Source organism: Candidatus Thermoplasmatota archaeon (assembly GCA_035540375.1).
In the GTDB taxonomy this organism is placed as follows: domain Archaea; phylum Thermoplasmatota; class SW-10-69-26; order JACQPN01; family JAJPHT01; genus DATLGO01.
In genome coordinates this window covers 56,428-98,575 of sequence record DATLGO010000102.1, presented here as the reverse complement: position 1 = coordinate 98,575, position 42,148 = coordinate 56,428, and the positions used below count along the sequence as shown (strand labels likewise).

52 protein-coding genes, 2 tRNA genes and 2 pseudogenes (1 of these 56 cut by a window edge) are annotated in these 42,148 nt (G+C 70.1%); 38 read left to right on the top strand and 18 right to left on the bottom strand.

Translation table 11 applies throughout. The annotated features are described in order from the left end of the window. The 3 genes from VM889_13235 to VM889_13225 all read left to right on the top strand — a co-directional run. Window positions 1-260: helix-hairpin-helix domain-containing protein (locus VM889_13235; protein HVL49513.1), on the top strand; the 260-nt coding region annotated here is incomplete at its 5' end. Window positions 261-264: 4 nt separating this feature from the next. Then, the gene (gene rpmC, locus VM889_13230; GenBank protein ID HVL49512.1) at window positions 265-471 is read left to right on the top strand and encodes a 50S ribosomal protein L29; all 207 of its coding nucleotides are present in this window, start codon (window positions 265-267) and stop codon (window positions 469-471) included. 18 nt (window positions 472-489) lie between these two features. Further along, a complete protein-coding gene (locus tag VM889_13225; GenBank protein HVL49511.1) occupies window positions 490-789 on the top strand; it encodes a translation initiation factor in 300 nt (99 codons plus the stop codon). Here the strand turns inward: VM889_13225 and VM889_13220 are convergent. After that, window positions 770-1,057: a hypothetical protein gene (locus tag VM889_13220; protein HVL49510.1), complete on the bottom strand. Its 288-nt coding sequence runs from the start codon at window positions 1,055-1,057 to the stop codon at window positions 770-772. The two genes, VM889_13225 and VM889_13220, sit on opposite strands and share 20 nt — an antisense overlap. Between VM889_13220 and VM889_13215 the strand changes: the two genes are divergently transcribed. The 15 genes and pseudogenes from VM889_13215 (at window position 1,056) to VM889_13145 (ending at window position 10,562) form a co-directional block, all read left to right on the top strand. Continuing rightward, window positions 1,056-1,442, top strand: a complete 387-nt coding sequence (locus VM889_13215) for a 30S ribosomal protein S17 (GenBank protein ID HVL49509.1) — start codon at window positions 1,056-1,058, stop codon at window positions 1,440-1,442. The genes VM889_13220 and VM889_13215 overlap by 2 nt on opposite strands. Continuing rightward, entirely contained in the window at window positions 1,439-1,837 is a 399-nt protein-coding gene (locus VM889_13210) for a 50S ribosomal protein L14 (GenBank protein ID HVL49508.1), read from the top strand. Before VM889_13215 ends, VM889_13210 begins: the two co-directional genes overlap by 4 nt. Before the next feature lie 12 nt (window positions 1,838-1,849). After that, window positions 1,850-2,191, top strand: a pseudogene (gene rplX / locus VM889_13205) (50S ribosomal protein L24). Between the two features lie 149 nt (window positions 2,192-2,340). Next, complete coding sequence (locus VM889_13200) at window positions 2,341-3,060, top strand: 30S ribosomal protein S4e (GenBank protein HVL49507.1); 720 nt, start codon at window positions 2,341-2,343, stop codon at window positions 3,058-3,060. Between the two features lies 1 nt (window position 3,061). Further along, complete coding sequence (locus VM889_13195; protein HVL49506.1) at window positions 3,062-3,577, top strand: 50S ribosomal protein L5; 516 nt, start codon at window positions 3,062-3,064, stop codon at window positions 3,575-3,577. After that, complete coding sequence (locus VM889_13190) at window positions 3,577-3,726, top strand: 30S ribosomal protein S14 (GenBank protein ID HVL49505.1); 150 nt, start codon at window positions 3,577-3,579, stop codon at window positions 3,724-3,726. Before VM889_13195 ends, VM889_13190 begins: the two co-directional genes overlap by 1 nt. 9 nt (window positions 3,727-3,735) lie before the next feature. Continuing rightward, the gene (locus tag VM889_13185) at window positions 3,736-4,128 is read left to right on the top strand and encodes a 30S ribosomal protein S8 (protein ID HVL49504.1); all 393 of its coding nucleotides are present in this window, start codon (window positions 3,736-3,738) and stop codon (window positions 4,126-4,128) included. Between the two features lie 7 nt (window positions 4,129-4,135). Continuing rightward, on the top strand, window positions 4,136-4,675 hold the full coding sequence (locus VM889_13180; GenBank protein HVL49503.1) for a 50S ribosomal protein L6: 540 nt from the start codon (window positions 4,136-4,138) through the stop codon (window positions 4,673-4,675). 5 nt (window positions 4,676-4,680) lie between these two features. Beyond that, entirely contained in the window at window positions 4,681-5,403 is a 723-nt protein-coding gene (locus VM889_13175; GenBank protein HVL49502.1) for a 50S ribosomal protein L32e, read from the top strand. Window positions 5,404-5,405: 2 nt separating this feature from the next. Next, the gene (locus tag VM889_13170; protein HVL49501.1) at window positions 5,406-5,951 is read left to right on the top strand and encodes a 50S ribosomal protein L19e; all 546 of its coding nucleotides are present in this window, start codon (window positions 5,406-5,408) and stop codon (window positions 5,949-5,951) included. Window positions 5,952-5,955: 4 nt separating this feature from the next. Continuing rightward, window positions 5,956-6,600 (top strand): 50S ribosomal protein L18, encoded by a 645-nt coding sequence (locus tag VM889_13165; protein ID HVL49500.1) that lies wholly within the window; start codon window positions 5,956-5,958, stop codon window positions 6,598-6,600. Between the two features lie 12 nt (window positions 6,601-6,612). Continuing rightward, on the top strand, window positions 6,613-7,293 hold the full coding sequence (locus tag VM889_13160) for a 30S ribosomal protein S5 (GenBank protein ID HVL49499.1): 681 nt from the start codon (window positions 6,613-6,615) through the stop codon (window positions 7,291-7,293). Window positions 7,294-7,298: 5 nt separating this feature from the next. Continuing rightward, complete coding sequence (locus tag VM889_13155) at window positions 7,299-7,841, top strand: 50S ribosomal protein L30 (GenBank protein ID HVL49498.1); 543 nt, start codon at window positions 7,299-7,301, stop codon at window positions 7,839-7,841. 2 nt (window positions 7,842-7,843) lie between these two features. Beyond that, complete coding sequence (locus VM889_13150) at window positions 7,844-8,293, top strand: uL15 family ribosomal protein (GenBank protein ID HVL49497.1); 450 nt, start codon at window positions 7,844-7,846, stop codon at window positions 8,291-8,293. Between the two features lie 598 nt (window positions 8,294-8,891). Further along, window positions 8,892-10,562 carry a hypothetical protein gene (locus VM889_13145; GenBank protein ID HVL49496.1) on the top strand — a complete coding sequence of 557 codons (1,671 nt, stop codon included), beginning with the start codon at window positions 8,892-8,894 and terminating at the stop codon, window positions 10,560-10,562. A gap of 98 nt (window positions 10,563-10,660) precedes the next feature. Here the strand turns inward: VM889_13145 and VM889_13140 are convergent, their stop codons facing one another. Further along, window positions 10,661-11,908 carry a sialidase family protein gene (locus tag VM889_13140; GenBank protein HVL49495.1) on the bottom strand — a complete coding sequence of 416 codons (1,248 nt, stop codon included), beginning with the start codon at window positions 11,906-11,908 and terminating at the stop codon, window positions 10,661-10,663. A 198-nt stretch (window positions 11,909-12,106) separates the two neighbouring features. Between VM889_13140 and VM889_13135 the strand changes: the two genes are divergently transcribed. The 4 genes from VM889_13135 to VM889_13120 are packed head-to-tail and all read left to right on the top strand — an operon-like array spanning window position 12,107 to window position 15,012. Next, entirely contained in the window at window positions 12,107-12,655 is a 549-nt protein-coding gene (locus VM889_13135) for an adenylate kinase (GenBank protein HVL49494.1), read from the top strand. Window positions 12,656-12,663: 8 nt separating this feature from the next. Next, entirely contained in the window at window positions 12,664-13,410 is a 747-nt protein-coding gene (locus tag VM889_13130) for an EMC3/TMCO1 family protein (protein HVL49493.1), read from the top strand. Further along, a complete protein-coding gene (locus VM889_13125) occupies window positions 13,407-13,967 on the top strand; it encodes a cytidylate kinase family protein (GenBank protein HVL49492.1) in 561 nt (186 codons plus the stop codon). The genes VM889_13130 and VM889_13125 overlap by 4 nt, the downstream gene beginning before the upstream one ends. A gap of 43 nt (window positions 13,968-14,010) precedes the next feature. Then, the gene (locus VM889_13120; protein HVL49491.1) at window positions 14,011-15,012 is read left to right on the top strand and encodes an RNA-guided pseudouridylation complex pseudouridine synthase subunit Cbf5; all 1,002 of its coding nucleotides are present in this window, start codon (window positions 14,011-14,013) and stop codon (window positions 15,010-15,012) included. Here the strand turns inward: VM889_13120 and VM889_13115 are convergent, their stop codons facing one another. The 3 genes from VM889_13115 to VM889_13105 form a co-directional block, all read right to left on the bottom strand. Next, window positions 15,013-15,186 carry a hypothetical protein gene (locus VM889_13115; GenBank protein HVL49490.1) on the bottom strand — a complete coding sequence of 58 codons (174 nt, stop codon included), beginning with the start codon at window positions 15,184-15,186 and terminating at the stop codon, window positions 15,013-15,015. 49 nt (window positions 15,187-15,235) lie between these two features. Next, a tRNA-Cys gene (locus VM889_13110) sits at window positions 15,236-15,308 on the bottom strand. Between the two features lie 58 nt (window positions 15,309-15,366). Further along, a complete protein-coding gene (locus tag VM889_13105; protein ID HVL49489.1) occupies window positions 15,367-16,809 on the bottom strand; it encodes a helix-turn-helix domain-containing protein in 1,443 nt (480 codons plus the stop codon). Between the two features lie 141 nt (window positions 16,810-16,950). Between VM889_13105 and VM889_13100 the strand changes: the two genes are divergently transcribed. Together VM889_13100 and VM889_13095 are read left to right on the top strand one after the other, a co-directional pair. After that, window positions 16,951-17,646, top strand: coding sequence for a transcriptional regulator (locus VM889_13100; GenBank protein ID HVL49488.1), 696 nt, complete (start codon window positions 16,951-16,953; stop codon window positions 17,644-17,646). Further along, window positions 17,643-18,296 (top strand): 4-vinyl reductase, encoded by a 654-nt coding sequence (locus VM889_13095; GenBank protein ID HVL49487.1) that lies wholly within the window; start codon window positions 17,643-17,645, stop codon window positions 18,294-18,296. Before VM889_13100 ends, VM889_13095 begins: the two co-directional genes overlap by 4 nt. Before the next feature lie 138 nt (window positions 18,297-18,434). Here VM889_13095 and VM889_13090 read toward each other — a convergent pair. Further along, a pseudogene (locus tag VM889_13090) lies at window positions 18,435-19,106 on the bottom strand (nucleotidyltransferase family protein). A gap of 139 nt (window positions 19,107-19,245) precedes the next feature. Between VM889_13090 and VM889_13085 the strand changes: the two are divergent. The 5 genes from VM889_13085 to VM889_13065 all read left to right on the top strand — a co-directional run bounded on the left by VM889_13085 (window position 19,246) and on the right by VM889_13065 (window position 25,208). Next, on the top strand, window positions 19,246-20,745 hold the full coding sequence (locus tag VM889_13085; protein ID HVL49486.1) for a hypothetical protein: 1,500 nt from the start codon (window positions 19,246-19,248) through the stop codon (window positions 20,743-20,745). Further along, on the top strand, window positions 20,742-21,314 hold the full coding sequence (locus VM889_13080; protein ID HVL49485.1) for a 4-vinyl reductase: 573 nt from the start codon (window positions 20,742-20,744) through the stop codon (window positions 21,312-21,314). The genes VM889_13085 and VM889_13080 overlap by 4 nt, the downstream gene beginning before the upstream one ends. After that, window positions 21,311-23,395: a glycosyltransferase gene (locus VM889_13075; protein HVL49484.1), complete on the top strand. Its 2,085-nt coding sequence runs from the start codon at window positions 21,311-21,313 to the stop codon at window positions 23,393-23,395. The genes VM889_13080 and VM889_13075 overlap by 4 nt, the downstream gene beginning before the upstream one ends. An 83-nt stretch (window positions 23,396-23,478) precedes the next feature. Further along, window positions 23,479-23,880 (top strand): hypothetical protein, encoded by a 402-nt coding sequence (locus tag VM889_13070; GenBank protein HVL49483.1) that lies wholly within the window; start codon window positions 23,479-23,481, stop codon window positions 23,878-23,880. After that, the gene (locus VM889_13065; protein HVL49482.1) at window positions 23,877-25,208 is read left to right on the top strand and encodes a hypothetical protein; all 1,332 of its coding nucleotides are present in this window, start codon (window positions 23,877-23,879) and stop codon (window positions 25,206-25,208) included. Before VM889_13070 ends, VM889_13065 begins: the two co-directional genes overlap by 4 nt. Here VM889_13065 and VM889_13060 read toward each other — a convergent pair whose 3' ends face one another. The 9 genes from VM889_13060 to hxlB all read right to left on the bottom strand — a co-directional run bounded on the left by VM889_13060 (window position 25,209) and on the right by hxlB (window position 32,980). Beyond that, window positions 25,209-26,267 (bottom strand): [LysW]-lysine hydrolase, encoded by a 1,059-nt coding sequence (locus tag VM889_13060; GenBank protein HVL49481.1) that lies wholly within the window; start codon window positions 26,265-26,267, stop codon window positions 25,209-25,211. A gap of 4 nt (window positions 26,268-26,271) precedes the next feature. Then, entirely contained in the window at window positions 26,272-27,459 is a 1,188-nt protein-coding gene (locus VM889_13055) for an acetylornithine/succinylornithine family transaminase (GenBank protein ID HVL49480.1), read from the bottom strand. Then, window positions 27,456-28,271 (bottom strand): [LysW]-aminoadipate kinase, encoded by an 816-nt coding sequence (locus VM889_13050; GenBank protein HVL49479.1) that lies wholly within the window; start codon window positions 28,269-28,271, stop codon window positions 27,456-27,458. The genes VM889_13055 and VM889_13050 overlap by 4 nt, the downstream gene beginning before the upstream one ends. Before the next feature lie 9 nt (window positions 28,272-28,280). Continuing rightward, window positions 28,281-29,321: an N-acetyl-gamma-glutamyl-phosphate reductase gene (gene argC / locus VM889_13045; GenBank protein HVL49478.1), complete on the bottom strand. Its 1,041-nt coding sequence runs from the start codon at window positions 29,319-29,321 to the stop codon at window positions 28,281-28,283. Between the two features lie 232 nt (window positions 29,322-29,553). Next, window positions 29,554-30,408, bottom strand: coding sequence for a lysine biosynthesis protein LysX (gene lysX, locus VM889_13040; protein HVL49477.1), 855 nt, complete (start codon window positions 30,406-30,408; stop codon window positions 29,554-29,556). Beyond that, complete coding sequence (locus VM889_13035; protein ID HVL49476.1) at window positions 30,408-31,565, bottom strand: homocitrate synthase; 1,158 nt, start codon at window positions 31,563-31,565, stop codon at window positions 30,408-30,410. Before VM889_13035 ends, lysX begins: the two co-directional genes overlap by 1 nt. A gap of 7 nt (window positions 31,566-31,572) precedes the next feature. Next, window positions 31,573-31,734, bottom strand: coding sequence for a lysine biosynthesis protein LysW (gene lysW, locus VM889_13030; GenBank protein ID HVL49475.1), 162 nt, complete (start codon window positions 31,732-31,734; stop codon window positions 31,573-31,575). Window positions 31,735-31,890: 156 nt separating this feature from the next. Beyond that, the gene (locus VM889_13025; GenBank protein ID HVL49474.1) at window positions 31,891-32,370 is read right to left on the bottom strand and encodes an SRPBCC family protein; all 480 of its coding nucleotides are present in this window, start codon (window positions 32,368-32,370) and stop codon (window positions 31,891-31,893) included. A gap of 64 nt (window positions 32,371-32,434) precedes the next feature. Beyond that, window positions 32,435-32,980 carry a 6-phospho-3-hexuloisomerase gene (gene hxlB, locus VM889_13020; GenBank protein HVL49473.1) on the bottom strand — a complete coding sequence of 182 codons (546 nt, stop codon included), beginning with the start codon at window positions 32,978-32,980 and terminating at the stop codon, window positions 32,435-32,437. A gap of 85 nt (window positions 32,981-33,065) precedes the next feature. Between hxlB and VM889_13015 the strand changes: the two genes are divergently transcribed. After that, a complete protein-coding gene (locus VM889_13015; GenBank protein ID HVL49472.1) occupies window positions 33,066-34,313 on the top strand; it encodes a hypothetical protein in 1,248 nt (415 codons plus the stop codon). A 48-nt stretch (window positions 34,314-34,361) separates the two neighbouring features. On the opposite strand, the gene VM889_13010 is transcribed toward VM889_13015, so the two are convergent. Together VM889_13010 and VM889_13005 are read right to left on the bottom strand one after the other, a co-directional pair. Further along, entirely contained in the window at window positions 34,362-35,312 is a 951-nt protein-coding gene (locus VM889_13010) for a TIM barrel protein (GenBank protein ID HVL49471.1), read from the bottom strand. 162 nt (window positions 35,313-35,474) lie between these two features. Then, complete coding sequence (locus tag VM889_13005; GenBank protein ID HVL49470.1) at window positions 35,475-36,044, bottom strand: hypothetical protein; 570 nt, start codon at window positions 36,042-36,044, stop codon at window positions 35,475-35,477. A gap of 363 nt (window positions 36,045-36,407) precedes the next feature. Between VM889_13005 and VM889_13000 the strand changes: the two genes are divergently transcribed. The 5 genes from VM889_13000 (at window position 36,408) to VM889_12980 (ending at window position 38,411) form a co-directional block, all read left to right on the top strand. Then, a complete protein-coding gene (locus VM889_13000) occupies window positions 36,408-36,770 on the top strand; it encodes a 50S ribosomal protein L18e (protein HVL49469.1) in 363 nt (120 codons plus the stop codon). A 4-nt stretch (window positions 36,771-36,774) separates the two neighbouring features. Then, window positions 36,775-37,200 carry a 50S ribosomal protein L13 gene (locus VM889_12995; GenBank protein HVL49468.1) on the top strand — a complete coding sequence of 142 codons (426 nt, stop codon included), beginning with the start codon at window positions 36,775-36,777 and terminating at the stop codon, window positions 37,198-37,200. Continuing rightward, entirely contained in the window at window positions 37,197-37,595 is a 399-nt protein-coding gene (locus VM889_12990; GenBank protein ID HVL49467.1) for a 30S ribosomal protein S9, read from the top strand. The genes VM889_12995 and VM889_12990 overlap by 4 nt, the downstream gene beginning before the upstream one ends. 10 nt (window positions 37,596-37,605) lie before the next feature. Continuing rightward, complete coding sequence (locus tag VM889_12985; GenBank protein HVL49466.1) at window positions 37,606-37,794, top strand: DNA-directed RNA polymerase subunit N; 189 nt, start codon at window positions 37,606-37,608, stop codon at window positions 37,792-37,794. Between the two features lie 544 nt (window positions 37,795-38,338). After that, window positions 38,339-38,411: transfer RNA gene (locus VM889_12980), tRNA-Pro, on the top strand. 371 nt (window positions 38,412-38,782) lie between these two features. Here the strand turns inward: VM889_12980 and VM889_12975 are convergent. Continuing rightward, window positions 38,783-39,922, bottom strand: a complete 1,140-nt coding sequence (locus VM889_12975; GenBank protein HVL49465.1) for a hypothetical protein — start codon at window positions 39,920-39,922, stop codon at window positions 38,783-38,785. 179 nt (window positions 39,923-40,101) lie between these two features. Here VM889_12975 and VM889_12970 point away from each other — a divergent pair, with 179 nt between their 5' ends. The 3 genes from VM889_12970 to VM889_12960 form a co-directional block, all read left to right on the top strand. Beyond that, window positions 40,102-40,884 (top strand): MopE-related protein, encoded by a 783-nt coding sequence (locus VM889_12970; protein ID HVL49464.1) that lies wholly within the window; start codon window positions 40,102-40,104, stop codon window positions 40,882-40,884. A 64-nt stretch (window positions 40,885-40,948) separates the two neighbouring features. Continuing rightward, window positions 40,949-41,311: a hypothetical protein gene (locus tag VM889_12965; protein HVL49463.1), complete on the top strand. Its 363-nt coding sequence runs from the start codon at window positions 40,949-40,951 to the stop codon at window positions 41,309-41,311. Between the two features lie 204 nt (window positions 41,312-41,515). Then, window positions 41,516-42,148, top strand: the 5' end (the start) of a protein-coding gene (locus VM889_12960; protein HVL49462.1) for a hypothetical protein. The gene runs 906 nt beyond the window's last position; only the first 633 of its 1,539 coding nucleotides appear in the window; its start codon is at window positions 41,516-41,518; the stop codon falls past the right edge of the window.

Sequence of the window (42,148 nt, the reverse complement as noted above, 5' to 3'; positions counted from 1 at the left end):
CCTCGACCGGCTCCGCGCCCGCGACCCCCGTCGCGCACGCGGAGCCGGTCGAGGACGCCCCGCCCCGCCGCCGCCTCATGGGCCACATCACCGACATCCCCGGTGTCGGGAAGATGAAGGCCAAGGCGATGGAGGAGGCCGGCTACACGGACCTCAACGCCCTCGACGAGGCGACGGAGTCGGAGCTCGCGGACATCGCGGGCATCGGCCCGAAGCTCGCGAAGACGATCAAGGAAGAGCTTGCCAAGATGAAGAGGTGAATCGATGGGAGCGAAGCTATCCGAACTGCGCGGGCTTTCGCCCGCGGACCGCGCAAAGCGGCTCGAGGAGACGCGCGCCGAGCTCATGCACGAGCGCGGCGTCGCGGCGATGGGCGGCGCGTCGCGGAACCCCGGCAAGATCCGGGCCCTCCGCACGACCATCGCGCGCCTCCTGACCATCGAACGCGAGACGCAGGGCCAGGGGCCCTGACGGAGGAACAACACGAACATGGCGCTGATGTGTGACGTCTGCGGACTTCCCAAGGAAATCTGCGTTTGTGAGGAGATCGCCCGGGAGCAGCAGGAGATCACGATCTACACGGTCGCCCGCCGGTACGGCAAGATGGTGACCATCGTGGACGGGATCGACTCCGGGGACATCGACATCACGAGCCTGTGCTCCGAGCTCAAGGCGGCGTGCGCCTGCGGCGGCACCGAGAAGGGCGGCAAGATCGAACTTCAAGGTGACCACAAGCAGCGCGTGAAGCAGGTGCTCGAGAGGATGGGCTTCAATGCGGAGCTCCGGTGAGGACCGGAACGTCGCGCGAAGCGAACTCATAGGTCTTCGGGTCGAGGTCGTGGGGACGAACCATCCCCCGCTTGCCGGCCTCGCGGGCCTCGTCGTGGACGAGACGCGCCACACCCTCATGGTGGCGGGCGACGACGGAAAGCTCCGTCGGATCCCGAAACCGGGTCAGCGCTTCCGGTTCGCGACGGCCGCGGGTCCGATCGACATCGAAGGCGAGACAATCGATCACAATCCCGAAGACCGGATCAAGAAAATCAGGTGAAAACATGGCAACAACGCGTGACATCGGCATCGACGTCGCGGCGCCCTCGCGCGCCTGCGACGACCCGCACTGCCCCTTCCACGGCGGGCTCGCCGTCCGCGGCCACATCATCGACGGCCAGGTCGTCTCCGCCAAGATGGAGCGCTCGGTGGTCGTCCGGCGCGAGTACCTCTTCCGCAACGAAAAGTACGAGAGGTTCGAGAAGCGCACGAGCCGCTACACGGCCCACCACCCGCCCTGCATCCCCCTCAAGGAGGGCGACCTCGTGAAGATCATGGAATGCCGCCCGATCAGCAAGACGAAGCAGTTCGTCGTGATCGAGGCCCGCAAGGGCGAGCTCGCCATCCGCGGCGAGGACGCTTCGATCGCGGCCGAGGAGGAATCCGCGTGAAGGCGATTCCGGCGACCCGCACCAAGGGTCTCCCCGTCGGCGCGCGCCTCGACGTCGTCGACAACACGGGCGCGAAGATCGTCTCCATCGTGGCCGTCCCCCGCGCGGGCAGCCACCACAACCGCTACCCCGCGGGCGGCGTTGGCGACTTCCTCGTCGTCTCCGTCAAGAAGGGGACGCCCGAAATGCGCCGCCAGGTCGTGAACGCGGTCATCGTGCGCCAGAAGCGCCCGTACCGCCGCCCGGACGGCACCATCGTCCAGTTCGAAGACAACGCCGCCGTCATCGTCACGCCCACGGGCGAGACGAAGGGCTCGGACATCAAGGGCCCCGTGGCCCGCGAGGCCGCCGAGCGGTGGCCCCGTATCGCCGCCACGGCGAGCCAGATCGTGTAAGGAAGTGAGAAAGTGGTCACCCGACAACCCCGAAAGCAGAGGAAGGCCCTCTACAACCTGCCTGCGCACCAGGCGCGCAAGCAGATCAGCGCCCACCTCGCGGAACCGCTGCTCCTCAAGTACAACCGCCGCACGACGACCCTCCGCAAGGGGGACACCGTCAAGGTGCTCCGCGGAGACTTCAAGGGCACGACCGGCAAGGTGCTCGAAGTCGACGTCTCCGCGATGCGCGTGACGGTCGACGGCGTCGTGACGAAGACCGCGAAATCGGTCTCGAAGCCGCGCCCGATCCACCCCTCGAACCTGCTCATCACGAAGCTCGACCTCACGGACGCCTTCCGTCGCAAGAAGCTCGGCGCCGCCGAGTCCGACGTGACGGAGGAAGACCGCGAGGCGGCCCGCAAGGCCAAGGCCGATGCCGCCGAGGCCAAGAAGAAGCGCGCCGAGGAAGCGAAGGAACCCAAGGCCGAGAAGGCCGCCGAAAACGAAGAGGAGGAGAAGTAATGTCGCTGCACCTCAAGCGCCTCGCAAGCCCCCGCGTGTGGTCCGGTACGGTCCCGCGCAAGGCCTACACGTGGGCGCCCAAGACGCGCCCCGGCCCCCACGCGGCCGACCGCTCGATCCCGATGGCCCTCATCCTCCGCGACTACCTCAAGGTCGCCGACACGCTGCGCGAAGCGAAGCGCGTCCTCGGCGCCCGCGAGGTCCTCGTGGACGGAAAGGTCGTCACGGACCACAAGCGCGGCGTCGGCTTCATGGACGTCATCTCGCTCCCCAAGACCGAGAAGCACTACCGCGTCATGCTCGACACGCGCGGTCGCCTCGTCCTCACGGAGATCCCCGCGGCCGCGGCCGCGTGGAAGCTCTGCCGGGTCGAGAACAAGACGACGGTCGCGGGCGGCAAGTTCCAGCTCAACCTCCACGACGGCCGCAACATCGTCGTGAAGGAGGCCGCGCACAAGACGGGCGACGTGCTCAAGGTCCACCTCCCGGACCAGAAGGTCATGGGCGCCCTTCCGCTCGCCGCGGGCCACACGGTCCTCATCACGGGCGGCAAGCACATCGGCCAGACGGCGACGGTCGGCGGCGTCGAGAAGACGCGAAACCCCCGCCCGAACGTCGTCTCGGTCAAGAGCGGCGACGTCGCGTACGCGACGATCAAGCCCTACGTGTTCGTGATCGGCAAGGACAAGGCGGAAGTCGCGCTCCCGGAGGTCGCTTAGGATGGCGGCCGCCAACCCCATGCTCGAGCCCCGCCTCGTCAAGGTCGTCGTGAACATCGGCGTCGGCGAAGCCGGTGACAAGCTCATCAAGGCCGAGAAGGTCATGGAGATGGTCACGGGCGCGAAGCCCGCGCGCACGATCAGCCGCACGACGAACCGCGACTGGAACCTGCGCGAGGGCATGCCGATCGGCGTGCGCGTCACGCTCCGCGGCGAGAGCGCGGAAGCCTTCCTCAAGAAGGCCTTCTACGTCCGCAACGGGCAGATCCCCGACTACTCGTTCGACGACGCCGGGAACCTGAATTTCGGCATCGCGGACTACACGGAGTTCGAGGGCCAGCGATACGACCCGGAGATCGGCATCTTCGGCATGAACGTGAGCGTCGTGCTCGAGCGCGCGGGATCGCGCGTCAAGGCGCGCCGCATCCAGCCCCGGCGCATCCCGGCCCACCACCGGGTCACGCCGCAGGAGGCGATCTCGTACATGAAGAGCAAGTTCGGGATCGAGGTGATCTGATGGTCGACCACACGATGTTCGGGCGCGGCGCCAACGAGTGCCACCGATGCGGCCGCAAGCGCGGCCTCGTCCGCAGCTACCGGCTGTTCCTCTGCCGGCAGTGCTTCCGCGAGACCGCCCGCGATCTCGGCTTCAAGAAGTATTCCTAAGGAGGTCCCATCATGCTCAACGATCCCCTCGCAGACGCCCTTTCGCTCATCAAGAACGCGGAGCGCGCCGGCAAGGCCGAGGTCTCGGTGGCCCCGGCCTCCAAGCTCATCGGTCACGTGCTCAAGGTCATGCAGGACCAGGGCTACATCGGCGCGTTCGAGTTCGTGGACGACAACCGGACCGGGTTCTTCCGCGTCACGCTCGTCGGCCACATCAACGACTGCGGCGTCATCAAGCCCCGCCACGCGATCAAGAAGACCGACTACGAGAAGTGGGAATCCCGCTATCTCCCGGCCCAGGACTTCGGCGCCCTCATCATCACCACCACGGGTGGCGTGATGAGCCACTACAGCGCGAAGGAGCAGGGCACGGGCGGGAAGCTTCTCGCCTACGTGTACTGAGGTGAACATCATGGCACTCGCTGAAGTCAGGGATGTCGTGAAGGTGCCCCAGGGCGTGACCGCCACCGTCAAGGACGGCGTCGTCACGATCAAGGGGAAGAACGGCGAGCTCAGCCGCGCCTTCCGCCACCCGCTCATCACCCTCGAGAAGGAGGGCAACGACGTGGTCATCCACGCCGAGGAGCCCCGCAAGCAGACCCGCGCGCTCGTCGGGACGTTCTCGTCCCACCTGCGCAACATGGTCGCGGGCGCGCAGAAGGATTTCGAATACAAGCTGAAGGTGGTCTACGCCCACTTCCCGATCAAGTCGAAGGTCTCCGGCGACGTCGTCGTCATCGAGAACTTCCTTGGCGAGAAGACGCCCCGCCGCGCCCGCATCATGAAGGGCGCGAAGGTCAAGGCCGGCGCCGACGAGGTCGTCGTCACCGGTCCCGACGTCGAGGCCGTGTCGCAGACCGCCGCGAACATCGAGCAGGCGTGCCGCATCCGCGGCTTCGACCCGCGCGTGTTCCAGGACGGCATCTACATCACCGCCAAGGGAGCGTGAGCTGAATGGCTGGCAAGGAAGAGTTCATCGAGAAGGTCTCGAAGCTTCCCGGCGTCGGTCCCAAGACCGCGGAGAAGCTTTACGACGCCGGCTACGACAGCGTCGAGAAGCTCCAGGCCGCGACCGCGGACGAGCTCGTCGAGAAGGGCATCGGGCGCAAGACCGCGGAGGCCATCGTGAAGGGTCTCGCGACGCCCGAGGGCGCGAAGGGCGAGATCGAGGTCGTCGAGGCCCCCCGCAAGGAGGAGGCCGCGGTCGAGAAGCCGAAGAAGGCCAAGCGTGAGGAGAAGGTCGAGGTCGTCGAGGCCGAGGCCGCCTACGCTCCGAAGATCAAGGCCCAGCTCTCCGAGGAGGTCGTGAAGACGCTCGCGATCCGCGCCATCCGCAAGGCGACGGAACCCGGCTTCAAGAAGTACCACTGGTTCCGCTACAAGAAGCTCGACGACGCCTGGAGGCGCCCCCGCGGCGGCCTCAACAAGCAGCGCCGCGGCTTCAACTACCGCCCGCCCCGTGTGAAGATCGGCTACGCCTCGCCGGTTCTGACGCGCGGCCTGCACCCGAGCGGCTTCGCCGAGGTCCTCGTCCACAACCCGGACGAGCTCGCGAAGATCGACCCGAAGACGCAGGCGGCCCGCATCGGCGGCACCGTCGGCGGCCGGAAGCGCAAGCTCATCGAGTCCGCGGCGGCCGAGAAGGGCATCCGCGTCCTCAACCCCCGGAGGACCTGAACATGACGGACCTGAGGAACCAGGTGCGCCTCGCGAGCGAGATCCTCGGCGTCGGCCAGACGCGCGTATGGATCGACCCGCTCCACGCCGACGACGTCGCGGAGGCCGTGACCCGCGCGGACGTGCGCAAGCTCGTCCACAAGGGCACGATCCGCGCGCTCCAGGCGCAGGGCGTCTCGCGCGCCCGCGCCAACAAGATCGCGATCCAGAAGGAGAGCGGCCGCCGCCGCGGGCCCGGCTCGCGCAAGGGCGCCTCCGGCGCGCGCGACCCCCGCAAGCGCCGCTGGATCCAGACCATCCGCCCGCAGCGCGAGGTCCTGAAGGGCCTCCGCGACGCGAAGGAGATCACGCCCGCGCAGTACCGCAAGTACTACCTCAAGGCGAAGGGCGGCAGCTTCCGCAGCCGCAACCACCTCCTCTCGCACCTGCGCACGGACGGCGTCCTCAAGGGCGAGGCGACGGCCCCGGCCGCGCCCGCGCCCGCGAAGGCCGCGAAGCCCGCGAAGGCCGCGAAGAAGGCGGCGAAGAAGCCGAAGAAGGAGGAATGATCCCATGGCCCACGGACCCCTTTACCGAGTCCCCTTCCGGCGCCGCCGCGAGGGCAAGACCGACTACCGCACGCGCCTCGCGCTCGTGAAGAGCGGCAAGACGCGCGCGGTCGTCCGCCAGTCGCTCAAGAACGTCACGATCCAGTTCGTGAACTTCGCGAACGGCGGCGACGTCGTCGTCGCCCAGGCGGAGGCGCGCGAGCTCGCGGAGCACGGCTGGAAGGGCGCCACGGCGAACCTTCCCGCCGCGTACCTCGCCGGCCTCCTTGCCGGCAAGCGCGCGAAGCAGGCCGGCATCGAGGACGCGGTCCTCGACATCGGCCGCGCCGTCCCCCAGAAGGGCGGCCGCCTCTTCGCGGCCCTCAAGGGCCTCGTCGAGAGCGGGATCAACGTGCCGCACGGCGCGGACGTCCTCCCCGAGGACGCGCGCGCCCGCGGCGAGCATCTCAACAAGCCGGAGGTCGCGGCAGCCTTCGCCACGACCTACGAGAAGATCGTCGGCAAGCCCCTGCCTCCCAAGAAGGAGGCGCCGAAGAAGAAGGGCGGCGACAAGAAGGGCGCCGCTCCCGCTCCCGCGGCGAAGGGCAACCCGGCAGCCGGCAAGGGCGCGAAGCCCGCCGGCGAGAAGAAGGCGAAGACCCCCGAGTAAGGAGGCAACAACATGGTAGGACACCGACGCGACGATGACCGCCGCGACCCGCGCGACTGGGTTCCGAAGACGGAGCTCGGCCGCCGCGTCAAGACCGGCGCCATCACGAGCATGAGCCAGGCCCTGCGCACGGGGCTTCCCCTGCGCGAGCCCGAGATCGTGGACATCCTCGTCCCCAATGTCGAGGACGACGTCATCGACGTCAACATGGTGCAGCGCATGACCGACTCCGGTCGCCGCGTCCGCTTCCGCGTCACCGCGGTCGTGGGCAACCGCGACGGCCTCGTCGGCATCGGCCAGGCCCGCGGCAAGGAAGTGGGCCCGACGATCCGCCGCGCCATCGACGTCGCCAAGCTCAACCTCATCGAGATCCGGCGCGGCTGCGGATCGTGGGAATGCGGCTGCCGCCGCCCCCACACCGTGCCCCTCGAGGTCAAGGGCAAGACGGGCGGCGCGGAGATCATCCTGAAGCCGTCGCCGCAGGGCGTCGGCCTCGCGACGGGCGACGTCCCGAAGCAGGTGCTCCGCCTCGCGGGCATCCAGGACTGCTGGAGCTTCGCCCGCGGCCAGACCAAGACGACGATCAACTTCGCCAAGGCCACCTACGACGCGCTCAAGAACACGTCGGTCGTCCGCGTGACGCCCCAGACGTCCGAGCGGCTGTCGATCAAGGAAGGCCCCGTGGTCGGGTGAGCTGAATGGTGTACGCCATCATCCGCGTCCGCGGGCTCGTCAACATCAACGGCGGCGTCCAGGACACGATGCGCATGCTCCGCCTCACCCGCGTGAACACGCTCGCGATCGTGCCCAAGGACCCGAGCCACGACGGCATGGTCAAGAAGATCAAGGACTTCGTCACGTACGGCGAGCTCGACCACGCGACCCTCGTCTCCCTGATGAAGGCGCGCGGCCGCGTCGCCGGCTACAAGCCGATCACGGACGAATTCGTGAAGAACGCGACCGGCGGCAAGCACGCCACGATCGACGCCTTCGCGAAGGCGGTCGTCGACGGCAAGGCGAAGTTCCAGGACCTCGGCGAGGACGCGAAGCTCTACTTCCGTCTCCACCCGCCGATCGGCGGCTACGAGGCCATCAAGCGCCACTTCACGGTGGGCGGCAGCCTCGGCTACCGCGGTAAGGAGATCAACACGCTGATCAAGCGCATGATGCCCGAGACCGTGTCGGCCGACAACGTCGCCCGCGGTCGCGGCGTCGGCAAGCGCGTCGAGAAGGAGGCCTGAGCATGGTCGGATTCAGCAAGAAGCGCCGAAGCTCGAAGCTCCGCGGCTCGCGCGAACACGGCCGCGGCCGCAAGAAGGGCCGTGGCGCGGGTCTGCGCGGCGGCAAGGGCAACGCCGGCGCGCACAAGCACAAGCGCGTCCAGTACTTCTCGAAGATGACGGACGGCGACTACTGGGGCAAGCACGGGTTCAAGCGGCCCGTGGAGGTCCAGGACGCCCTCGTCCCCATCAACGTGCAGGAACTGGACGAGGCCATCGCCACCTGGGCCGCGGCCGGCAAGGCCCAGAAGGTCGGCGGCGGCTACAGCGTCAACCTGACCGAGCTCGGCTTCGACAAGCTTCTCGGCAGCGGCAAGGTTCGCAACGCGATCAAGGTCACGATCGCGACCGCGAGCCCCCGCGCCACCGAGAAGATCGAGGAAGCCGGCGGACAGGTGGACGTGCAGCAGTAACAGCGAGTCCTCGGAAAAAATCCCGCCGCCGCTCCCTCTGGTTCAAGATGGAGCGGCGGGATTTTTTCCTGCGGGCAGGAGGGGGTTTTGCACCCCCTCCTGCACCTCCCCGCACCAGGGGGCTCCGCCCCCTGGACCCCCCGCCGAGACCCGCGTTTTTTTTCTCGAACTCTCTCCGCTTCAGGGCACCCCCTCCCGGGCCCTGGTTCGGTCGGCGCCCTTCGAGCGGTGCGGCCGCATCGCGCATCCTTACCTGGGCGCGAGACCGGGTGCGGTCCCGGGCCCGGACCCGGACCCGGTCCCGGACCCGGACCCGGTCCCGGCGCCCGGTCCCGTGACCCGACGCCCGGCGCCCGGCACCCGGCGCCCGGTCCCGGCTCCCGGTCCCGCCGCCCGGCGCCCGGCACCCGGTCCCGGTCCCGAACCCCGACGCCCGGCGCCCGGTCCCGAATCCCGGCTCCCGGCGCCCGGCACCCGGTCCCGGTCCCGGTCCCGGTCCCGAATCCCGGAACCCGGTCCCGGTCCCCGCGCCCGCAGCGCCGCGACTGCCGAAGCGTCTCCAACAACGTATTTGACGGGTCACCGTGATCGGCCGGCCATGCGCGCCTCCGGGCCCCTCAGCGTCGTCCTCGTCGTCCTCGCCCTCCTCGTGACCGGCTGCCTCGGCGGGGCGCCGCCGATCGCGGAGGACCCGGGCCCGTCGCCGATCGGAAAGGACGGGCTCACGTGGTGGGAGCGCGCCGTCCACAAGCCGGACGGGCACGACCACCGGGACGTGGAGCACCACCTGAACCGGACGACGCCGAACTTCGAGGTCATCGGCTACGAGCCGCTCATCACGGATTATCACGGTCGGACGCCGGGCGGCTACGCGTGCGGGTCCGGCAACGAGCGCGACGGGCGGCGCCTGAGCGTCGTGCACTCGTTCGTGAGCGACGTCGCGTTCGTCGTGAGCGACGTCACGGACCCGAAGGCCCCGAAGAAGGTGGGCGAGTTCATCCTGGAGAACACGCACGTCTACGACCTGTCGCTGACGCCGGACCAGAAGTTCGTGCTCCTCGCGACGAGCCCGTGGGACGGCGGGCCGGACGAGAAGGGCGGCGACATGCTGGGCCTCGGCGGCGCAGCTTCGACCCCCGCGGCCTGGCCGCGCATGGCGTGGCGCGATGCCTGCACGGGCCTCGAGACGCCGGTCGCGGGCCCCGAAAGCGTCGTGCCGTTCACGTCGGGCATCGTGCTCATCGACCTCAAGGATCCCGCGAAGCCGACGTACGCGGACTTCCGTCCCCTTCCGGTCTACGGCGGGCACTCGGTGCAGACGGCGGAGATCAAGGGGAAGACGCTCGTGCTCCTCGCGGTCCCGAACCCCTCGGCCGCGCCCGTCGGCGCGCCCGTTCCGAGCACGGGCCCCGTCATCCCCGCGAGCGCGTACTGGCTCTACGAGCTGGGCCCCGGCGCGACGGGCGGCACGACGCTCAACTACCTCTCGCAGTACCGCTACCAGGACGGGAACCTCCCGTACGCGGGCGGCATGCACGACGGCACGTTCCACACGCACCCCGTCACGAACGAGTCGCTCCTCTACCTCGCCTATGGCGGGCTCGGGATGGTCATCGTGAACATCGACGACCCGCGGAACCCGAAGTTCGTCTCGATCTGGAAGACGTGGTCGAGCGCGGGCGACGCCGCGCCGAAGGTGCCCTACATGCACGAGGCGCTCCCCATCGACGGCCTCTGGGACGGTCGCCACTACACGTTCCTCGGCGAGGAGTGCGTCGGCCGCCGCGACAAGACGCCGACCTGCCTCATCTTCACCCTCGACACGACGGACCCGAAGACGCCGAAGCTCGTCTCCGCCTGGACCCTTCCCGTGGACGTCGTCTGGGACGCGGGGCTGCAGTACAGCCTGCACTACATCGGCCTCGTGAACCGCACGCTCTTCGCGAGCCTCTACCACGGCGGCCTCTGGGCGATCGACGTCTCGACGCCGGAGGCCCTCGCGACGATGCCTTCGATCGGCGTATTCCTGCCGACCGAGGTCAGCCCGAAGCCGGGCTTCCAGAAGAATCCGAAGCAGGTCGTGTACCAGAACCGCTTCGGCGCGTACATGCTCGACGGCGCTCCCACGATCATGGACGTCGAGGTGCACCGCGACGGGTCGATGGTCATCTACGACGTCGTGAGCGGTCTCTACACGGTCCGCTTCGACGCCGCGATGCCGATGGTTTCGCCCGAGCCGTGGCCGCTTCCCGGATTCAAGGCGGAATGACGAAGGGTCGGCGCGCGCCGCGCACGGGGGTTCGGCGTCCCTCTCGTCGTCCGTGACGTCCCCCGGCGGGCCCCTCGCGCGCGCCTGCGATGACCGCGTCAGAGGTCCGGCAGCACGAGGTGCCGGACCTGCGACCCGGAGATGCCCCAATCGTATCCGTAGGCGACGTGGAGCTTGCCGTAGACGTCGTGGTCGATGCCGAAGTAATCGAGGAGGTCGCGGTCGGTGGACGTGCAGGTCGTGCCGGCCATGCAGATCTCGCCATTGTGCATGTTCGTCACGACGCGGGCGATCGTGATGGTGGGGGTCGCGGACCAGAAGTTCTTGATGCGCGCGACGTACACGTGCCAGTTGCCCTCATAGTTGCGGTGCTGCGGGTCGCCCGGGGTCGAGGAGCCGTAGTATGCGACGGCGACCTCGTCCTCGATCGCGCTCACGGTCGCGAACACGCTCGTCACCACTTCGGGGTGGTCGAGGACGAGCTGCTTCCGGGCGGGGTTCAGGAGGTTCGTCCAGTTCACGCCGCCGACGACCGGCGGGCCGAAGGAGGCGGGCGAGCCCGCGACGGCGCGCGAGGCCGCGACGTAGGCGCTCGTCCCGTCCGTCGAGACGGCGAGCTGATAGCCGGGGCGGATCGTCGAGTGGAACGGCGTGGTCTTCAGCCATTGGCCGAGGCACGTGCGGCCCCGGATGATCGTGCCGGTCTCCTCGGCCCAGTACACGTAGCCCGCGTTGTCGTAGGCGATCGCGCCCGCGATCGGGTTTCCGACCCCCAGCGGGTCGCGCTCGATCCACGTGGCCCCCCCGTCGACGGAGCGGGCGCAGGTCTCGGCGATGGGCCAGGCGTTCTGGAGGAGGATGACCTCGCCCTGACCGCGCGCCGCGAGCCACGGTCGGTCCGCGATGGGGGCGACGTCGAGCGCGGGGTTCGCGTTGAACCACGTCGTGCCGCCGTCGCGCGACGCGGAGAAGATGAGGTTGGGACCGCGCGTGGTCGCGACGTACAGGGTGCCCGCGTCGTCCTGCGCGATCGTCCAGCCGTCGCCGAACACGGAGGCATGGTCGAACGGGCGGAGGAACGTCCAAGAGGAGCCGTTGTTGGCGCTGCGGCGGATGCCGGAGGTGTCGCCGATCCAGAGGTACTTCCCGAACTTGTCGGCGACGATCGTGGGCTCGGCGCCGCCGGAGACGACGCCCGCGGGCCATTCGAGGGGGTCGGGGGCGCCGACCCGCGCGGGCGCAAGCGCGAGGCGCGCGCCTTCCACGACCGCGGGCGCGGCGTAGGCCGCGAGGGGCAGGACGAGGGCGAAGGCGAGGAGCGCGATCACGGGCCGGCTCGTGCGCATGGCCGTGAGGCGGCGTGACAGGGCATAAAAGGTGGCCCCGCCCGGCCGCGCGGTCGCGGGGTCGCCCCCTCCAGGCGAGGGCGGGTCGCGCCCTCCTCGACTTGGTGGGTCGCGCGCGGAGCTCTCCCCCGCTTCGTCGCGCGCAAACCCTTATAGAGGGTCCCCCGCTTGCGAAGCCCCGATAGGAGCGGTCCGGCCATGGGAGTCGTCGTCATCACGGGTGTCCCCGGCGTGGGGAAGAGCACCGTCATCGAGGCCGCCCGGAAGCACAAGGGCTACAAGGTCGTCGTGTACGGCACGGAGATGTTTAACGTCGCCGTCGCCCGCGGCCTCGTGAAGGACCGCGACGAGATGCGCCGGCTGGACCCGGCCGTGCAGCGGGACATCCAGGTGAAGGCCGCCGAGGCCATCGCCGCGATGGGCGACGTCATCGTGGACACGCACTGCACGATCAAGACCCCCCGCGGGTACCTCCCTGGCCTTCCGGCCTGGGTCGTCCAGCAGCTCAACCCCAAGCAGATCATCCTCGTCGAGGCGACGCCGGAGGAGATCGCGAAGCGGCGCACGAACGACGCGACCCGCAAGCGGGACGAGGATTCGGTCGCGGCGATCGCGGAGCACCAGCTCATCAACCGGATGGCCGCGATGGGCGTCGCGACCCTCACGGGCGCCACGGTCCACACCATCCACAACCACGAGGGCAAGGTCGACGAGACGCGCGACGCGGTCATCCGCTCCATCGCGTAGGTGCGCACATGGCCTCGAAAGCCCCCGTCGCGCCCCCCGCCCCGAAGTCGATGGGCTCCACCTTCCTCCTGCTCATCACGTTCGGCGCGGTCTTCCTCATCCTGTTCAACCCCGAGCTTTCGGCCCAGATCGGCCGGTACGTCGGGTTCGTCCTCGAGCCCATCATCGGGTTCGGGCGCGAAGCGCCGGTGCTCACCATCTTCGGCGCGTCCATCATCATGGTCGTCACGACGACCGTGATCCGCCACTTCTTCACCGACTGGGTGAAGATGGCGCGAACGCAGGAGATCATGCGCGCGTTCCAGAAGGAGTTCAGCGAGGCGCGCAAGTCGAACAACTCGTACCGCATGAAGAAGCTCACGGAGCAGCAGCCGGAGCTCATGCAGCACCAGATGGAGATGCAGGGACAGACGATGAAGCCCATGGCTTTCACCATGCTCGTCGTGATTCCCATCTTCGCGTGGCTCGGCCACTACCTGCTCACCTTCCCCACGGCGCCGGTCGATCAGCTCGCGCAGTGCGGCATCCCGATCCAGATGCCGTGGAACGACCAGTGGATGCTCCTTGGCCCGCGCGACTGCCCCGGCGACGTCGCGACGCACGGGTCGTGGTGGATCCTCCCGCACTGGGTCCTCCTCTACTCGCTCTTCTCGATCCCGTTCGGCACGCTCACGATGCGCGCGCTCAAGCTCTGGGAGTTCCGCCACGTGGACCTTGACCAGGACGGCGTCCCCGCCGGGAAGGGGGCGGCATGAGCGCCGCCGCGAGCGACAACCTTCCCCTCATCACCGTCGCGGGCGGCCCCGGCACGGGCACGACCACGCTCTGCAAGCTGCTCGCGAAGCGATTGGGCGTCCCGCACGTGTACGCGGGCCAGATCTTCCGGGACATGGCGCGCGAGCGCGGCATGGACGTGGTGCAGTTCAACCACTACAGCGAGAAGCATCCCGAGGTCGATCACGAGCTCGACTACCGCATGATCGAGGTCGCGCGGAAGGGCCACGTCGTGCTCGAGGGTCGCATGAGCGTCTGGCACGCGCGCCTTTCGGGCGCGCGGGCCGTGCGCGTGCTCCTCGTCGCCCCCGAGGAGGTCCGCGCCCGCCGCGTCGCGCAGCGCGAGAACAAGTCGGACGTCGAGGCGGTCCTCGCCGAGAACCGCGAGCGCGAGACGTCGGAGTCGCTGCGCTACCGCACGCTCTACGGGATGGATCCCGCGGACCCGGCGCACTACGACCTCGTCATCGACACCGCGGACCTCACGCCCGACGAGATCGCGGACCGGGTCGTCGCGGCCCTCCCGAAGGCGCGCTGACGGGGCTCCAAAGCCTTATCGCCGGCCGGGGGATTGACGCCGCGTGCAAGCCCCGCCCGCCGCGCCGACCGAGCGCCGCATGCTCGAGCGCGCGAAGGCCGAGACCGATCCCGCGCACGGGAAGGCCCCGCACGCGCGCTCGATCGAGGAGCACCTGCGCCTCGGCGCCGTGAACCTCGACAAGCCCGCCGGCCCCACGTCGCACCAGGTCGTCGCGTGGCTCAAGCTCGCCCTCGGGCTCGCGAAGGCGGGCCACGGCGGCACGCTCGACCCCAACGTCACGGGCGTGCTCCCCGTCGCGCTCTCGGACGCGACGCGCGTCATCCGCGTCCTGCTCGAAGCGCCGAAGGAGTACGTGTGCGTCATGGAGACCCACGAGCCTGTCGGCGCGGAGAGGCTGAAGAAGGGCCTCCTCGAATTCCGGGGGCCCATCTACCAGACGCCGCCCCTCAAGAGCGCCGTGAAGAAGCAGCTCCGCGTGCGCACCATCTACGACCTCAAGGTCATGGAGGCGGAGGACCGCCGCGCGCTCTACTGGGTCTCGTGCGAGGCGGGCACGTACATCCGGAAGCTCTGCCACGACGTCGGCCTCGTGCTCGGGACCACCGCGCACATGCGCGACCTGCGCCGCGTGAAGACGGGCGCCTTCCGCGAGCACACCTCCGTCACGCTCCACGACCTGCGCGACGCCTTCGAGTTCCACAAGGAGTCCGGCGACGAGACGTGGCTCCGCCGCCACGTGCGCCCCGTCGAGGACCTCGTCGCGCACCTCCCGCGCGTCGTCGCCCGCGATTCGGCCGTCGACGCGCTCTGCCACGGCGCGAGCCTCGCGGTTCCGGGCGTCGTCGCCGTCGAGGAGACGCTCAAGCGCAACGAGCTCGCGGCAGTCTTCACGCTCAAGGGCGAGCTCGTGAGCGTCGGGCCCGCGCAGCGCGACGCGGGCGACATCGTCAAGGGCGACTCCGGCATCGCGGTCAAGACGGACCGCGTCGTGATGGACCCCGGGACGTATCCGCGCGGCTGGTCGACGAAGAAGAGCGACTGATCATAGCGACCCGCGCGAGGGGTCCGCGACGACGGGTTCGCCCTCGAGCCGCGCCCCCAGTTTTTCGGCCGCGGCCTTCGCGCGCTCGCGCGCCGCGTCGCGGTTGCCGGCCGCGAAAACCTGCTCGCGGTGCGTTCCGTCGGGGAACGCGAAGCGCACGCGCCAGAGGGCCATGCGGGAGAGAACCGTCGCGGCCGCTTGAGCGTGACGCCGCGCGAACGAGAGCAGGGGAGGAGATTTGAACTCCTGTAAAACCAGATCTGCAGTCTGGCGCCTAGCCGCTCGGCCACCCCTGCGGGAGGGACCTGGGGGCGAGAATGGACCCTTGCTATTTGGGCCTTTTGGGCTGCCTTCTCAGCGCGCGGGGTCGGCCTTCGTCGCGGGGGTTCCGGCGAGGAGCGCGTCCACGAACGCGGCCCACGCGGGCGCGCGCGCGACGAGGGCGGGGGTCGCGCGGAAGCCGTCCTCCGTCGCCTCCACGTCCGCGGCGAGGGCCCGGGCGAGGCGCGCCGAGCGGGCCGGGTCTCGCCCGTCCCCGAGGAGGCGGCGCCCCTCGGCGGCAAGCCCGTCGAGGCGGCGCGCGCCGTCGGGTCCGTGCGCGAGCGTCTCCACCGCGAGGGCGAGAAGCACGCGGGCGGGGTCGGCGCCTTCGCGGGCCTCGCGCTCGAGGCGCGCGGTCGCAGGCGGGACCGGAGATGCGGCGGCCCAGAAGGCGTCGAAGGCGAGGCGCGCGAAGTCCGCGCCCGGGCCTTCGAGGTCGAGCACGGCCTTCCCGCCGAGGTCCACGAGCGCGCGGCCGGGAACGAGGAGCAGTCCGAGGTCGTCGCGCGCCTCCGCGGGGACGGCGCGGACCTCGACGCCCTCGGGCGCTTCCGCGGCGCGCCGCTGGAGCACGCGCGAGCCCGCGGGGAGCGCCGGGACGGGACCGTCCGCGTCGGGGACGAGCACCGCGACGGGGCCCCTCGCGCTTGCGAGCGCGTCGGAGGCGAGCTTCACGTAGTCGCCGTCCTGGGCGCCCTGCGGCCTCTCGCCCCGGGTCGCGAGGGTCTCGAGCGTGCGCGCGAGCGCGGTGTCGTCGGTCCACACCGCCACGTCCTCGCCCTGGTAGAACTTGGGGTCGTCGGGCACCGCGTGCACGAGGAGGGCGCTTGTCTCGTCGACGACGAGGACGGAAACGCCCGCGCTTGCGGGGGGCTCCTCCGACGAGAGGTCGGCGAGGCGGGCCACGTCGCCGAGGGACGCGCGCGCGGCGGACTCCGCGCCGGGCGCCGCGACCGCGAGCGCGACGCCGCGCGATTGCGCGCCCTTGAGCTCATGCGCGTGGTGGAGGAGTCGGGCGAGCGCGCCGGCCGAGCCCGCGAAACGGATGGATCGCTCCGCGGCGCCGATCATCTCGACGATGCGGGCCGTGACGTTGCGCCGCCCCTTCAGGACCGTGAAGCCGCCCCGCTCCGCGAGCGCGACGCCGCCTTGAGGGCGGAACTCCTGAACGAGCGAGCCCTCGTCGCGCGCGAGCGTGGAGAGCCTGTCGCGCAGGTTCGCCCGCAGCGACGAGAGGAATCCCTCGATCGGCTCCGCCCGGTAACGCTTCGGATGCTCCGGGAGGATCGCCGCGAGGCCTTTCTCGTGAAGGCCGTCGAGGGCCGCGTAGATCTTGCTCTTCGGGACGCGCGAAAGGGACGCGACGTCCTTCGCGGGGGCCTCCCCGAGGTCGAGGAGCGCGAGGTAGGCGCGGCCCTGGTACTCCGTGAGACCGAGGGTCGTGAGCATCGCCAGGCGCTCGGCGTTGATGGGCACCGGAGCCGCGGCCTCCCGCCGCGGGCTTGTCGCTGTTGGTACGGGCCTCGAAGCCTGCCTGCACGCTGCGGCCTTTCGCCCCCTCGCGGACCCGAGGAACGCTCATCCGCGACGCGCTTCGGAAACCTGACGAGGCCGACGATGGGGAAGAAGGACGTCCTGGCGCTCGACACGCGCCGCAACATCTTCGAGTTCATCCGCCGGCGCCCCGGGACGCACCTCAGGGGCATCGCCCGCATGGTCGACATGCCGTTCGGCCAGGTGCTCTACCACCTCGACTACCTCGAGCGGGCGGGCATGGTGGTCGTCCGGAAGGACGGCGGGTTCAAACGGTACTTCGTCACGAACGAGATCGGACGGCGCGAGAAGGACTACATCAGCGCCCTGAGACACGACGTTCCGCGACATGTCGCGGTCCTGCTCCTTCTTTCCCCCTCGCTCTCGCACGGACAGATGCTCGCCAACCTCAATGTGAGCGGGAGCACGCTTTCCTTCCACCTCAACAAGATGGTGGAAACCGGTATCCTGGCGCGCCTCGAGGAGGGGAACGAGAACTATTACTCGCTCACGGACGAGCAGACCGCGTCGCGCACCCTCGTGCTGTACCGCGAGAGCTTCGCGGACGTCGTCGTGGACCGATTCGTGGAATACTGGCTGACGGTCAACTACAGGCCGCCCGAGGAGCGCGCCCAGCGCCTCCACGAGGCGGCGGAAATCCTCCCCCGCCTCAAGGGGGACGTCACCCCCGCCTCGGTGGCGGCCGAGATCCTTCGTCCCGATCGTGAGATCGGTGTACCACAGCCCTCATCGGCGACGGGCCACGGGCCCCGCGCGTGATCCTTCCGACGCCGAGCGGACCTCTGCTGGCCGTCGCCGCGATCTTCGCCCTCTTCGCCATGCTCCTCGTCGCGATGGCCGTGACGGCGCGCAAGCCGCGCGCGAGCCGCGATCCAGCCTATCCGCGCATCGACCCCGCGCTGCTCAAGGCGAGCGAGGCCGAGCGGAAGGCGGCGCGAGACGCGGGCGCGCGGCGCGGGCGGTCGGACGCGCCCGCCTCCCTCGACGAGACGCTCGAGCTTCTCGAACGTCACACGTCGTCGCGCGCGAGCCACAGCCACGAGACGGGACGCATCGTGATCGGCCTCGACCGGATGCGCGTGCACGACCACGCGGATTGCGCCTTCGCCGAGGGCTACCTGGAAACGGCGCTCGGACGCCTCGCCCGAAGCTCCGCGCTCGTCGTGCGCGAACGCGCTTGCGCGGCGCTCGGCGACGGGACCTGCGTCTTCCACGTCGAACCTCCGTCAGAGGAAGGGGACGGACTGCGCGACGTCGAGTTTCAGGTCGTTCAGAACCGCGCCAGGCGCGACGATCGCGCCGTCTCCCAGGAAGCATCCCGTGAGCCGCGCGCCGCGGCCGATGCGCGCTCCGGCGCCGACGATGCTTCCGTCGAGGATCGCTCCTCGGTCCACACTCGCGTCCTCTAGCACGATCGACCGCCGGGCGATGACGGCGTTGCCGAGCGTCGCGCGCGCATGGATCGCGGAGCGGTCGAGGACGACGTCGTGCGGGACGTGGGCGGAAGGATCGACGATGGCGCCTCCCGCCCGTTCCGCGACGAGGCTGGTCGCTCGGACGAGGTCCGCGGGACGCCCGATGTCGATCCAACCTCCGGCCATCTCGCACGCATGGAGCGATTCGCCGCGCTCGAGCAGGAGGGGAAAGAGATCCCCCGCGAAATCGAAGCTCCGATCGCTGGGAACGAGATCGAGGACCTCCGGCTCGAGGACGTAGAACCCCGCGCTTGCGAGGTCGGTCAAGGCGTCGGCGCGCGATGGTTTCTCCACGAAGCCCGCGACGCGTCCGTCAGCCGCGACATCGACGATGCCGTGGGGCGTCGGGTCATCGACCCGCGCGAGGCCCATGGTCGCGAGCGCCCCCGACTTCCGATGATGGGCGATGAGCCCCGCGAGGTCGAGGTCGGCGAAGACGTCGCCGGAGGCGACGAGAAAGGCCTCGTTCCCGAGAAGGCCGCCGACGCGTTTGACGCCGCCGGCGGTTCCCCTGGGCCGGTCCTCGACCGAGTAGAAGAGCGTCTGCCCGCGTTCGTCCCCGCCGCCCAGGTGCTCGAGGAGATCCTGCGGCCTGTAGCTGGTCGTGAGGATGATGTCGCGGATGCCCGCGGCGCCAAGGGCGTCGAGGACGTACTCGACCACCGGACGGCCGCCGACCGGGACGAACGGCTTCGGTCGGGTCGCGGTGATGGGCCTCAGACGATTCCCTCCGCCGCCGGCCATGAGCACCGCTTTCATCCGTGATCGCCGAGGGTCCGGCGGGCGGCCGGGCCATGAGGGCTCTGGTACGGATCGCGGAAAACGTTCGCGCACCGTACCAGAAAGCCCACCCCGGCGCGAGCGCGGTCGCAACCCGAGGGCCATGCGACCGATCTGGGTCATCCTGGCGGCCCTCCTCCTGGGGCCTTTCGCCGGTTGCCTCGAGCGCGTCGAAGGTCCGAGCGATCTCTTCGCGAGCCCCGATCTCGGCGCCCCCGCCGTTGTCCGGGCGACGCCCTTCGGCCTCACCGTCGACGGCGAGCCGTTCCTCGTCAAGGGCGTCGTGTACGGTCTCGTTCCCGCGGGGCTCGATCCATTGCGTCGCGACCGGGGCTGGAGCTTCCTCTACCATCCGGAGCACTACCACCACGACCTCCGGCTCATCAAGGCCATGGGCGCGAACACGCTGCGTCTCGTGGCGACGCCGCCCGATTGCGAAGGCGTCAAGCGATTCCTGGACGCGGCCGCCGCGCACGACCTCAAGGTCATCCTCGGCATCGCGGGACCGCGCGGCCTCGACCCGGCGGACCCCGAAGTCCGCGCGCGGACGCGCCTCGAAGCGACGACGCTTGCGGATTGTCACCGCGACCATCCCGCGGTCCTCCTGTGGATGATCGGGAGCGGCGTGCCGCGGTGGCTGCCGGACCGTGCGGAGGTCGAGTCGTGGTACACGCTGCTCGACGAGGTTGCGGGGCTTCTCCACCACCGGGACCCGAACCACCCGGTGGCGACGGCGGAGACCGATCTCGCGCACCTCGACGCGTTCGTCTCGCATGCCACGCGCGTGGACGCCTACGCGATCGGCCACTATGCGCCCGAATCGACGAGCTGGAGCGGCCTGTTCGGGACGCTCGCGGCGAAGCTGCCGGGGCGCACCCTTCTCGTTTCGGACTTCGGCTTCGACGCTTGGGACTCGAAGGACAAGCGCGAGCGCGAGACGCTCCAGGCGGACCTTCTCGCGATGGCGTGGGACGAGATCGCGAAAGCCTCGGCCGGGGGACCCGTGTCCGGCGGCGTGGTCCATGAATGGACGGACGCGTGGTGGAAATCGGGGAGCGCGCTCGTCCAGGACGAGGGCCTCGACTGGCGCCCGCTCGAAGGCGCGTCGAAGCTTCCGGACGGCGGATACAGCGAGGACTGGTTCGGCATCGCCCGGCTCGACCGGGACGACGAGACGGCTCGGGCGCCCCGCGCCGCCTACGCGCGCCTGCGCGACCTCTGGACGGACCCCCGCGAGCGCTCGTCGCCGAGCCTCACGAACCTGCGGTCGGAGACGAACGGCCCGAGCGTGAAGATCCTCGCGGACGTCACGACCCACGGCGGGGTCCCCGTGACGGTGAGCCTCACGTACCGCGTGAAGTCCGCGGGCTGGGTCACGCGTCCGATGGAGCACGTGGGGGACGGGACGTACGCGGTCGAGCTCGGTCCCTATCCCGGTTTCGCGGTGGTCTTCTACAAGATCCGCGCGGAGGACGCTGCGGGCCGCGTACGCGAATCCGCGGAGGCGAGCGCGCGCTCCGTGCCCGATTGGGCGCTCGGCCCGATCCTCGGGATGGCCCTCGCGAGCCTCGCCGCGGCCGCGCTCGGGAGGCGTCGCAGGTGACGGACGCGGCCGCGATCCTCTCCGGGATCTGGGAATGGATCCAGTCGCACGTCGGCTTCGCGCCCTCGTACCGTGGCGCGCTCTTCCTCATGGCGGGCGGGCTCTTCATCATCGCTCTCCTCGTGGGCGGCATCCTCGTGCAGAGCGCCATCGTGGGGGAGGTGACCCCCGCGGCGACCGGCGGGCCGTCGGCGCGTCGTCGCCGCCGCGTGGAAACGTCGTTCATCCGGGCGCCGCGACCGCGGCCGCCTCCTCCCGCGGACCTCGACGAGAAGGTCGAGATCGAGCGCGGTCGCATCTCGGGCCGCCGCGTCATCGTCTCGAACCTCGACGACGTGCTCGACCGCATGATCGAAGCCGACCTCGGCGAGCCGCGGATCCTCGCGACCGGCCCCACCCACAAGCTCGTCCGGTTCTACGACCGCGGAGGCTGCGCCGCGAGCCGCGCCTTCGAGCGAGGCTTCCTCGAAGCCGCGCTCGAGACCGTGCTCCATCGGCCCGTCGAGGCCGCCGAGGTCAGCTGCGCGCGCAAGGGCGCGCCCGCCTGCGAGATCGAGGTGAGATATTGAGGCGTGCCGCGGGACCGGGACCGGTCGCGACCGTCCTGCTCCTCGCCCTCGGTCTCGCGATCGGGGCCGTCGTCGCGGCCGCGCTCTTTGCGGGGTACGCGCTCGTCATGCGGCCGAACGCGAGCCTTGCCGCGAGCTTCTGGCCTCCCAAGCTCCTCCACGTCCCGTTCGCGGCCGTCGGCGTGTTCATCGGCCTCGGCCTCGTGAGCGAGGCCGCGCATCTTGCGGGGCCGCGCCGGATCTTCCGACTCGCAAGCGGCGGCCTCCTCGGGGCGATCGCGGGCCTCGTGACGTACGCCGTCGGCTACGTGACGGCGAACTACCCCGGCGTGCCGGATTCGCCTTATTACCTCCTCTACTACGTCGAGGCCGTCTACTCGTTCAACCTCGTCGAGGTGTTCTGCGTCGGCCTCGGGGCCCTCGTGGGCGTCCTCATGGTGCGCTCGTCGTGGAAGTTCTACGGCGTCCTCACCTACATCGCGCTCGTCTCGGTCGTCGCCGGATACGTCGCCTACGCGGTGATGGTCACGCTCCCCTCCGTTCCCCAGGAGGCGATCGCGCTCTCCATGGCGCTCGTCGTCGTCGAGACGCTGAGCCTCACCATGGTGGTCGTGTACGCCTTCTACGCCCTCGACATCTTCGTGCGCAAGCGCTGGAAACGCAGCCCCGAGAAGGTGCCGTTCTCGCGCTACTACCTCCCGAAGGTCGCCTTCCACGTCACTACGTTCAACGAGCCCGCCGAGATGGTGCGCGACACCCTGCGCTCGCTCATGGCCGTCGACTATCCGCGCGACCGCGTCGTCATCATGGTGCTCGACGATTCGACCGAAGCGGCAAGCCGCGCGCCCATCGAGGCCTTCGCGCGCGAGCACGGCCTCGTCTACCTGCACCGCACGGACCGCAGCGGCTACAAGGCGGGCGCGCTGAACGCGGGCCTCAAGGCGACGCCCGAGGACGTCGACCTCATCGCGGTCATCGACGCGGACTACCAGATCGAGCCGGAGTACCTGCGAGAGACGGTGGGCTACTTCATCAACCCGAACCTGGGCTTCGTCCAGACGCCGCAGGATTACCGGAACATGCACCAGTCGTTCCTCACGGAGCAGTACTACTACGCGGACGCGTACTTCTACCGCGCCATCCTCCCCTCGAGGAACGAGGAGAACACGATCATCTTCTGCGGAACCATGGGACTTCTCCGCAAGAGCGCGCTCATCGACGTCGGCGGATGGGGCGAGCAGTACATCTGCGAGGACTCCGAGCTCTCCGTGCGCATCCTCGAGCGCGGCTACGAGTCGCTCTACGTCCCGAAGACGTACGGCCGCGGCCTCATCCCCGCGACCTTCGAGGCGTACAAGAAGCAGCACTACCGCTGGGCCTTCGGCGGCGTCCGCATCCTCCAGGGCCACGGCAAGGACTTCCTCTTCTCCGGCCTCTCGCTCAGGCAAAAGTTCGACTTCCTCGTCGGGTCCGTCCACTGGTTCGACGGCCTCTACATCATGGCGATCGCCGCGATCGTCGCGATCCTCGGCCTCGGCGACGCGATCGGCCTCCCCGTCGTCACGTACCACCACCGCGAGATCTGGCTCGTGGGTCTCGTGCCGTTCTTCCTCCTCCTCGACGGCGTCACGCGCCTCCACATGGCGCTGCGCCGCAGCATGCACCTGCCGTTCCTCGGCACGTTCCGCGTCATGGCGATGTGGTTCGCGATCAAGTTCAACAACACGTTCGCGGCGATGAAGGCCCTCGTCGGCTACAAGCTCCCGTTCATCCGCACCCCGAAGTCGCTCGACCGCCGCATCGGCCGACGAGAGGCTTTCGTCCGCGCCGTGGGCCTCACGCGCTTCGAAAGCGCCTCCGCTTCGCTCCTCCTCGTCGTCGCCCTCGCGGTCGGGACCAAGACGGTCCTCCTCGCGACGCTCGACGGCACGCTCCACACGACGCGGCTGCTCCTCCTCTTCTGGGTCCTCTACTACGCGTCCATCTTCGCGAGCGCGCCCCTTTACGCGTACAAGGCGTACGTGACGTTCACGCCCGAGGAGGAGCTCTTCCGCGCGAAGCGGCGCGCGGTCCAGGTGTGAGCGACGGCCCGCGGACATCCGCTCGCGTGAAAGGGCGACGCCGCGTGACAAGCCTTTTCATGCGGCCCGCGGTGCTCATCCGCATGGGAGGTCCACGCGCCGGAGCGGCTGCGATCGTGTTCCTGCTCCTTGTCGCTTCTTCGGGGGTCGCGGAGCAGACGGACGTCCATGTTGAGGCGGGGGAAGGCAACCGGCCCATGCTGGCGCTCGAAGGTCAGCGCAATTGCGTCGAAGCTGCAGTCTTCACGGCCCGACCCACCGCAGAATGCCCCGACGTGTGGCTGAACCGCACGACGAATCCAGCCACCGGCATCCGCATCCTCGACGATTACCACGTCACCGTGGGCTACGGCGGGGCCCGGGACCTTGTTGACGGCGCGACGAGCGACGACTCATCGCGCGCCCAGCGCGCGCAACGCGACCCCTCGTCGGCCCGCAGACCAACAACTGGCAAAGGACGAGCGGCGGTCTGCTCCCCGACATGATCACGCCCGGCCCGGGTGAGTTCCGCGCGTTCTACGGCTATTGGACCGACGCGAACGGCGACGGCGCCATCGACGTCCACAAGCTCGTCAATACGAGCCACCGCAATGAGTGGGTTGCGATCCCCGGAACGCCCATCTTCACCTATGTCGAGCCCGGAAGCCATCCGACGTACGGATCGGCCGAGCGACCCTCAAGCGCAGAGCCCGACATCACGTATTTCCGCGACATGGGATCGGCGGTGGACGACTACGGTACGCCGGGCGACATCATCCTCTTCACGGACGGGTCGCTCCTGAAGCGCATGCGCACCATGACCGTCACGAACCCGATCCTCATGGCCGGCGTCGACGAACGCTTCCCGTTCACGCCGCGCGAGGATTCCCTGGTCGACATCGACGTCTACTCGGCCGTCGCGCCCGGGCCGGTCGAGGCCGCCTGCGGCGCGGCGGTCGCCCCCTTCACGAATGCCGTCGGCAGCCCGAGCCTCGGCTCCTGTCCGAACCGCTGCCGCGTCGGCCCCGCGCCGCTCGGCGGCACGCCCGCCGGGGCAGCGCAGGGTCTCGTCTGGGCTCGCTACGAACCCGAATGGGCCGAAGGAAGCGGGTCGAGCGGGGAAGGACGGCTCGCGGAATACCAAGAACAGTACGGCGGCTGGATCGACCTCCTGCCGAGCTCGCGCAACTCGCCGAGCGCGCGCGGCATGTTCGTCACGAACGAGCCTTCGCAGCTCATGGGCGCGACCCCCGACGGTCGTCAGGCCGCCTATCCCGGCTGCTTCAGCTACGAGGTGTGGATGGGCGTCTGGCGCGACATCTGGAAGGACGGGCGCATCGGCGTCGCGGACCCGATCGACCCGTACCAAGGCGGATCCAGGCCGCTTCCCGACGACTACGCGGCGTCCGCGGGCGAATTCATCGGGGTCCACGCGGTGGACGAGACGGGAGCCCGGCCCTTCGCGTACTCGATCAACGTCACCATCACGCCGCGGACCGACTGGGGCCCGACCGGCGTCATCGTGGGCACGTGTCACGTCGGAACGCCCCAACTCTTCGACACGAAGTGTGTGGGCACCTGGGCGGGTCTTCCGATCTGCCCCTCGGGCTCCGAGCGCTGGCACTACACGGGCGACCGTCCGATCAAGACTGGCGCGGGCATCGACCTCTCGACGAAGGGTCGCTACGGGGGCGGCAGCATCGTGCTCCCGCTCGGGACATTCGGGATCGAATTCGACATCTGCGTCGGTCCCGCGAAGATCGCCCACTCCGTGAACGGCGTGGAGGTCGAGGAGACGCTCTTCGACTGCGACACGATCCGCGCGTGGGCGTGATCAGAACCCGCTCGCGAGCCGCTCGAGCGCGTCCGCGAGGACCTCGACGGACGCGAGGTACTCGGAGAGCACGAGCCGCTCCTGCGGCGTGTGGTCGAGCGACGCGTCGCCCGGGCCGTACGCGACGCACGGGACGTTCCACGCGGGGGCGAGGATGTTCATGTCGCTCGTGCCGGTCTTCTTCACGTAGCGGGGCGTGAGGCCGTTCGCGCGGACGGCCGCGATGAAGGATCGCGCAACCGCGCTCGACTTGTCCGCGACCCACGCGGGGTCCACCTCGGCGATGTCCACCGTCGCGGGTCCGGCGCGGGCCTTGAGGAAGTCGAGGAACGCGGGCGCGTCGAAGCCGGGCGGGATGCGGACGTTTCCCACGATCTCGACGTGGTCGCGGCCGTTCGGGAGGAGCGTCGTGTTGAAGCTCGTGAGCTTCGCCGTCGGCGTGTCGAAGAGCGATTCGCCGTGGAGGGGCGCGAGGAAGCCCTGCACGGCGGACCAGAACGCGAGGCCGCGGTCCGCGACCGTGGGGAAGGGCGCGCCCGTGTGCGCGAGGTCCTCCTCGAGCACGTAGCGGATCTTGACGATGCCCTTGTAGCCGATCGTGACGCCGTCGACGCCCGAGGGCTCGCCGATCACGAGCGTCTCGGGGCGGTAGCGCGGGATGAGGGACTTCGCGCCCTCGCTTTCAGCCTCCTCGTCGATGGACCCGACGACGACGATGCGCACGCGCGGGTCGCCCGCGAAGCGGGAGGCCGCGGCCGTGAACGCGGCGAGGGGTCCCTTCGCGTCGACGGACCCGCGCCCCCAGAGGACGCCGTCCTCCTCGCGCACCGGCAGGTCGCCGGGCACCGTGTCGATGTGGCCCACGAGCAGGATCTCGCGAGGACCACGGCCCGCGACGCCCACGGCGTTCCCGACCTCGTCGACGTAGGCCTCGTCGAAGCCGCGCTCGCGGAAGATGTCCACGAGCGTCGCAACGGCCTTGTCGACGCTTCCGGTGGGACTCGCCACGCGGACGAGGCGGCGGACGACGTCGAGGTCGCGCGCGCGGCGGTCCGTCAACGTTTCAGGCCCCCGGCGGCGAGGCCGCCGCGAGCGCCTTCGACGTCGCGGCGACCGCGCGGTCCACCTGGCGCTCGTCGACGACGAGCGGCGGGAGGTAGCGGATGACGGTCGCGCCCGTGGGGAGCGTGAGGACGCCCTCCTGGATGAGCGCGTTCAGGACAGGCGTGTTCTTCACGCGCAGCTCGAGGCCCACCATAAGGCCGCGGCCGCGCACCTCGCGCACGAGGGGCGACCCGGTCTCCGAGAGACCGCGCACGAGGCGCGCGCCGAGACGCTCCGCGCGTTCCGCGAGCTTCTCTTCCGCGATGACGTCGAGGACGGCGGAGGCCGCGGCGCACGCGAGCGGGTTGCCGCCGAACGTGTTGCCGTGGCTTGCGACGGGGAGCGTCGCGACCGCGTCCGTGAGGAGGATGCCGCCCATCGGGAGGCCCGCCGCGACGGACTTCGCGAAGCAGAGGATGTCGGGCGTCACGTTCTCGTGCTCGACGGCCCACATGCGGCCCGTGCGCGCGAAGCCGGTCTGGATCTCGTCCGCGACGAGGAGCGCGCCGCGGTCCGTGCAGACGTCGCGCGCGGCCTTGAGGTAGCCGGGCGGCGGGACCATGACGCCGCCTTCGCCCTGGATCGGCTCGAGGAAGAGCGCGGCGGTCTCCGCGGTCACGGCCTCCTTGAGGGCCTCCTCGTCTCCGAAGGCGACGTGCGAGACGCCGGGAAGGAGCGGCGCGAACGGCTCGCGGTACTCGGCCTTGTACGTGAGCGAGAGCGCGCCCATCGTGCGGCCGTGGAACGCCTTCTTCGCGGCCACAAGGCCCGCGCGCTTCGTGTGGGCGCGCGCGAACTTGATCGCGGCCTCGATCGCTTCCGTGCCGGAGTTCGCGAGGAACGCGCGGTCCATGCCGCGCGGCGCGACCGCGAGAAGCTTCTCGAGGAGCTCCGCGCGGCGGTCGTTGTAGTAGGTCTGCGCGACGAAGACGAGGCGGCCCGCCTGCTCCGCGATCGCGCGCGTCACCTTCGGGTGCGCGTGGCCGACGTTGCCGACGCCGTAGCTCGCGCCGAAGTCGAGGTACTCGCGGCCTTCCGCGTCCCAGAGGCGCGCGCCCTCGCCGCGGACGACCGAGACGGGGCGCTTCGGGAAGACGCCCGACTCGCGGCGCGCCTCGACGGCCTTCATGGTCTCGGTCGAGGTCACGAGGACGCCCCCTTGGACATGCGCTCGATAGTCGTGCAGCCCTCGCCCTTGAGGGCGCGGCCCACCGGGTCGGGGCCCGCGGCGGACGCGAAGACGACCTTGCGGACGCCGAGCGCGAGCGCCTCCTCGGCGCCGAGGATCTTCTTCTTGAAGCGGCCCTGCGCGAGGCCCGCGAAGCTCTCGAGCCGGTCGGAGGGGATGTGCGTCACGACGCTCGTGGGATCGTTCACGTCGCGCAGGAGGCCGGGCACGTTCGAGAGGATGAGGAGCGCGTCGGCGTCGAGCGCGCCCGCGACGGCCGCGGCCGCGCGGTCCGCGTCCGCGTTCACCGCGTCGCCCTCATACGAGATGGCGGGGACGGTGAGGACGGGCGCGAAGCCGTTGGCGAGGAGCAGGCGCAGGAGGTTCGCGTTCACCTTCTCGACGGTGCCGGTGTGGTCGCCGCGGAGCACGACGCGCTTGCCGTTCTCGACGGCCTTCACGTGGTCCTTGCGCGTCCCTTCGAGGACGCGGCCGTCGACGCCCGTGAGGCCCACCGCGTTGACGCCGAGCTTCTGCAGGCTCTCGACGACGCGCAGGTTGAGCTTGCCCGACGCCATCGCGAAGAGGTCGAGCGTGCGCGCGTCCGTGAAGCGCGAGACGTGGCCCGACGCGCTCGTCACGAAGCGCGGGGGGTGGCCGAGCGCCTCGGAGAGACGGTTGGTCTCGTCGCTGGCGCCGTGGACGAGGATCCAGTCCTGGCGGTTCGCGAGGTCGCGGACGACGTTCTCCATATCGATGCCGGCGCCACCGCCGACCTTGACGACAAACATGGTTTCAACTCACGGATGCAGCGCGAAGCGCGGAAGGCCCTCGGTCTCGGGGTATCCGAAGGCGACGTTCATGTTCTGCACGGCCGCGCCCGCGGTGCCGCGCACGAGGTTGTCGATGGCCGAGAGCACGACGAGGCGCTTCGAGAGCGGGTCGCGCTCGAAACCCACCGCGACGTTGTTCGTGCCGATGACGAGCTTGGGCTCGGGGAGGCGGTAGAGGCCGCTCCGCTCCTTCACGATCTGGACCATGGGCTCCGCGCCGTAGTCCTCGCGGAACACCTTCCAGATCGCCTTCTCGTCAAGGTCCTCCTTGAGCCACACGTGGCACGTCGAGAGGATGCCGCGGACGAGCTCGACCGCGTGGGCCGAAAGCGAGACCTTCACGCCCGTCTCCTGCTGGATCTCCGCCGTGTGGCGGTGGCCCGCCGGCGAGTACGGCCGGACCGCGCCCGAGCGCTCGGGGTGGTGCGAGCCCGGCGAGTGCTCGGCGCCCGCCGCGGAGGATCCGATCTTCGAGTCCACGACGACGTGGTCGGGGTCGATGAGGCCGCGGCGCGCGAGAGGCCTCAGGGCGAAGGCGGCCGAAGTCGCGATGCAGCCCGCGCCCGCGACAAGGCGGGCGGAGCGGATCTTCTCGCGGTGGAACTCGGCGATGCCGTAGACGCGCTCCGAAAGCAGCTCCGGGTCGGGGTGCGTCCATCCCTCGTAGAACCGCGGGTACTGGGAGGCGTCCGCGAGCCGGTGGTCGGCCGCGAGGTCGAAGACGCGCCGGGCGGTCTTGAGGTAGGCGCGGATCTTCGGCGCGCTCGTGCCGTGCGGGCCCGCAAGGAAGAGCGCGTCGAGGTCCGTCGTCTCCGCCGCGTCGTGCGTCGCGAACGTGAGGTCGACGCCGCGGAGGTTGGGGTGCGCGGCGCGGACGTTCTTGCCCGCGAACTTGTTGGACGTCGCGAGCGCGACCTCGACCTTCGGGTGCTGGAGGAGGAGCCGAAGGAGCTCGCCGCCGCCGTAGCCGGAGGCGCCGACGATGCCGACGCGCAGGGGCGACGTCACGCGACGACCCCCAGATGGTGAGGCGGAGGGGTCGCGGCGGCCCGGGCCGGGGTCCAGGGGCCGAGCCCCTGGTCGTGGGGGTCCAGGGGGCGCGAAGCGGCCCCCTGGCGCACGGAGTCGCACGTCAACCCGTAGCCCCATCGAAGGCGGGGCGGGGGGTTTGTTGTGTGACGGAGTGCGCTCGCCGGCGGAGCGCGCAGCGAGCGAAGCGAGCAAAGCGCGGAGCCGGCGCTCATCGCTTGGCCACCTCGGTCGCGTACCTCACGATGGCGCCCGGGATGTCGACGCCCGTGGGCGCGACGGAGTTCTTGAACTCCATCGTGTGGTTGACCTCGTGGCACGTGAGGCCGTTCGGGCCCTCCATGAGGTCCATCGCGAGGACGCCGCCGCCGATCGCGTCCGAGGCGCGGCGGCAGATGTCCCGGATGTCGTCCGTCACGGGGCAATTCGAGGCCTTGCCACCCTGCGCCGTGTTCGTGATGAAGTGCTGCGCGTTCGAGCGGTAGATGGCCGCGATGGTCTCGCCGTCCACGCAGAAGGCGCGGATGTCGCGGTCCGGCTTCGGCACGTACTCCTGGACGTAGAAGATCGAGTGCTGCGGCCCGCCGAGGACGCTCTTGTGCTCGATGAGCGCAAGCGCCGTCTCGCGGTCGGCGGCCTTCGCGATGAGGCGGCCCCATGATCCCACGACGGGCTTGAAGACGCACGGGTAGCCGATCGCCTCGACGGCGCGCATCGCGCTTTCCTCGTCGAAGGCGACCTGGACGCGCGGCGTCGCGACGCCGGCCTTCGCGAGCACCATCGACGTCTCGGCCTTGTCGCCGCAGCGGCGGAGCACGTCGTGGCTGTTGATCGAGGTCACGCCGTAGTGCTCGAAGTAGCGCGTCGCGTAGAACGAGTGCCAGTAGGAGATCGAGCGCTCGAGGATCACGTCGACCTCCGCGAGCTCCTCCGGCGACGTTGCGAGGTCGAAGCTCAGGGCGCGGTCGTCGATCTGGACGATGTCGACGCCCTGCTCTTTCGCGGCGTCGAGGATCATCTTCTCGTCCATGCGGATGCGGCTGTACAGGAGTCCGATCTTGACCATCAGGAGGCCCCCTTGGGCTGGAGGTTGCGGGCCACGATGTCGCGCATCGCGACGAAGTCGGCGTGGAGGCGCCGGAGATCCTCGTCGCTTGCGTCGTTCACGTGGCGGAGCTTCACGAACTGGAGGATGGCGTCCACGACGTCGTCCGTCGCGGAGAGGCCCAGCTCCTCGAGGCGGTAGCGGATCGTGGGCTTGCCCGCCATCTTGTCGACGACGAAGCGGCGGCGGCGGCCCACGAGGTCGACGGGGATGCTTTCGTAGTGGCGCGGGTCCAGGAGGACGGCCGCGACGTGGAGGCCCGCGTTGTGCGTGAAGGCGTTCGCGCCCACGATGGGCGCCTGCTCGGGGACGCGCAGGCCGGAGTGCCGGGCGACGAGCTCCGAGAGGCCCGGAAGCTCCTCGAGCTTCCAGTGCGCGCCCTCATTGCGCTGGAGGCGCAGCGCGACGGCCGTCTCCGCAAGCGGCGCGATGCCCGTGCGCTCGCCGAGGCCGTTCACGCAGACGTCGATGACGCTCGCGCCGCCCTCCACGGCGGCGAGGCTGTTGGCGACGGCCATGCCGAGGTCGTTGTGGCAGTGGATGCCGACGCGAGCGCTTCCCGCGAGGCCCTTCACGAGGTTCGCGACGAAGTCGCGGGTCGCGAAGGGGTTCATGTATCCCGTCGTGTCCGCGACGCCGATGCGGTCGGCGCCCGCGGCCTCGGCGGCGCGGGCGATGCGCAGGACCGTGTCGGGGTTCGAGCGGACGGTGTCTTCGGGCGTGTAACGGACCTTGAGGCCGTGGCTCTTCGCGTACCGGATGCAGTCCGTGATGAGCTTCTCGGCCTCGTCGACGTTCTTGCGGAAGTGCGCCTCGAGGCGCTTGTCCGCGACGCTGAAAAAGATGCCGACCCAGTCGGCGTCCGTCTTGAGGACCTGGTCGATGTCGCTCCTCATCGCGCGCGAATGCGCGACGATCTCGGCCGAAAGGCCGAGGCGCGCGACCTCGCGGACCGCATGGGCGATCTCGGGCGAGACCGCGGGGTGCCCGGCCTCGATGTAGTCGATGCCGAAGGCGTCGAGCCGGCGCGCGATCTCGAGCTTCTCGTCGAGCGTGAACGACACGCCCGGCGTCTGCTCGCCCTCGCGAAGGGTCGAATCGAGGAGCTTCACGGCCATGGTCCCACTACTCGCCCCAATCCTCTTCCTCTTCCGGCGCAAGCGCGAGCGTCAGGGGGGCCAGGGCGGTCACTTCGAGCTCCGCGCCGCAGTCCCCGCAGTCGACGACCTCGCCCTGGACGGGGTTCACGAGCTTGACGGCGGCGCCGCACTCCACGCATTCCGACATGTTCTCCACGACCTGCCGAAGCATTTGCGAGCATGGCTGCGTATTTCGTAGCGCCATGAGTGAAATGCGTCGGCTTGGCGGCGAATATCGTGATCCGATATGAAGGTTCGCCTGCCCGCGGGTCGGGTGACGACCCGAAGCTCGCCCAGACGAGCCTCAAGGGTTGGGTCCGGGGGGGTTCGAGGGGATCTCGCGCGCCATGGACGCCGCGAAGTGGTCCCACATCGTCGCGACGCGACGGCGGATGAGCGGCTTCGCGAGCGTGAGGCGGATCCAGCCCTTCAGGCGACGCACCTTGAAGCGGAAGCGGATGCGCAGGCGCGACCCGCCCGGCGCGGGCTCGAGGCTGTAGTAGTAGACCGTGCCGCGCCCGCGGCCGTCGATCACGTGCGCCTCCCACCGGTCGGGCGGAAAGAGGCGCACCTCCACCTTTCCCCGACCGGCCTGCCCCAGCATCTCGACCTCGCCCTCCATCACCACCTTGTCCTGCGTGCGTTCGAGGACCGGGCGCCTCTGGATGATCACGTGGCCCGCCCGCGCCGGGTCGTCGTCCTGGTAGTCGGTGCACCAGGCGTAAGCCGTCTGGACCGGGTAGGGGAAGAAGCGCGTGTAATGAAGGTCGACGAAGGCGTCCACGCGGCCAGCACGATCCCCAGAGACCATGAGTCTTGGGGGCGCGCCGGACCGCCGCGCCCTCGCGTCACTCGACGTTCGCGTGCCGCACGCGCATCGAGTCTTCGGTCTCCTTGCGCCGCGCCATGAGCTCCGCGACGAAGCCGTCGAGGAACACCTGGCACGCGTTCTCGAAGAGCGTGCCGAGGGGCGCGAGCTCCTTCTGGCGGCCCGAGGAGGAGGTGCGGAGGAGGATCGTGAGTTCGGCAAGCTTGGCGAGCGTGCTGTCGCCCTCGCCCGTGATGACGACGACCTTGCTCCCGAGGCGCTTGGCGGTCTGACCCGTCACGACCACGCTGAAGGTCTCGCCCGACCCCGAGATGAGGACCACGACGTCCTTCTCCTGCACGGGCGGCGTCACGGTCTCGCCCACGAAGTACGCGGGGACGCCGAGGTGCCAGAGCCGGATCGCGAACGCGCGCCCCACGAGGCCCGAGCGGCCGCGCCCGAAGATGATGACGGAGCGGGCGCCCTCGACGAGCGCGAGGAGGCGGCGCACCTCTTCGTCGGGCACGTCGTCCACGCTCGCGCGCATCTGGTTCAGGATGTAATGGGCGGCATCGCGGACGCGCACGGCGCGCGATGGTCCCCCGCCCTCATGACGCTTCCCCCGCGACGGGTCCGAAACGCATTTCCGGCGCGCGCCGCTTCCGCCGCCGTTGAAGCTCGCGCGCCGCCTCCGGCTTTTCTCCGTACTCGCCGCAGCCTTCGCGATCGCCGCGGCCCTCGCTTCGCTCACGCTCGAAGCCTCGCCCACGGCGCTCGGCCCCGGCCGGCCGCTCACGGGGCCCACGGGCTACCAGTGGAACCCCGTCACCGACGGCCGGTTCGTCGCCTTCCAGGAGGCCGACCGGGAGCCCGAATGCACGGACCACGGCCTTCCCGTCCCGCCCCTCTGCGTCTACGCGCCGAATCGCCGTATCATCGTCGACCTCGCAACGGGTCAGGCCCGCAACGTGGAGGACGACATCTGGCGACTCGGATACTTCGACCCCCTCGTCGTCGCGGACGGGACGGTCGCGTCGCGCACGCGCCTGTACGACCTGGAAAACGGAACCGCGCGCGACGCCCCCTGGAACGGCAGCTTCCTGCCCGAGGCGCGCGCCGGAAGCCTCGTCTTCGGCGCAACGTCCGCGGGCTACGCGTGGCACGACCTCGCGACCGGCGGGGAAGGTCTCGTCGCATGGATGCCCGACGGCGAGCGGCCGGGCGGCGTCCACCTCGCGGCCGCAACGCGCGACCGCCTGCTCGTGGCGTGGCAGCCGAACGCCTCGACCGACCGTGTCGCGGTGGCGCTCGTTGATGTCGCGACGGGAAACGAGACGCGCTTGACGCTCGGCGAGCGCGAGGGCTTCGCGCCGCTTCGACCGCACCCGTGGGGCGTGGCGGGAGCGCTCAACGCCACGCGCGCGATGGTCGCCGTCGCCCGCGAGAACGCGACGCCCTTTGCCCGTTTCTTCGACGCCGCGACCGGCGAGGCCGCGGGCGAAGCCGCGCTCCCGCCGGTTCCGTTCACGTCCGCAACGAGCGCGGGCGATCGCTGGGTCGTCGCGCTTGCGACGGGTCACGTGTCGGGCCGCTTCGACGGGACCGACCTCCGCCATGTCGGAGTCGGGCGCGACGCCGTCGCGCTCGATGGGGATGGCGGGGTGGTCTACGTGAACGGCGACGAACGCGTCTGGCGCGCCGGGGCGGGCGACGCCGAGCCGTTCTCGGTCTCAAGCCTCGACGTGCGACGCCTCACGCTCGCGACCGCCGCGGTCGCCGCGGCCGGCGTGTCGGCCGGCCTCGGCTGGGCGGCGCGGCGCGCGGACCGCGTCGCGGTGGCTGCCGGCGCGCGGTGCGGAGGCTGCGGCGCTCCGCGGTCGAGCGATCTCGCGTTCTGCGCGGCGTGCGGCGCGGATTGACGGGCGACGGAGCCTCCGCGCTTCGAGCCGAAGCGCGTCGCCCCGCGCTCAGGCGCGGCCGCCGCCGACGGCGGGCACCTTGTAGACGCTCGGGAGCCCGATGGCGCGCCGCTCGAGGACGCGCTCGAGCATGATCTTCATGTACATCGCGTCGTGCTCGACGATCGGCGAGTTCGAGATGACGGTGATGTCGAGCGCGCGGTCGAGGATGACCTCGACGAGCGGGTTGAAATCGAGGTCGCCCTTCTTGATCGGGACGTGGTTGAGCTCGTTGAAGTTCGAGTACTTCACGCCCGTGAAGTAGGCGTGCAGGTGGTCGAGGCCGAGCGGCTCGACCTTGTCGAAGACCTTCTCGAAATCCTCCTTCGTCTTGAGGCCGCCGTTCGAGCGCGCGTGGATGTGCGAAAAGTCGAGGACCGGAATGATGCCCTCGACGTCCTGGCAGAGCGAGACGATCTGGTCGAGCTCGCCGAAGGTCTGCTGCTTGCCCATGACCTCGATGCCGAGGCGGCAGCTGAACTTGTTGTCGTGGAAGTAGTCGCGCAGCATCGTCGCGGACTCGACGGCCTTCTCGTACGTCTCCTCCTTGCCCATCGTCGTGTAGAAGCCGGCGTGGCACACGACGGTATCGGCCTTGAGGATGTCCGCGAAGTAGCCTGACATCGCGATCTTGTCCATCGACTTCTCGATGGTCTTCGGGTCGTCCGCGCAGATGTTCGTGTAGTAGGGCGCGTGCACGCTCAGGCGCACGCCGAGCTGCTTCGCGAGCTCGCCGACCTCGAGCGCGTACTCTTCGTCCATGCGGATGCCGCGGACGAACTGGATCTCCATCGCGTTGAGGCCGAGCTCCTGGACGTGCTGGACGCCCTCGAGCGTCGTGCGCCCCTTGCAGGAGAGCGGGACCCCGGCGGGCCCGAGGTAGATCATGCCCTTCGGCTTCGGCTTCGGGGCCTTCGCGGCCTTCTTGCCCTTCGCGCCACCCGATTTGGAGGAACTCACGCCCATCCGCTCCCGGCGACCCCGGTGGGACGCTCGAACGCCCGGCAGCTCATGAACGTTCCGGAGGCCTCGAAGGGGTTGGGGGCGGGCATCGACAGGCCCTGTTTCCCTCGGCCCTATAAGAAGGTTACCAGGGTCCGGCCGTGGCCGCGCCCCGGAGCCTCAGAAAATGGGTCCGAACTCGGTCTTCTTCACGCCCGAGTTCGCGGCATCGGTCGCGATGATGTACGCGCCGCGGCTCTCCATGATCTTGAGCTGCAGCTCGTACTCGACGAGGCGGAGGGGCTCCATCTTCACGACGGCCGGGTTGAAGTAGAAGCCGTTGGGCGCCATGAGGATCTCGGCGCGCGTGCCGTTGTCCCACGCCGCGCGCTGGAGACACGAGGCGGACGGGCAGAGGAAGGACACGCTCACGCGGTTGAAGGCGCGCGGCTTGCCATGGTATTCGCCTAGGAAGAACCGGCCGCCCTTCGAGAGGTCGACGAGATCGATGCCGGTGGCGTTGAACTCGAAGTTGTGGATCGGCGTGCTGTCGGCCGGCTTCGCCGCCGCCTGCGTCAGGACGACCTGGACGAACTGGAAGCGCTCGACGTCGGAATCCTCGGGGCCCGTGACGGTGAGGTAGAACCGGATGGTCCCGTAGCCGTTGATGAGGTCGTCCCCGATGCAGCCCGAAAGACCGGGCACGAGGCCGACGAGGGCGAGGGCGAGGAGGGCGCGGCGAGCGTCCATGCGACTCCTCCCGAGGGGGTCGCGTGTCATAACCCCTTCTTTTTGACCGGTGGGACGGGCACGGCAGGCCAACGTCCGGTCCCGGTCCCGGTCCCGGACCCGGACCCGGCACCCGGTCCCGGTGCCCGACACCCGGTCCCGACACCCGGCACCCGGTCCCGGTGCCCGGCGCCCGGTCCCGGACCCGGCGCCCGACACCCGGTCCCGGCGTCCGATGTCCTTCCGGTGGTGCGCTCCGCCCGCCGCGACCCCCTGTTTCCCCCGCGACCCCCGGTCCCAAACGCATATAAAGGGCAAGCCCTTTCAGGCGCTGTTCCCCAGCCACCGTCAGGTGGCCTCGGGGTGCGATGTCGGAGGAGTCAGATGCCTCTTCAATACAAAACCAACCCGGTCCTGGTGGACCTCATCCACCGCCTGAAGAAGGCGGGGTGGGACCACGAGGCGCCCATCTGGCGAGACATCGCGCTGCGTCTGGAGAAGCCGACGAAGCGCCGTGTCGAAGTGAATCTCAGCCGCATTGACCGCTCCCTGCGCGAAGGCGAGACCGCCCTCGTGCCCGGGAAGCTCCTTGCGGCCGGAGAGCTGACCAAGCGCGTGGACGTCGCGGCGTACGCCTTCTCGGAAGCGGCGCGCGCGAAGATCACGGCCGCCGGCGGGAAGTGCCTCACGTACGACGAGCTCATGAAGGCCAACCCGTCGGGCACGAAAGTCCGCATCGTGGGGTGAAGACATGACGACGAAGTCCATCATCAGCGCCGAGAACCTCGTGCTCGGCCGCCTCGCGAGCCGTGTCGCGAAGCGTCTCCTCGGCGGCGACACGATCATCATCGTGAACGCGGAGAAGGCGCTCATCACGGGCACCAAGGAGTCCGTGATGCGCACGTACAACTTCAAGCGCGACGTCGGTACGCGCCGCAAGGGCCCGTACTACCCGCGCACGCCGGACCGCATGCTGAAGCGCACCGTCCGCGGCATGGTGAACTACCAGACGCCGCGCGGCCGCGCCGCGTACAAGCGCCTCAAGGTCTTCCTCGGCACGCCCGCGGAGTTCGAGGGCGCCCAGATCGAGTCCGTGAAGGACGCCCGAACGCAGGCCGCCCGCAGCGTGACGCTCGAGACCGTCGCGCGCGAGCTCGGCTTCGAGGTGAAACTGTGAAGGTCATCAACACGAGCGGCAAGCGCAAGACCGCCGTGGCCCGCGCCGTCGTCACGAAGGGCGAGGGCCGCGTCCGCGTGAACGACACGCCCATCGAGATCTACTCGCCGGAGCTCGCCCGCCTCAAGATCCAGGAAGCGATCTACATTGCGGGCGACAAGGCGGGCAAGGTCGACGTGAACGTGAACGTGCGCGGCGGCGGGATCATGGGCCAGGCGGAAGCCGCCCGGACCGCGATCGCGCGCGGCATCGTGGAGTTCTTCGGCGACGAGGAGCTCAAGGACATCTACGTCTCCTACGACCGCACGCTGCTCGTCAACGACGCGCGCCGCAAGGAAGCCAAGCACCAGCTCGGCAAGGGCGCGCGCAAGCGGAAGCAGAAGTCGTACAGGTGATCGCGCCATGATGATTCCCGTGCGCTGCTTCAGCTGCGGAAAAGTCATCGGCTCCGCGTACGAGGCGTTCAAGGAACGCGTCGCGCGCGGCGAGGAGCCGAAGCGCGTCATGGACGACCTCGGCGTCTCGCGGTATTGCTGCCGTCGGATGATCGTGTCCCAGTCGGACATCGTCGACGACGCGGCGCCTTACGCCTGAAGGGGGGTGAGCACGAGAGGGGGGAGGACGAAACCTCCCCCCTCTCGTCTCTGCCCAATCGGACCCAATCTACTTTTCCATTCTCCAAACACACGTCAGCGGAGCTTCGACCTCGCGCAGCGCCGCGGGGTTAGGGGATCCCCGCGGCGCGAAGCGAGCCCAACGTCAGCAGCGCACGATCGCTTCTCGGCTGATGAGCGCGCAGGATCCCCGCGGCGCGGAGCGAGCCCAACGTCAGCAGTGTAAGATCGGTTCTCGGCCTATGAGCGCGCAGGATCCCCGCAGCGCGGAGCGAGCCCAACGTCAGCAGCGCACCCTCAATTCTCGGCCGATGAGCGCGACGGATCCCCGCGGCGCGGAGCGAGACCAACGTCAGCAGCGCACCCTCGGTTCTCGGCCGGTAAGCGCGCGGGATCCCGCGGCGCTCGACAAGCACGTGCATGGATCCACGCGCGCGCCGCCCACGCGCGACCCCATCGCGCCAGCCCCCAAATCTTTATGGTGGGCGCGCCGCTTCACGGCCCTGCACCCGAGCGTTTTCCACGGGGCCGTGGGGTAGCTTGGTATCCTTGCTGCTTGGGGTGCAGTTGACTCCAGTTCAAATCTGGACGGCCCCACTTCGCTTCGCTTCGTGGGCCCGTCCTGGTCCTCGCCGGCTGAGGCCGGCTGCGGTCTGGACGGCCCCATAGAAAGGGGGTGAGCACGAGAGGGGGAAAGGCTTTCCCCCTCTCGTCTCCGCACCCCGAGTCCAAGATTTTCGGCAGGTCTCCATTCAACCCGGAGCGGAGCCTCACCCGCGCAGGCGCGGCGGGGTTAGGGGATCCCCGCCGCGCCGGAGCGGCCGGACGTCAGGCAAGCACGATCGGCTCCGGCCGGACGCGCGGAGGATCCCCGCCGCGCGCGAGCGGCCGGACGTCAGGCAAGCACGATCGACTCCGGCAGGACACCCGAGGAGCCCCCGCCGCGCACGCCTCCGGCCAGGGCGTGCTCAGACGAGCAGGTCGCGCTGGGCAGGTCTTGCAGCGTGCGTTCCCTCCAGCACCTCCGCATCGACGGCCGCCGCATCCTGCGGCGCGATGCCGAGTTTGTCGCGCAGTCGCTCGAGTGCCGCGCGTTCGCGGGCGTCGACGCCGCCCGTTTCCATCGCGCTTTCGGCGGCGGCGCGATAGACCTCGAGCTTCTTGTACGCGATGTAGGCGGGCGTCGGCTGCACGGAAGGCATCGCGCGGTCGGCGAGGCGCTCCGTGAAACGCTGAAGTGGCGCCATCGCGAAGACGAGGAGGCCGGCCGCCGCGATGCCGAGGTACGGCCCGACGCTCTCCTGGAAGATCTCCTGCGCGGTCTCGCTCACGACAAAGAAGACGCCGACGAAGATGGCGGCGGTCGTGCTCTGTTTCAGCGTCCACTTGAGCTTGAGGTCGAAGTCGAAGAGCTGGTCGCGGAGGAGGGCGCGCGCGAGGAGCCCGACGGAGAGGAGGAGGGCGAGGCCCCATCCGAGGTCGTTGTGGACCCCGAGAACGTGCAGGGACGGGACGACGACGAAGCCCACGTCCTGCACGCCGAAGGCGAGCGCGTATCCGTTGGCGCGGCGTCGCGCGAGGCTCCCGCGCGGGGCGCGGTGCCGCGCGTGGAGCGACGCGAGGAGACCGAAGACGCCGACCGCCATCCAGAGGGGGGATTGGACTTCGTGGGCCCACGCCGGCGCGATCGGGTACGATTCGCCGATCTCCGGGAAGTAGGTCATCTCGAAATAGGTCTCGTGGAAGCCGACGACGACCACGAAGGCGGCCGCGATGCCGGCGAGGAGCAGGAGGCGCGCGACGCGGTGGCGCAGCGGGCGCGCGAGCGGCGTGTCGAGCGCCGCGCCCATGAAGAGGAGGTACGCGAAGGGGACGGCGAAGTTCGTCGCGTGTTCGTACACCGTCGCGTTGTACGTCAGCTGCGTCAGGCCTTCGAAGAAGACGGGGATGCGGTTCGCGACGAAGTTCGCGCCGACCAGGACGAGGTAGAGCGCGAGCAGTCGGTTCACGGTCGCGCGCGGCGACGCGGCGTAGACCCCCGGGGCCACGGCGAGCGCGGCGACGGCCGCCGCGAGCATGAGCCACGTCGCGGGGTCGAGGTGGGCCATGGCCACGGGACGGGGGCGGGCGGTAAGAGCGTTGCGGAGCCGCGAGGCGCCCGGCCGCGGGCGCCGCGGGCGGGTCCGCGTCGCGAAGGCGGGGACGTCGGGGCCCCGAGTGGGTACGGTCGACGCGGGGATTTCGAGGTCGCGATTTTCCCTCGACGTTCGCCCCGTCTCCCCCGACGGTGACACGAAGCGGCTATCGTGCCGCGCCGCCATGCCATCGCGAGGCTGATTTTCTGACCCTCAAGACGCTCGCCGCTCTCTTCGCGGCCCTCGCCCTCGCGGTCCCGACCGCCCTCGCGACAACCGACGACGACGGCGACGGGTGGACCACGCCCGACGACTGCGACGACCGCAACCCCATGACGCACCCCGGAGCCGTCGAGGTGCGTGACGGCCTCGACAATGACTGCGACGGCTGGGTGGACGAGGGCATCGACGAGGACTTGGACGGCGTCCTTCCTCCCGAGGATTGCGACGACAGGAACCCCGCCGTCTATCCTGGCGCCACCGAATGGGCCGACGGGCTCGACAACGATTGCAACGGCCTCGTGGACGACCTCCCTGACGCGGACGGCGACGGGATCGGGGACGGGTTCGACAACTGCCGCTTCCTCGCCAACCCCTCGCAGGCGGATTTCGACCAGGACGGGCGCGGGGACGCGTGCGACGACTCGGACGCGGACGGGCTCACGGACGAGGACGAGCTCGCGCGCGGCACGGAGCCCCTCGTGCGCGACACGGACCGCGACGGCCTCCTCGACGGCGACGAGGTCCTTGCGCGGGAGACGGACCCGCTCGACCCCGACACGGACGGCGACCTCGTCGGCGACGGGCGCGAGGTCGCGGGCGGCTCGAACCCGCGGGACCCCACGAGCCTCCCCACGCCCGCGGGCCCGCTCGCGGGGATCGCCCTCCTCGCGGAGGCGCCGCTCACGGACGAGCTCCACCCGGTCCTCCCGTAGGCGCGTTGGGCCGGCGCCCGCCCCGCGGCGAAGGTTCATCCCCTGCCATCGCCCACGCTCACGCGTGCGTCCGCGTCCCCTCGTCCTTGCGGCGATCCTCGCCCTCCTGATGCTCTCTGCGGGCTGTCTCTCGCGCGAGGATTCGCGCTCCGCTTCCGACACGCTCGAGGCGCGCGTCGCGGGCGTGTTCAGCGCGAACGCGACGCAGGCGGACGTCGCCGAGCTCGCGGCGCGGGTGCGGGAGCGCGGCGGCGAGATGGCGGTCATGGAGAGCTTCCCGCTCCAGTTCTCGACCCGCGGCCTCGGCGAGGCGGATTGCGCGGACGTGCGCGCCTTCGCCGCCTTGCGCCCCTACGTGGCGAGCGTGGGCGCGTGCGTCCGCGTCGTCGCTTCCGACCGGTCGGACGACTCCGTCGCCTCGCGGTAGGGGCGTGGCTCGACCTCACCGACAAAGACGTCTTCGCACACAGACGAACCTTACCTCGCGACCGTCCCCGCTCTTGGGGCTCCGGCCCTGACGGCTGGGTGGAGACCCCCCTCGTTCCCCCCTATTCTCCTCACAATACCCCCGCAACCTTCATCGCCCCCCGCCGCCTCGTCCGGCACAGTCCCCGCCCGGGAGGCGGCCCGCATGTCGCGCATCCTCGCCCTGGTCCTCGCCTTCGCCGTCGCCGCGCCCGTCGCGCTCGCGTCGCAGAACGACCTCCGCCCCGAGGTCGGCGAGCCCCGCGCGGCGCGCGCAGCCGAAGGGCAGTCGAACGGCCTCGACGACCTTCCCGTCGAGGCGCCCCGGCTCATCCTCGACAGCGTTTTCCTCCCGGCCGCGCAGGACGCGAACGTCGCGCGGCGCACGGGCGGGGCGGACGTCATCCTCCCCGGCCTCGGCGCGTTCGCCGCGTGGCACGGCTGGTGGCACGACCGCAACGGGAACGGCCGCGTGGACGTCGTCGCGACGGGCTGCCCCGCCGCGTGCGTCGCCGGCGCGGAGAACGAGTACGCCGCGTCCCCGACCGACGCCTCGAAGGTCGGGTCGCTTCCGGGCGTGCGCATCGTCGGCTTCGTGGACCCTGGGTCGCACCCGAACCTCGAGTCGCACGCCCAGCCGACGGACGTGCAGCCGGACGTGCAGTACATCCACCGCTACGGCGCGCCCTTCGCGACGGGCCGCAACCTCGACGGGCTCTACCTCGACGGGTCGCTCCTGCAGACGTATGTCGTCACGACGGTCGCGGGTGGCATCCTCGTCGGCCACCCGGACGAGCGC

Coding starts and splice junctions, on each gene's coding strand:
- rpmC (HVL49512.1), top strand. CDS start 265: ATGGGAGCGAAGCTATCCGAACTGCGCGGGCTTTCGCCCGCGGACCGC.
- VM889_13225 (HVL49511.1), top strand. CDS start 490: ATGGCGCTGATGTGTGACGTCTGCGGACTTCCCAAGGAAATCTGCGTT.
- VM889_13215 (HVL49509.1), top strand. CDS start 1,056: ATGGCAACAACGCGTGACATCGGCATCGACGTCGCGGCGCCCTCGCGC.
- VM889_13220 (HVL49510.1), bottom strand. CDS start 1,057: ATGTTTTCACCTGATTTTCTTGATCCGGTCTTCGGGATTGTGATCGAT.
- VM889_13200 (HVL49507.1), top strand. CDS start 2,341: ATGTCGCTGCACCTCAAGCGCCTCGCAAGCCCCCGCGTGTGGTCCGGT.
- VM889_13195 (HVL49506.1), top strand. CDS start 3,062: ATGGCGGCCGCCAACCCCATGCTCGAGCCCCGCCTCGTCAAGGTCGTC.
- VM889_13190 (HVL49505.1), top strand. CDS start 3,577: ATGGTCGACCACACGATGTTCGGGCGCGGCGCCAACGAGTGCCACCGA.
- VM889_13175 (HVL49502.1), top strand. CDS start 4,681: ATGGCTGGCAAGGAAGAGTTCATCGAGAAGGTCTCGAAGCTTCCCGGC.
- VM889_13170 (HVL49501.1), top strand. CDS start 5,406: ATGACGGACCTGAGGAACCAGGTGCGCCTCGCGAGCGAGATCCTCGGC.
- VM889_13165 (HVL49500.1), top strand. CDS start 5,956: ATGGCCCACGGACCCCTTTACCGAGTCCCCTTCCGGCGCCGCCGCGAG.
- VM889_13160 (HVL49499.1), top strand. CDS start 6,613: ATGGTAGGACACCGACGCGACGATGACCGCCGCGACCCGCGCGACTGG.
- VM889_13155 (HVL49498.1), top strand. CDS start 7,299: ATGGTGTACGCCATCATCCGCGTCCGCGGGCTCGTCAACATCAACGGC.
- VM889_13150 (HVL49497.1), top strand. CDS start 7,844: ATGGTCGGATTCAGCAAGAAGCGCCGAAGCTCGAAGCTCCGCGGCTCG.
- VM889_13145 (HVL49496.1), top strand. CDS start 8,892: ATGCGCGCCTCCGGGCCCCTCAGCGTCGTCCTCGTCGTCCTCGCCCTC.
- VM889_13140 (HVL49495.1), bottom strand. CDS start 11,908: ATGCGCACGAGCCGGCCCGTGATCGCGCTCCTCGCCTTCGCCCTCGTC.
- VM889_13135 (HVL49494.1), top strand. CDS start 12,107: ATGGGAGTCGTCGTCATCACGGGTGTCCCCGGCGTGGGGAAGAGCACC.
- VM889_13130 (HVL49493.1), top strand. CDS start 12,664: ATGGCCTCGAAAGCCCCCGTCGCGCCCCCCGCCCCGAAGTCGATGGGC.
- VM889_13125 (HVL49492.1), top strand. CDS start 13,407: ATGAGCGCCGCCGCGAGCGACAACCTTCCCCTCATCACCGTCGCGGGC.
- VM889_13115 (HVL49490.1), bottom strand. CDS start 15,186: ATGGCCCTCTGGCGCGTGCGCTTCGCGTTCCCCGACGGAACGCACCGC.
- VM889_13100 (HVL49488.1), top strand. CDS start 16,951: ATGGGGAAGAAGGACGTCCTGGCGCTCGACACGCGCCGCAACATCTTC.
- VM889_13085 (HVL49486.1), top strand. CDS start 19,246: ATGCGACCGATCTGGGTCATCCTGGCGGCCCTCCTCCTGGGGCCTTTC.
- VM889_13070 (HVL49483.1), top strand. CDS start 23,479: ATGGGAGGTCCACGCGCCGGAGCGGCTGCGATCGTGTTCCTGCTCCTT.
- VM889_13065 (HVL49482.1), top strand. CDS start 23,877: ATGATCACGCCCGGCCCGGGTGAGTTCCGCGCGTTCTACGGCTATTGG.
- VM889_13050 (HVL49479.1), bottom strand. CDS start 28,271: ATGTTTGTCGTCAAGGTCGGCGGTGGCGCCGGCATCGATATGGAGAAC.
- lysX (HVL49477.1), bottom strand. CDS start 30,408: ATGGTCAAGATCGGACTCCTGTACAGCCGCATCCGCATGGACGAGAAG.
- VM889_13035 (HVL49476.1), bottom strand. CDS start 31,565: ATGGCCGTGAAGCTCCTCGATTCGACCCTTCGCGAGGGCGAGCAGACG.
- lysW (HVL49475.1), bottom strand. CDS start 31,734: ATGTCGGAATGCGTGGAGTGCGGCGCCGCCGTCAAGCTCGTGAACCCC.
- VM889_13005 (HVL49470.1), bottom strand. CDS start 36,044: ATGGACGCTCGCCGCGCCCTCCTCGCCCTCGCCCTCGTCGGCCTCGTG.
- VM889_13000 (HVL49469.1), top strand. CDS start 36,408: ATGCCTCTTCAATACAAAACCAACCCGGTCCTGGTGGACCTCATCCAC.
- VM889_12995 (HVL49468.1), top strand. CDS start 36,775: ATGACGACGAAGTCCATCATCAGCGCCGAGAACCTCGTGCTCGGCCGC.
- VM889_12985 (HVL49466.1), top strand. CDS start 37,606: ATGATTCCCGTGCGCTGCTTCAGCTGCGGAAAAGTCATCGGCTCCGCG.
- VM889_12975 (HVL49465.1), bottom strand. CDS start 39,922: ATGGCCCACCTCGACCCCGCGACGTGGCTCATGCTCGCGGCGGCCGTC.